Genomic DNA, 57,671 nt, shown 5'->3' with positions numbered 1-57,671 from the left:
GGATCGACGCCGCTTCACAGCGGCCTATCGAAGCACGAAACCTGCTCGCAACAGTAGGAGGGCAGGCGGAAGAGGGTCAAGAACTTAGATCAATTGGTACTGGATCGACGGCCCGTGGTCCGCGATCGCCACCAGCAAACTGGCAGCGCCGGCTGGCGGCGGCTATTTGCCGAGGACGTCGTCGACGGTGGTGGCGTTGCCGGCTCGGCGTAGCCAGGTGTCGAGTTGGGTCAGGTCGGTGCAGGAGAGGATCTGCTCGCGGGCCTCGGCGGGTACGTCCACGCCGCGCCCTTCGAGCACGGTCAGAATCGCCCGGGCCTCACCTCGGGCCTCACCTCGCGCCTCGCCCTGCTCTTCGTGTCGGGCGGCGAGTTCTCGCAGTAGTTCGCTGCGGTATTCGTAGCCGGCGGTGGTGGTCATGAAGGCCTCCCAACGGGTCCGGGCTGTTGCGGGCAGTCCGGCCAGTACTACGTCATAGTACAAGATCGCGGTCTTCGGATTGACTGAGCGAAGTGCTGCCATCAGGGCGGGGAAGGTGGCTTCGACCTGGGGGTCGTGGCCGTGGCAGATGGCGGAGAGGACGGCGAGTGCGGGGTTGGTTCGGGCCAGGTCGACATCCACGACCAGTGGTACGTCGCTGGGTGTGAAGATCAACGGTCGTAGTGACAGGCTCAGTCCGTCGAACTCGAACAGGCTGCGGTAGCGGCGGGCGGTTCGTGGGTTGGGGCAGTAGACCAGTAGGGCGGCGTCGACGTTCAGTTCGGCTTCGAGATGGGCGACGTAGAGCTTCCAGGTGCGTCGTTTGGTGGCGTCCCAGCGGCGTTGGATTTCGAGTACGACGGCGAGGAGTGGCTGGTCGGTGGGGTCGCAGTAGAGCAGCATGCCGTCTGCGTGGTAGGTGCGGGGGACCAGGACTCGTACGTCGGTGGGGTATGGGCGGGCGTGGTGGTAGTCGGGGACCTTGACGTTGAACACGTGCGTGAGTAGCCAGGCGACCAGGCTCGGGTCGAGTTTTGCCAGGGCGACCGGGGACTCGTGTTCTGCACTGGGCATGCGGGCACGTTACGAGACGGGTACGACACCCGACGTGACGGTTTACGGCTAGTCGGCGCTTTCGCCGGTCAGCGCGTTCCCGTCGGTCAGCGGTTGCGGGTGGGGGTCGCGGCCTGCTCGACGGCGCGTTCCAACGCCCGGTAGACCTGGCCGAACCGCAGGGCGTCGGCGGTGCTCAGCAACCGGACCGGCACCCCACGGCACTGCGCCCAGATCTCCAGCCGGTGCGCGCCGCGCGCGTAGCTGCGGTCCACATGTTCGAGCAGGTAGTCGGCGATCGGGGCGGCGGCCAGCCCGACCAGCACCGAGACGCCGACGATCGCGATGGTGGCGGTCGGCGACGTGTGCAGGCGTACCGCGATCAGGATGCCGAGCGCGGCGGCGACCAGCGGGCCGGCGAGCCCGGCCAGCAGCGCGCCCCGGTTGGCGAGGGTTCCCCAGGAACGGGCGCCCCGGACGTGCCAGACCCGGGCGATCTCGACCAGTGGATATGCCCGACCGTCGACCCGGATCGCCTCCGAGGTGATCCGTATCGTGCGGTCGTCGTAGTAAGTGGTCATCGCCGTTCCGTACGTGGTCATCGTCGTTCCGCTCGGCCGATTCCGACGTGCTCAGCGTATCGCCCGAACGGTACCCCGCAGGGGCCGCGCCGAATCCACACCGACCTGCCGGGGGTGGCCGAACGCCCGTTAGGGTGAGCCTCGCGACTGCGACGTGGAGGTGGGCTGTGGGCGACTTGGTCCGGGTGGACACCAACGAGGGTATCGGCACGATCCGGCTGGACCGGCCGCCGATGAACGCGCTGAACACCCAGGTTCAGGAGGAGTTGCGCGCCGCCGCCAGTGCGGTCTCCGCCGATCCGGACGTCCGCGCGGTCATCGTGTACGGCGGGGAGAAGGTCTTCGCGGCCGGCGCCGACATCAAGGAGATGGCCGACATGTCGTACGTCGACATGGCGCAGCGAGCCACCGATCTCTCCAGTGCGCTGGGTGCGCTCGCCCGGATCCCGAAGCCGGTGGTCGCGGCGATCACCGGGTACGCGCTCGGCGGCGGCTGCGAACTGGCGCTGGCCTGTGACTGGCGGGTGGTCGCCGAGGACGCGAAGCTCGGCCAGCCGGAGATCAAGCTCGGCATCATCCCCGGCGCGGGCGGCACCCAGCGGCTGGCCCGGCTGGTCGGCCCGGCCCGGGCCAAGGACCTGATCATGTCCGGCCGGATGGTCGACGCCGCCGAGGCGCTCCGGATCGGCCTCGCCGACCGGGTGGCTCCGGCCGACCGGGTCTACGCCGAGGCGGTGGCGCTGGTCCGGCCGTACCTGACCGGCCCGGCGCAGGCGCTGCGGGCGGCGAAGCAGGCCGTGGACGGCGGGCTGGAGATGGATCTCGCCTCCGGGCTGGCCTGGGAGAGCCAGCTCTTCGCCGCGCTCTTCGCCACCGACGACCGCCGGGAGGGGATGGCCGCCTTCGTCGAGAAGCGCCGTCCCGACTTCACCGGTCGATGATCGCCGTCCGGGACGGGTGAGTGTTGTTCATGTGCTTTCCGACCGGCCGGTAACCTCGCAGGAACCCCGCCGAGGAGCACGAACCCCGGCGGGCGAGCGGCGGGTACGGCGGACGAGCACGGCGGACGAGCGGCGGGAGCGGCGATGACGGAACGGATCGAAGGACACGGCGGCGACCTGGCCCTGGCGGCCCTGCGGGCGTACGGCGTGCGGGAGATGTTCACCCTCTCCGGCGGCCACGTCTTCCCGCTCTACGACGCGGCGCACCGCACCGACTTTCCGATCTACGACGTCCGGCACGAGCAGTCGGCCGTCTTCGCCGCCGAGGCGGTGGCCAAGTTGCAGCGCCGGCCGGGATTGGCCGTACTCACCGCCGGTCCCGGGGTCACCAACGGGATCTCCGGGCTGACCAGTGCCTTCTTCAACGCCTCCCCGGTGCTGGTGCTCGGCGGACGCGCCCCGGCCTTCCGCTGGGGCTCGGGCAGTCTCCAGGAGATCGACCACGTACCGCTGGTCGCCCCGGTCACCAAGCACGCGGCCACGGTCCTGTCGACCGACGACGTACCCGGTGCGGTCGCCGGGGCGCTCGACACGGCGCTGACCCCGCACCGGGGCCCGGTCTTCCTCGACCTGCCGCTTGAGGTGATCTTCTCCACCGGTGACGCGGAACCGCCGACCGGACCGGCGATCGGACCCGTCGAGCCGGACCCGGACGAGGTGGACCGGGCGGTCCGGCTGATCGCCGGGGCCGAACGTCCGGTGATCATCGCGGGCTCCGACGTCTACGCCGGGGACGCCGTCGAGGCGCTGCGGGCCGCCGCCGAGGCGCTCCGGGTCCCCGTCTTCACCAACGGGATGGGGCGGGGCGCCCTGCCGCCCGGTCATCCGCTCGGCTTCGCCAAGGCCCGCCGGGCCGCGCTCGCCGGCGCCGACCTGGTCATGGTGGTCGGTACCCCGCTCGACTTCCGGCTCGGCTTCGGTGACTTCGGCGACGCCCGGGTGGTGCACGTCGTGGACGCGCCGAGCCAGCGGGCCCGGCACGTCGAGCCGGCGGTGAGCCCCGCTGGCGACCTGCGGCTGACCCTGACAGCCTTCGCCGAGTACTCCGGTGACCGCACCGAGCACGAGTCGTGGATCGACGGGCTGCGTACCGCCGAGGAGGCCGCCCGGGCCAGGGACGCGGCGGCGATGGCGGCCGAGACCGACCCGATCAAACCGGCCCGGGTCTACGGCGAGCTGCGCCGGGTGCTCGCCCCCGACGCGGTCACGATCGGCGACGGCGGCGACTTCGTCTCGTACGCCGGGCGCTACCTGGAGCCGGCCCAGCCCGGCACCTGGCTCGACCCCGGCCCGTACGGCTGCCTCGGCACCGGCATGGGCTACGCGATGGGGGCCCGGGTGAGCTACCCGGACCGGCAGATCTGCGTGCTGATGGGCGACGGCGCGGCCGGCTTCTCGCTGATGGACGTCGAGTCGCTGGTCCGGCAGAAGCTGCCGGTGGTGATCGTGGTCGGCAACAACGGCATCTGGGGCCTGGAGAAGCACCCGATGCGTGGCATGTACGGCTACGACGTCGCCGCCGACCTCCAGCCCGAGCTGCGCTACGACCAGGTGGTGAGCGCACTCGGCGGTGCCGGCGAGACGGTCGCGAAGGCGGCCGACCTGGGCCCGGCGCTGGAGCGGGCGTTCGACGCCGGGGTGCCCTACCTGGTCAACGTGCTGACCGACCCGGCCGACGCCTACCCGCGCTCGTCCAACCTCGCCTGACCCCGACCCGGCCGACGCCTACCCGCGCTCGTCCAACCTCGCCTGACCCCGACCCCGACCCCGACCCGGCCCGGCCTGGCCCCGAACTGACCCGGCCCGGCGGTCAGCGGGACCGGTCGGCGGGGTCGGTCCACCACTCGGCCGGGCCGATCGGGGGTTCCCGGAGCCCGGGCTCGTCCGCCGTGTCGACGCGGTCGGCCCGGTCGGGCAGCTCGAGTTGGTGGGTTGGGTCGGGTTGCTGCGCCCGGTCGGGTTGCTGTGCCGGGTCGGGTTGGGGCGCCCGGTCGGGTTGCTGTGCCGGGTCGGGTTGCTGCGCAGGGTCGGTCGGTCCGGCGGTACCGGTGTCGGCGACCACCGTCAGGTCGGTGACCCGGAGCGGCGGCTCCCGGTCGGCATCGGCCGAGGCGCCGGCCCACCAGGCCCGCCCGGCGTCCGGGCCGGACCGGTCGGGACGGTGGGCGGCGAGCAGCGGCAGCAGCAGTACGCCGAGTACGAATGGTGCGGCCATGTAGCGGGCGGCCTGTGCGTTGTTGACGGCCAGTACCGAGAGCTGGTTGCCGAGGCTCAGCGTGGCCAGGGCCAGCAGTGCCCGGTCCCGCCGGCGCCAGGCCAGCAGCCCGACCGTCAGGTACGCCAGGTACGCCCAGGTCGCGCCGCGCCAGAGCAGCCACTCGGGCTTGCCGACCCGACTGGAGAGCACGTCGGCCACGTCGCTGACCTGCTCGGCCAGCGGCCGGCTGTACGCTACGGCCAGCACCTCGGCCCGCTGGAACCTCGAATCCCGCTCCAGGTAGACCGGCAGTGCCCAGGCGGTCGGATTGGCTCGTAGCCCGCCGGCCGGGGTGGGGCGCCAGGCGATCGAGCTCCGGCAGATCCGGGCGGCAAGCACAGCCTCCGGCGAACGGCGTACCAGCCGCCACCAGGCGGACAGCAGTTCGTCGTGGTGCGCCGCCGCGGCCCGACGGTCGAAGTCGGGGTGGTAGACGGTGGAGTCGACGGTGTAGCAGTCCGCCGACTGGCGCCAGTGCGCCAACGGTGCCACCTGGGTCAGCAGGGCAAGATCGGCGGCGGGGAAGTCGGCGGGGCGCTCGGCGTACCCGATCGCGAGGTCGGCGAGAAAGGCCTCGTAGGCCACGATGGACTCGCTGTCCCGTATTCCGAGGGCGGGCAGCAGGGTCCAGTTGGTCAGCAGCCCGACCGTGGTGGCCAGCACCCCGGCCAGCAGGACCCGGAGAGCCACCCCGCGCAGCAGCAGGGCCAGCAGCACCGCGACGATCGACGCCACCACGAAGCCGTTCTGCCGGAACAGGCAGCTCAGGGTCAGTTCGGCGGCGAGGATGCCGGGCAGGGCCCACGACATCCGCCGGGCGTTCCCGGTCGGACGTCCGGCCGTGCGCGGCGCGGGTGCGGCGTGCCGGACGACGGCACCGAAGTCCGCCCGGCCGGACCAGCCGGCCTCCGGACCGCGACCGGGCGTCCGCGTCCGCGCACCGGTGACCTCCGGCCTGCGGGTGGCGAGCATCCGGGCCACCGTGCCGAGCAGGAAGACGTGGCAGACGACGAAGGGCACGTCCTTCCAGACGCAGACCGTGAAGGTGCCGACCGGGGGCAGCGCGACCACCACCAGCGCCGCCGTGCCCCAGGCCCAGGCCGGCCCCCCGATCCGGCGCAGACCGGTGACCGCGTACGCCAGGCCGGCCGCCAGGGCGGTGGTCTGCACCAGGGTCAGCGCGCCGATCCCGCCGGTGAGCCGCACCGACAACCAGACGAGTGCGGTGTAGCTGACCGGGTGGTGGGTGTTCCAGTTGCTGGTGGTGGCCTGCCAGACGTGGTCGAGCGAGTCCGGGCTGAACAGGCCGGGATAGCGGGCGGCCCACCAGAACAGCAGTACCGCCTGGGCCAGTCCGAAGGTCAGCCCGCCGAGCCTGGCCGGCGAGCCCTCGACCCACCCCGGCCGGTCCGGCCGGCGGTCGTCGGGTTCCGGCGAGCCGTCCGCTGGCCATGCCGGCCCGGTCACCACCCCGTGTGTCATGCCTGTCGTCCTTCGCCCCGGGCGCGGCCGCGCCGAACAGCGGTGCGAGGGGTGGTGGCACCGGTCTGGGCCATGCTACGGCCGCTGTCGGCCGCAGGTCCCCGGAACGGCGGACTCCGCACCATCCGGTGGCGGTCCCGCGGGTCAGTCGGTCGCCGGCAGTCGGTCGCCGGCTACCGGTCAGACGTCCGGCTTGTCTTTCAGACGTCCGGCTTGTCCTCTTCCCGGGGCGGCTGGCTGTTGCGGCGGCGCAGATCCTCCTCCCGGCGCCGGAGGTCCTGCTCCCAGCGGTCGAGCAGTTCGCGGTCCTGCTTCGACCGCTTCTCGTCCAGAGAACGGAGGAACTCCGGATCGTCGTCGGGGGCCAGCGAGGGCTGGCGGTCCCGACGACCCGCCGGGCGGTTGCCGGTGGCCGACCGTTCCGGGCTGACCGGACGGCCGGCGACGAACCAGGCGATCGAGCCGACCAGCGGGAAGAAGAGGATTATCAGGACCCAGGCGAACCGGGGAAGCGCACGAATCTCGTCGTCCTCGGCCGACAGGCAGCTGATCAGAGCGAAGACGGCCAGGATGAGCTGTCCGATGGCGAGGAGCGCGTAGAGGCGGACCATCTGGCCATGATGACGTACCCGATCGCCTCAGCGCACCGACGTCAGGACCAGCAGCAGGCCGAGTGCGGCGAAACCGACGGTGACCAGGGCGATCACCGGTAGCGCGGGCCCGGGTGGGTCGCCGCGGCCGGCGGAGCGCGGAAAGGCCACCACCAGTACGCCGAGCCAGCCCAGCCCGGCCAGGGCGGTGACCAGCACCCCGATCGTCCCGTTCATCAGGGCCAGCCGGGCGGTGAGCACCGCCACCACCCCGACCGTCAGTACGCTGCGCCGCCAGGCCAGCCTGGTCCGCTCGCCGGACAGCCCGGCGTCCCGCTCCGGCGGCGGCGGATGCGCCGGCCCGGCCCGTCGCGGGCTCACTGGTCTCCGGCGGCCTGGATCAGCACCGCCACCACGAGGAGTACCGCGCCGAGCCCGATCAGCAGGGCGAGTACGGCGGGAAACCGCGAGGCGGGAAGCTCCTCGCCGAGCCGGATGGCCCGCTCGGTACGCGCCCAGTGGTCGACCGCCCGCACCGCCACCACGCCGCCGAGCAGCAGCAGTGCCACGGCGAGCGCCTCCCGCAGGTGCGGTACCGGCAGCGGCGGGAGGAACTGCGCGATGGCGAGCCCGCCGGCGACCAGCGCCAGGCCGGTGCGGAGCCAGGCCAGGAAGGTGCGCTCGTTGGCGAGCGAGAAGCGGTAGTCCGGCGTCTCGCCGACCTGCCGCAACTCGCGCGGGTCGAACCACCGCCGGACCGACTGGTACACGTTCGAAGATTATCGGGTGGACATCGCCCGTAACCTGGGCGGGTGAGCGACATCGACGCCGATTTGCTGCGCACGGCCTACGACAACCAGTTGCGGGCCCGCCCGCCCGAGCCGGTCCCGCCGGGTGTGACGGTCGACCGGGACGGCCCGCTGCTGCGGATCCAGGGGCTGGACCGGGGCGGCTTTCTGACCTACCGCGACCTGGCCGGACTGACCGGGGACGCGCTGGACGAGTTGATCGTACGGCAGCGGGATCTCTTCGCCGGGCTCGGCCAGCCGGTGGAGTGGAAGTTGCACGGTCACGACCTGCCGGCCGATCTGCCGGACCGGCTGGTGGCCGCCGGTTTCGTGCCGGAGGAGCGGGAGACCGTGCTGATCGGCCCGGTCGCGTCGCTGGCGGCGACGCTGCCGGTGCCGCCGGCGGGGGTACGCCTGCGCGAGGTGACCGCCCGGGCGGACCTGGACCGGATCGCGGAGCTGAAGGCGCGGGTCTGGGGCGGTGACGACGACGGGCGTTGGCTGGCCGACGGGCTGGAGCGGGAGTTGGCCGCCGGTGCGGAGCTGGACCAGCCGCCGCTGACCATCGTGGTGGCCGAGACCGACGACGAGCTGGTCAGCGCCGCCTGGGTCCGGTTCGTCTCCGGCACCCGGTTCGCCACCCTGTGGGGCGGGGCGACGCTGCCGCACTGGCGCCGTCGGGGCATCTACCGGTCGCTGCTGGCCCACCGGGCCCGGCTGGCCGACGCCCGGGGTTTCAGTCTGTTGCAGGTGGACGCCTCGGAGGAGAGCCGGCCGATTCTTCAGCGGCTCGGCTTCGTCCCGGTCACCACCACCACGCCGTACGTCTACACTCCGAACCCGTGACGCGACCGTTGACCGAGGAGGAGCGGGCCACCCTGAAGGGGGCCGCTTTCGGCGCGGTCTTCCTGGTGTCGAGCGCCGAACCGGGCGCGTTCGCGATGCTCAGGGAGAGCCTGGCCGCCTCGGACGCCTTCGCCGGCACCACCGGGCTGGTCCGGGAGCTGCTCACCACCGGTGCGCTGCCCCGGTTGCCGGCCGGGTCGCCGGACGAGGTGTCGGCGGCGGTGCTGCCCGCGCTGCGCCGCTCGGTGGAGATCCTCCGGTCGAGGGTCCCCGACGAGGTGGCCAGCTACCGCTCGGCGGTGCTGCGGGCCGCCGAGGAGGTGGCCCGGGCGCACGACGGGATCAGCCCGAACGAGACGGCGGTGCTGGCCAGCGTACGGGAGGCGTTGGACGCGGCCGGCTGATCCGGGTGCCGGGCCGCCGCCGGCTGATCCGGTGCCGGGGACGGTGAGCCGGGTCACCCCGGGGTTCCCCGACCCCTATGCTACTTGCGGGTAACATTGCCCGTTAGGAACGCCACACCCTCTCGGGCTCCGAGTGGCCGGTCGTCGGTTGACCGATCGTTAAGGAGACGGGAGGCTGCTCCCGAGCAACCCGGCCGGATCGCCACGATCGAGATCGCCACGATCGGCGGGGATCGCCATACACAGGAGGGTCGTCGAAGCGCGATGAACATCGTCGTACTCGTCAAGCAGGTGCCCGACTCGGGCGCGGACCGCAACCTGCGCAGTGACGACAACACCGTCGACCGGGGGTCGGCAAACAACGTCATCAACGAGATGGACGAGTACGCCATCGAGGAGGCGTTGCGGATCAAGGAGGCGCACGGCGGCGAGGTGACCGTGCTGACCATGGGCCCGGAGAAGGCCGGCGAGTCGATCCGCAAGGCGCTGTCGATGGGCCCGGACAAGGCCGTGCACGTGCTCGACGACGCCCTGCACGGCTCCTGCGCGGTGGCCACCTCCAAGGTGCTCGCCACCGCCCTCGGCCAGCTCGGTGCCGACCTGGTGCTCTGCGGCGCCGAGTCGACCGACGGCCGGGTGCAGGTCATGCCGCACATGCTGGCCGAGCGGCTCGGCATCGCCGCGCTGACCGGCGCCCGCAAGCTGACCGTCGAGGGCGGCAACCTCACGGTGGAACGGCAGACCGAGGAGGGCTACGAGGTGGTCGCCGCCGCGACCCCGGCCGTGGTCTCGGTCTGGGACACCATCAACGAGCCGCGCTACCCCTCCTTCAAGGGCATCATGGCGGCCAAGAAGAAGCCGGTGCAGACGCTCTCCCTGGCCGACCTGGGCATCGCCGCCGACGAGGTCGGCTTCGCCGGCGCCACCAGCACGGTGCTCGAACACAGCCGCCGCCCGGAGCGCTCCGGCGGCGAGCGGGTCACCGACGACGGCACCGGCGGTACGAAGCTGGTCGAGTACCTCGCCACCGAGAAGTTCGTCTGAGCGCGACCGGGAATCAGGAGGAGAAGTCATGACCGAGGTTCTCGTCGTCGTCGAGGCGACCCGCGAGTTCGGCGTCAAGAAGGTGACCCTCGAACTGCTCACCCTCGCCCGCGAGCTGGGTACGCCGGCCGCGGTGGTGCTCGGCGGTCCCGGCGCCGCGGCCGCGCTCGGCGACCGGCTGGGCGAGTACGGCGCGGAGAAGATCTACGCGGCCGAGCACGAGGAGATCGACGGCTACCTGGTGGCGCCGAAGGCGACCGTGCTGGCCGAGCTGGTCCGCCGGGTACAGCCGGCCGCCGTGCTGCTCGCCTCCAGCCAGGAGGGCAAGGAGATCGCCGCCCGGCTGGCGGTCAAACTGGACAACGGCGTACTCACCGACGTGGTCGGGCTGGCCGCCGACGGCACCGCCACCCAGGTCGTCTTCGCCGGCTCGACCATCGTCACCTCGAAGGTGACCCGGGGCCTGCCGCTGGTGACCCTGCGGCCGAACTCGGTCACCCCGAGCCCGGCCGCCGCCACGCCCACCGTCGAGCAGCTCGACGTCGCGCTCGGCGAGGCCGACAGGCTGGCCCGGGTGGTCGACCGGGTGGCCGAGCAGAAGGGCAGCCGGCCGGAGCTGACCGAGGCGTCGGTGGTGGTCTCCGGCGGGCGCGGCGTCGGCAACGCCGACAACTTCAAGCTGGTCGAGGAGCTGGCCGACCTGCTCGGCGGCGCGGTGGGCGCGTCCCGGGCGGCGGTCGACTCCGGCTTCTATCCTCACCAGTTCCAGGTGGGACAGACCGGTAAGACCGTCTCACCGCAGCTCTACGTGGCGCTCGGCATCTCCGGCGCGATCCAGCACCGGGCCGGCATGCAGACCTCGAAGACGATCGTCGCGGTGAACAAGGACGCCGAGGCGCCGATCTTCGAGCTGGCCGACTTCGGTGTGGTCGGTGACCTGCTCAAGGTCGTACCGCAGGCCGCCGAGGAGATCCGCCGACGGCGGTAACCGCCGGGGCGCGGGCGGGTGGTCGAGCCGGCGGGCCAGGTTCTGGCACTAGGCTGGATGCTGATGACTTACCTTGATCACGCGGCCACGACTCCGATGCTCGACGAGGCGTTGGAGGCGTACGTCGCGACCGCCCGCGAGGTCGGCAACCCGTCGTCACTGCACGCCGCCGGACGGTGGGCCAGGCGCCGGGTGGAGGAGTCCCGCGAGCGGGTCGCCGCCGCCCTCGGCGCCCGGCCGTCCGAGGTGGTCTTCACCGGGGGCGGGACCGAGAGCGACAACCTCGCGGTCAAGGGCATCTTCTGGGCGCGCCGGGCCGCCGGCCCCGGCCGTACCCGGGTGGTGGCCAGCGCGGTCGAGCACCACGCGGTGCTGGACTCGATCGAGTGGCTGGCCGCCCGCGACGGGGCGACCGCGAGCTGGCTGCCGGTCGACCAGGCGGGCCGGCTCGACCCGGACCGGCTGGCGGCCGAACTCGACGCGCACGCCGACGAGGTGGCCCTGGTCACCGCCATGTGGGCGAACAACGAGGTGGGCACGGTCCAGCCGGTCGCCGCGCTGGCCGAGGTGGCCGCCGCGTACGGCATCCCGTTCCACACCGACGCGGTGCAGGCGGTCGGCCAGGTACCCGTCGACTTCGCGGCCAGCGGGGTCGCCGCGCTGACCTTCAGCGGGCACAAGCTCGGCGGGCCGGTCGGAGTCGGCGCGCTGCTGCTCGGCCGGGACGTCGCCTGCACACCGGTGCTGCACGGCGGCGGGCAGGAGCGGGACGTCCGGTCCGGCACCCTGGACGCGGCCGGGATCGTCGCGTTCGCCGTCGCGGTCGAGGTCGCGGTCAAGACCCAGCAGGAGTACGCGGCCCGGGTCGCCGCGCTCCGCGACGACCTGGTGGCCCGGGTCCGGCAGGCGGTGCCGGAGGCGCTCTACAACGGCGATCCGGCCGACCGGCTGCCCGGCAACGCGCACTTCTCCTTCCCCGGATGCGAGGGAGACGCCCTGCTGATGCTCCTCGACGCGCAGGGGATCGCCTGCTCGACCGGGTCGGCCTGCTCGGCCGGGGTGGCCCAGCCCTCGCACGTGCTGCTGGCAATGGGTGCCGACGACGACCGGGCCCGGTCGTCCCTGCGATTCTCCCTCGGGCACACCTCGACCGCCGCCGACGTCGACGCGCTGGTCGCCGCGCTGCCCGGAGTGGTCGAGCGGGCCCGCCGGGCGGGCGCGGTGAAGTCCGCCCGGAGCTGAGGCGCCGCGGGCCGGTTACGCTCGTCGGGTGAAGGGGATGGACCGGTGAGGGTACTGGCAGCGATGTCCGGCGGGGTCGACTCGGCGGTCGCCGCCGCGCGGGCGGTGGAGGCCGGACACGACGTCACCGGCGTACACCTGGCGCTGGCGCGCAATCCGCAGACCTACCGGACCGGCGCCCGGGGCTGTTGCACCCTGGAGGACTCCCGGGACGCCCGGCGGGCGGCGGACGTGCTCGGCATCCCGTTCTACGTGTGGGATCTGGCCGACCGGTTCCACGAAGACGTGGTGCAGACCTTCGTCGCGGAGTACGCGGCGGGGCGTACCCCGAACCCCTGCCTGCGGTGCAACGAGAAGATCAAGTTTGCCGCCGTCCTGGACCGGGCGGTGGCGCTCGGCTTCGACGCGGTGGTCACCGGGCACCACGCCCGGCTCGGTCCGGACGGGCTGCTCCGGCGCAGCGTCGACCTCGACAAGGACCAGTCGTACGTGCTGGCGGTGCTGACCCGGCAGCAGCTCGACCGGTCGATCTTCCCGCTCGGCGACTCGACCAAGGCACAGGTACGCGCCGAGGCGGCCCGCCGTGGCCTGGCGGTCGCCGACAAGCCCGACTCGCACGACATCTGCTTCATCGCCGACGGCGACACCCGGCGGTTCCTCGCCGACCGGCTGGGCGAGGCACCCGGAGAGATCGTCGACGCCCGGACCGGTGCGGTGGTCGGCGCGCACAGCGGTGCCTACGCCTACACGGTGGGGCAGCGCAAGGGGCTGGCGCTCGGCGTGCCGGCCCCGGACGGAAAGCCCCGGTACGTGCTCTCGATCACCCCGAAGACCAACACCGTGACGGTGGGCCCGGCCGAGGCGCTGGAGGTGTCCACGGTGGCCGCCGAGCGCCCGGTCTGGACCGGTGGGCCGGCGCCGGCCGGTGCCCTCGACTGCGAGGTGCAGTTGCGGGCGCACGGCCAGGTGGTGCCGGCGACGGTCCGGCTGGACGGCACGGCGCTGCACGCCGAACTGCGCGAGCCGGTGCGGGGGGTGGCGGCCGGACAGGCGATCGTGGCGTACCGGCCCGACCCGGGCGGTGATGTCGTGCTCGGCTCCGCCACCATCAGCGCCGCCGGCTGAGCCGGCGCCGGGGAGTAACCTGCCGAGGTGACCGATCGACAGGGGCAGTCCGAGCAACCGGTGGAACCGACGGCGGCGACCGGGGCGGCGTGGCCGTGGCCGGCCGGTGCGGCGTCCGGCATCGGTTCGATGCCCGGCACCGACATCGCCGAGGCCCAGCGGGTCGTGCTCGGCGAGCTGGCCCTGCCGCACCTGCCCGAGCTGCCCGCCCGGGGACCCGGCGCCGACCTGGTGGGCCGCAGCGGCGGGCTGCTGGTGGACCTGCCGGTCGAGCTGTACGCCGCCCGGTGGCGGATCGCCGGCCGTCCGGGCCGGGACCTGCGCCGCGCCCTCGACCTGCTGGAACGTGACCTGGACCAGATGACGGAGCAGGCCGGCGAGTTCACCGGGACCTTCAAGGTCCAGGCGGCCGGCCCGCTCACCCTGGCCGCCAACGTCGAGCGGCCGGCCGGCGGCTGGCTGCTCCGCGACCCGGGCGCGGTCCGGGAGCTGACCGAGTCGCTCGCCGAGGGGCTGCGCGCGCACGTGGCGCAGGTCCGCCGCCGGCTGCCCCGGGCCACGGTGCTGCTGCAACTGGACGAGCCGGCGCTGCCCGCCGTACTGGCCGGGCGGATTCCGACCGAGAGCGGGTTGGGGACGTACCGGCCGGTCGAGCCGGCGACGGCGACCGGGCTGCTCCGTACGGTGGTGTCGGCGGTCGACGCGCCGGTGGTGCTGCACTGCTGTGCCCGGGACGTACCGCTGGACCTGGTCCGGGCCACCGGTGCGGTCGCGGTCGCGCTCGACCTGGCCCTGGTGGACCGGCTCGACCCGGTCGGCGAGGCGATCGACGCCGGGCTCGGCCTCTTCGCCGGGGCGGCACCGACGCTGCCGCCGCAGGGCGGGCGCGGGCCGTCGTCGGCCGGGGTCGCCGATCGGGTACGCCAGCTCTGGGACCGGCTCGGCTTTCCCCGCGCCCGGCTCGCCGAGCAGGTGGTGGTGACCCCTGCCTGCGGGCTGGCCGGCGCCACCCACGAGTACGCCCGGGCCGTCCTCACCGCCTGCCGGGACGCCGGCCGCCGACTCGCCGAGGACTAGGTTTTCCTGTCCCACCCCTGGGGCAGGATGTCCGCATGATAGGTCGACTCCGTACCGTCGTAATCGACTGTCCCGACCCCCGTGCCCTGGCCGGCTTCTATGCCGAGCTGCTCGGGCTGCCCGTCGACGACCGAAGCGCCGAGGACGGCTGGGTCGTGCTCGGCGGTGACCCCGGACAACATCCCCGGCTTGCCTTCCAGAAGGCGGTCAACCTGCGGGAGCCGCGCTGGCCCGACCCGAGCCGCCCCCAGCAGTTCCACCTGGACGTCACCGTCGACGACGTCGAGGCGGCGGAGGCGAAGGTGCTGGCGCTCGGCGCCACCCGGCTGACCGGCTCTGGCCAGGGCTGGCGGGTCTACGCCGACCCGGTCGGCCACCCGTTCTGCCTCTGCTGGGACGACTGACCCGACCGCCCGGACCGGCGGGGTGGCGATGCCGGGCCCGCCCCGGGAGGATGGCGGCCATGCATGATCCACTCGCCGTCCCACCCCCCTTGCCGGGCGCGGTATCCCCGTCCGCGTCGCCGGCTGCCGCCGCCCGCGCCTCCGGTTCGCTGTTCGGGTTGGCCTACGGTGACGCGCTCGGCGCACCGACCGAGTTCCTGCCGGTCGACGAGATCCAGCGGCGATACGGCCCGGCCGGCCCGCGTGAGTTGGTCGGGCGGCCGGCCCTGGTCACCGACGACACCCAGCTGGGGCTGGCGGTCGGCTGGGCGCTGCACGACGCCGGCCCGGCGGTCACGCCCGAGGTGCTGGAGCCGCTGCTGCGGCAGCGGTTCGTGGCCTGGGCGCACAGTCCGGAGAACAACCGCGCCCCGGGGATGACCTGCCTGCGCGCCTGCGGCGGGTTGGCCGACGGGCTGTCATGGCAGGCGGCGACGGTCGCCGGCTCGAAGGGGTGCGGCGCGAACATGCGGGTCACCCCGGTCGGCCTGGTCCCGGGCTACGACCTGGAGACGCTGGCCGGAGTCGCCCAGTTGCAGGCCGGGCTGACCCATGGCCACCCGACCGGGCTCGCCGCGAGCGAGCTGACCGCGTACGCGGTCCGGGTGCTGCGGGACGGCGCCGCACTGGCCGAGCTGCCCGGCCTGCTGCGTGACCGGGCCGAGCGGCAGCGCACCGTCTACCGGGCGGACTGGCTCGGCGACCTGTGGCAGCGGCCCGGCGTCGACGACCCGGTCACCTTCATCGCCCGGGGCTGGGACGAGTGTCTCGGCGTGCTCGACGCGCTGGACGCGGCGTTGGCCGGGCCGGACGACGGCACCGACGCCTGCGCGGCCACCGGTGCGGGCTGGATCGCCGAGGAGGCACTGGCCACCGCCCTGTTCTGCGCGATCCGACACTCCGACGACCCGGTGTCGGCGCTGGCCCGCGGCGCCACCACCTCCGGCGACTCTGACTCGATCGCCTGCCTGGCCGGCGCGTTCGTCGGCGCGGCGTACGGGATGGCGGCCTGGCCGGCCGGCTGGCCCGACCGGATCGAGTACGCCGACCAGCTCCACACCCTCGGCGCCGCCTGGAACTGACCCCCGCCCGCCCCACCGGTCAGGAGAGGGCTCTTCTACCACCGGCAGCGATAACGGGCGGCCCTTCCTTGCACAGCGGTTAGGTTTGCGGGGAGGTCGAGGAGGTCGAGGTGTCCGAGGAAGCGATCCCGCGGGGTGTCGGTCCCGAGCAGGAGGCGGCGGCCGGCGAGGAGCCGACCGCCGAGGCACGGGACCGGCACGCCGAGCTGAGCACCGAGATCACCGACCACCAGTACCGGTACTACGTGCTCGACGCGCCGATCGTCTCCGACGCCGAGTTCGACGCCCTGCTGCGCGAGCTGGAGGCGCTGGAGGAGCGCTATCCGGCGCTGCGTACCCCGGAGTCGCCCACCCAGCGGGTCGGCGGTACCTTCTCGACGCTCTTCACCCCCGTGCCGCACATCGAGCGGATGATGTCGCTGGACAACGCCTTCACCCCGGAGCAGCTCACGGGGTGGGTGGAGCGGATCGAGCGGGACGCGGGCGGTCCGGTGGACTTCCTGTGCGAGCTGAAGGTCGACGGGCTGGCGATCAACCTCGTCTACGAGCGGGGCCGGCTGGTCCGGGCGGCCACCCGGGGCGACACCCGGGTCGGCGAGGACGTCACCGCCAACGTACGCACCCTGAAGGAGGTGCCGGAGCGGCTCGCCGACGGCGTCCGGGAGATTCCCGAGCTGCTGGAGGTGCGGGGCGAGATCTACTTTCCGGTGGCCGCCTTCGCCGACCTGAACGCGGGGCTGGTCGAGCAGGGGAAGCCGCCGTTCGCCAACCCGCGCAACGCGGCGGCGGGCAGCCTGCGGCAGAAGGACCCACGGATCACGGCGAGCCGGCCGCTGCGACTGGTCGTCCACGGGCTGGGGGCGCGGCAGGGATTCATCCCGGCCGCCCAGTCCGAGGCGTACGCGGCACTGCGCGGTTGGGGGCTGCCGACGAGCGACCGATGGCGGGTGGTGGCGGACCTGGCGGGCATCCGGGACTACATCGAGTACTACGCCGCGCACCGGCACGACGTCGAGCACGAGATCGACGGGGTGGTGGTGAAGGTCGACCCGGTCGCCATCCAGGGCCGGCTCGGCTCGACCAGCCGGGCGCCGCGCTGGGCGATCGCCTTCAAGTACCCGCCGGAGGAGGTCACCACCGAGTTGCTCGACATCGAGGTGAACGTCGGCCGGACCGGTCGGGTGACCCCGTTCGCGGAGCTGCGGCCGGTGAAGGTGGCCGGCTCGACGGTGGCCCGGGCGACCCTGCACAACGCGCACGAGGTGGACCGCAAGGGCGTGCTGATCGGCGACACGGTGGTGATCCGCAAGGCCGGTGACGTGATCCCGGAGGTGCTGGGGCCGATCGTGGAGCTGCGGCCGGAGGGCGCCCGGAAGTTCGTGATGCCGACCCGCTGCCCGGCCTGCGGTACCGCGCTGGCACCCTCCCGGGAGGGCGACGTCGACATCCGCTGCCCGAACGCCCGGACCTGCCCCGCCCAGCTGCGGGAGCGGATCTTCTATCTGGCCAGCCGGGAGGCGCTGGACATCGAGGTGCTCGGCTTCAAGGCGGTCGGTGCGCTGCTCGACACAGGAGTGATCACCGACGAGGGTGACCTCTTCGGTCTGGACGAGGAGCGGCTGGCCCGGGTGCCGTTCTTCGTCCGCAAGGACGGCACACTGGGCCGGAACGCGCAGAAGCTGCTGGTGAGTCTCGCCGCCGCGAAGGACCGGCCGTTGGCCCGGGTGCTGGTGGCGCTCTCGATCCGGCATGTCGGGCCGACCGCGGCCGAGGCGCTGGCCCGGGAGTTCGGTTCGATCGCCGCGATCAGGGCGGCCGGTGAGCCGGAACTGTCGGCGGTGGACGGTGTCGGGCCGACGATCGCGGTCAGCCTGCGGGAGTGGTTCGAGGTGGACTGGCACCGCGAGGTGCTGCGGAAGTGGGCCGAGGCGGGCGTACGGATGGCCGAGGAGCGGATCGAGCAGGGTCCGCGCCCGTTGGAGGGGTTGACCGTGGTGGTGACCGGGACACTGTCGACGTACACCCGGGACCGGGCGGCCGAGGAGGTGCGGACCCGGGGTGGCAAGGTCAGCGGGTCCGTCTCGAAGAAGACCGACTTCGTGGTGGTCGGCGACAACCCTGGGTCCAAGGCGGAGAAGGCTGCCGCCCTCAAGGTGCCTATGCTCGACGAGGCCGGCTTCGCGGCGCTGCTCGCGGAGGGGCCGGAGGCCGCGGGTAGGCTCGTAGTCAGTGACGATTAGTGATGGGTCAGTCAGCACTCTGTGACGGAACCGTCTGGGCAAGATGCGTCGTATTTCAAGTTAGTCACGACTAGGCCCGATTCGCGTCTGTCGTCTCCCGTACGGTGCGGGTCAGGGCGTTTCATGGGAGGCACGTCGCGCGGCACCCGCCGCGCCCAGACCGAGAGGCTCGGGAGGTCACATGGAGGCCGCCGTGCTGCGGAACTCCGTTCCTCCAGATCGGACGGCGCCGTTCTTCGGCTTCGTCTGGGCTGTCGTCGGCCTGGCCGTCGGGGTCTCCGCCGGGTCGCTGCTCGCCCTGCCCGGCGAGCTGTCCGGGCTGCCGCTGGCGTTCTGGCTGATGGCGGCCCTCGCGGTCACCTTCGACGCCCGCCCGTTCAGCCCGTACGCGGAACGGCGGAGCATGTCCGTCTTCCCGTCCATCTGCTTCACCTTCGCCATCGCCCTGGAGTGGGGACCGGGCCCGGCCATCGCGGTGCAGGCCGCCGCCGTCCTGGTCTCCGGCTGGCGGATGCGGTACGCGCTCTGGCGCACTGTCTTCAACATCGCCCAGTACGCCTGCGCACTCGCCGCCGCCGACGCGGTCGTCCGGCTCGCACCCGGCGACGGGTACGCGGTGACCGGCCGGCTCCGCCCACTCGACGTACTCGTCGCGATCGGCGCGGCGGGCGCCTGGCTGACCGTCAACCACGGCCTGGTCGCCAGCGCCGTCCGGCTGCGCTTCGGCGGTCGGTGGTGGACCCGGTTCCGGCAGGGGCTCGGCTTCGAACTGCTCGCCACCGGGTCGCTGCTGCTGCTCGCCCCGGTGCTGGTCGCCGCCGCCCGGACCAGCCCGGCGCTGGTACCGATGGTGGTGCTGCCGCTCTACGCCGTCTCCCGGATGGCCCGGCTCTCCGCCGAACGGGAACAGCTCGCCCGGCAGGACCCGCTGACCGGGCTGGCCAACCGCGAGGCGCTGCTCGCCGAGGTGACCGAGCAGGTGGCGGCGCACGCCGAGCTGCACGGCAGGCAGGCGCCCGGCGGGCAGCTCGCGCTGCTCCTGCTCGACCTGGACCGCTTCAAGCACGTCAACGACGCGCTCGGACACGCCGTCGGGGACCGGCTGCTGGTCGAGGTCGCGGCCCGGCTGACCGCCGTCGTACGCCCACCGGACGTGATCGCCCGGCTCGGCGGGGACGAGTTCGCCATCCTGGCCACCCGGCTCGACGGGGTCGCCGACGCCCGGCGGGTCGCCGACCGGGTGGTCGGGGAGCTGACCGAACCGGTACCGCTGGACGGGCTGCCGCTGGACGTCGACGGCTCGATCGGGATCGCGCTCTACCCCGAGCACGGCGCAGACTTCGCCACCCTGATGCGCCATGCCGACGTGGCGATGTACGAGGCCAAGCACCGTGGCGACCCGGTCGCGGTCTACGCCGCCGAGTCCGACCACAACTCGGCGGAACGGCTGAGCCTCCTGGCCGACCTGCGCCGGGTGCTGGAGACCGGGGCCGACGACGCGGGTGAGATCACCCTCTACTACCAGCCGCAGATCGCGATCGCCACCGGTGAGGTGGTCGGGGTGGAGGCGCTGCTGCGCTGGCGGCACCCCCGGCGCGGCATGGTCGACCCGGAGGAGCTGATCCGGGTCGCCGAGCAGAGCGCGGTGATGCGGCTGCTGACCCGCCGGGTCGTCGACGACGTGGTGGAGCAGCTCGCGAAGTGGTCCGCCGCCGGGTTGGAGCTGCGGGCCTCGGTCAACGTCAGCGTCCGCGACCTGCACACCGGGGAGATCGCCGACCAGCTCGCGGAGCGGCTCGCCCGGTACGGCGTACCGCCGTCCCGGATCCAGTTGGAGATGACCGAGGGAGCGCTGATGGCCGACCCCCGCCGGGTGCTGGCCACCATCTCCCGGCTGGACCGGATCGGGGTGGCGATCTCGCTCGACGACTTCGGCACCGGCTACTCGTCGATGCAGCACCTGCGGCGGCTGCCGCTGGCCGAGGTGAAGGTCGACCGGTCGTTCGTACTCGGGATGGTGGCCGACGCCGACGACGCGGCGATCGTCCGGTCGGTGATCGAACTGGCCGGTGCCCTGGGGCTGCGGGTCGTCGCCGAGGGTGTCGAGGACGAGCGCACCTGGCGGCTGCTGCACGAGGCCGGCTGCGAGGCGGCGCAGGGCTGGTTCTTCGCCCGACCGATGCCGGCGGAGGACCTGGTCACCTGGCTCGCCCGGTACCGGCCGATCACCCCCGCCGCCCGGACCGGTGCCGGCGAGGCCGACCCGCCCGGCGCGGGGCGGACCGGCACCGGCGGCCGTGCCCGACGCGACGCTGCCCACCCCGGACGTGACGGTGGCCATCCCGGACGCGATCGTGGCCACCCCGGACGGGACGTTGGCCGGGCCGGACAGCACGGCGGCCCGGCCAGGGCCGAGGCGGCGGCCCGGCTGCATCCGAGCGTGGAGTGAACGCCGCACCCCGGACCGTCAGGGGAGCCGGGGGAGCCGGGGACGGCGGCGCTCGGTGGGACAAATAGACTCGCTGAGGTCGCGGCGCGCCTGCCACGCTGCACCGGGAAATTCGACGGCCTGCGCCGGGAAGCCGACGGCCTGTGCCGGGAAGGTCGACGGCGGAAGCCGCGTAGACGTCAAGGCACGAAGGGGGCACCGATGTCCGCCATCTCCCGCGAGGAGGTCGCGCACCTGGCGCGACTGTCGCGGCTCGCCGTAACCGAGGAGGAGCTGGACACCTTCGCCGGCCAGCTCGACGTGATCCTCCAGGCCGTCGCGCGGGTCGGCGAGGTGGCCGCCGCCGACATCCCGCCCACCTCGCACTCGGTGCCGTTGACCAACGTGCTGCGCGACGACGTGGTGGTGCCCGGGCTGACCCGGGTGGAGGCGCTCTCCGGGGCACCGGACAGCGAGGAGGACCGGTTCCGGGTGCCGCGCATCCTGGACGAGGACGAGCCACCCAGCCCGCGCGGTGAGGGCCCGGCGGAAGGGAAGGCGTGACCAGCATGGCTGACGTGACCAGGATGACCGCGACGGAGATCGCGTCCCTCATCGCCAGCGGCGAGGCGTCCGCGGTCGAGGTGACCCGGGCGCACCTGGACCGGATCGCCGAGGTCGACGACCGGGTGCATGCCTTCCTGCACGTCGACACCGACGGTGCGCTGGAGACGGCCCGCGCGGTCGACGCGAAGCGGGCCGCCGGGGAGCGGCTCGGCCCGCTGGCCGGGGTGCCGGTGGCGGTCAAGGACGTCCTCACCGCCAAGGGCGTACCGACCACCGTCGGGTCGAAGATCCTGGAGGGCTGGCGCCCGCCGTACGACTCGACGATCGTGCAGCGGCTGCGCGCCGCCGGCACGGTGATGCTGGGCAAGACCAACATGGACGAGTTCGCGATGGGCTCGTCGACGGAATACTCGGCGTACGGGCCGACGGGCAATCCGTGGGACCTGGGCCGGATCCCGGGCGGCTCCGGCGGGGGCAGCTCGGCGGCACTGGCCGCGTACGAGGCGCCGCTGGCGATCGGCTCCGACACCGGTGGCTCGATCCGGCAGCCGGGCGCGGTGACCGGCACCGTCGGGGCGAAACCGACCTACGGCGGCACCTCCCGGTACGGCCTGGTCGCCTTCTCGTCGTCACTGGACACCCCCGGCCCGTGCGCCCGAACGGTGCTGGACGCGGCGCTGCTGCACGAGGCGATCGGCGGGCACGACCCCCGCGACTCCACCTCGATCCCGGCACCGGTGCCGGAGGTGGTCGCCGCCGCCCGGGCCGGTGCCTCCGGCGACCTGACCGGGGTGAAGCTGGGCCTGGTCAGCGAGTTCTCCGGCGAGGGAGCCGAGCCGGGTGTGACGGCCGCGTTCCGGGACGCCGTCGACGCGTTGACCAAGCTCGGTGCCGAGGTCGTCGAGGTCTCCTGCCCGCACTTCCAGTACGCGCTGCCGGCCTACTACCTCATCGCGCCGAGCGAGTGCTCCTCCAACCTGGCCCGCTTCGACGGGGTGCGGTTCGGGCTGCGGGTCGGCGACGACGGCAACCGCAGCCTGGAGGAGGTCATGTCGCTGACCCGGGACGCCGGCTTCGGCCCCGAGGTCAAGCGGCGGATCATGCTCGGCACGTACGCGCTCTCGTCCGGTTACTACGACGCCTACTACGGGCAGGCGCAGAAGGTGCGTACCCTGATCACCCGCGACTTCGCCGCCGCGTTCGAGCAGGCCGACGTGCTGATATCACCGACGACGCCGTTCGTGGCGTTCCCGTTCGGCTCGCGGACGGCGGACCCCTACCAGATGTACCTGGCGGACCTCTTCACCATCCCGACCAACCTCTACGGCGGGCCCGGCATCTCGGTGCCGTGCGGGCTCTCCGAGGGGCTGCCGGTCGGGTTGCAGATCATGGCCCCGACGATGGCGGACGACCGGATGTACCGGGTCGGCGCCGCGCTGGAGTCGGTGATCGGCACCCTCACCCCGCCGGAGCTCTAAGTTGAGAGCATGCTGACGAGGATCGAGATCGACGGGTTCAAGTCCTTTCGCGAATTCGCACTGGACGTGCCGCCATTTCTCGTGATTATCGGCCGGAACGCCGCAGGAAAGTCGAATCTCTTCGACGCGATCCAGTTCCTCAGCCGCCTGGCCGGGGAACCGGTGCTGGACGCCGCACAGGCCATGCGTGGTGACCTCGTCGACCTATTCCACCGACACATCGACGGCAACCAGGTCGGCCGGATGTCGTTCGCGGTCGAGGTGCTGCTGGACCGGTCCGTTACCGACGCATTCGGCGACACGGCGGAGGTCAATCACTCCCGGCTGCGATACGAGTTGACAATCGACCTGAGGTCGACCACCCACAGCGGAAGCAGACGGCCCTACGTCGTCAGTGAAGCCGCTCGGCGCATCCGGCAGTCCGGCGATGGGTGGCTCAAGTCCCAGCCCGCCCAGCGAAAGCGACTGGCGGTCTATAGCGGCGGCGCGGAAGACCTCCTGGAGACCGAACTCGACGAGCAGGGCCGCCCGTTGTTCAGCATCCGACAGCAGGGGGTTCAGGGCCGGAAGCGCAAACTGCCCGCGACGGCGGCGACCGCCACCGTGCTCTCGAGCCTCACGACGGCGACCGATTTTCCACTGCTGTACGCGTTGAAACGAGAGTTGCAGTCCTGGCGCCTGCTGCACCTCGACCCGAGTGCGCTGCGGACTCCCGACTCGTACGACGACCCGGACGTGCTGTCGGCGAACGGGGCGCACCTGGCGAACACCCTTCGCCGGTTGGCGGACGAGACGGGCACCGAGGACCGGCCGGACGGCGCGTTGAACGACCTGTCGGCCGACCTCGCGGCGGTGATCCCCGGAGTGATCGGAGTGCACCTGCGCGAGGACGAGGCTCGCCGGCAGCGGCAGGTCGAGGTCCTGACCCGGGAGGAGGCGCCGTTCTCCGCCCGGGTGGCATCCGACGGTACGCTACGCGCGATGGCTCTGCTCGCCGCCCTCTACGATCCACGTGGCGCGGGACTGATCTGCTTCGAGGAGCCGGAGAACGGCATCTTTCCGCAGCGACTGGCGCAGTTTGTGAAATATCTGCGCAGCCTGGTCGCCCGGGCGCTCGACGCCAAGCTGGAAGCCAGCGACGCGGCATTGACGCAGTTGCTGCTCAGTAGCCATTCGCCGGCCATCCTGCGTGCGCTGGAACCCGTCGAATCGGGGCTGCGTGGTGATGCAATCTTCATGGACCTGGTCACCCGGATCCAGCGTGGTGAGCCCCGTAGCCGGGTGACCCGGCACCGGGCGATCAGTGGAGGGCGGCAACTCGAGATCGACGACGTACTCGTCGGCAAGGTGGTCAGTCCGTCCGAAATCGCCGAGTTCGAGGTCCAGGCGGAGTTGAACGGCTGATGCGCTATCTCGCGTCCGCGTTGATCTCGGAGGGTGTGACCGACGACCAGTTCCTTCCGCGGCTGCTCGGACGGGCGCTGACGGAACTCTGCTGGACGGAGTTCGCCGACCCGGTCGAGGTAGCGGACGTGCAACCGCTACGTGATCGCAAGGGCCCCTGCGCACTGCCAGACGTCATCAAGTTGGTCCAGCGCAACGCAGCCAGCTTCTCGATCATCTTTTTTCACCACGACCAGGGCGCCAGTGCCGACCGGGTAGAAGAGGAGTGGCTGCGCCCGCTTCGGAAGATCTGGGGAGATCGGCCGGAACACCTGGTCGCCGTCGTACCGGTGCGGGAGACGGAGGCGTGGCTGCTCGCGGACGGGGACGGGCTTCGTCGCGCGCTTGGGGTGCGCTGGACTGACACGGCGATGGGGCTGCCGGCGCATCCAAAGGACGTGGAGCGGATAGCGGATCCGAAGCGGGTGCTGAACGAGGTATTGGCTCGGGTGAGGCGCTCGATCGGCGACCATTACGGTCAGTTGGGTGAACTCGTGTCGCTGGATCGGCTGAGCACGGTGCCCGCGTATCGACGCTGGTGGACCGACACCCGGGACACCCTCACCAGGATCGGCTATCGCCGCCTCTGACGAGCAGGGGCTGGCCGGGCTCCGAGACCCGGACGACGGCCCTCGGTTCGGCGCACGGGACCCGGCGAGTCGAGGGCTGACCGCCCCCGGCAACTGGCTCAAGGCCGTGAGCAGGCGAATCAGCCGTCGAACCGGGTCGCATTGGTAACGAAGGCCGTCCAGGCGTGCGGGGTGAAGGTGAGGACCGGGCCGGACGGATCCTTACTGTCCCGTACGGCGAACGTGCCGGGCAGGGCTGCGACCTCGACGCACTGCCCTCCGTTGTTGTCGCTTCGGCTGGACTTGCGCCATACCAGGCCGGTGAGCCGAGGGGTGCTCATGGTGGACCTCGTCAGGTGTCGGGCCGCTCCAACTCGTCTGCCAGCCGCTGGACGAGCCGGCGTGACTCGACCGGCCCCAGAGCGGCGGCAATGAGCCGGTCCCACAGTCGAGTGTAGGCCCGCACGGCGTCCCGTCGATCCAGGTATTCGGCGTCGATGAAGTCCTCCACGTAGATCACGTCGGAGGTCGCCTCGTCACCGAAGCGCAGGATCGTGAAGCCAAACGACGCCGTTTCGTACGTCTGGGCGGAGAACGGGAAGACCTGGACCCGGACGTTACGACGGCGGGACATCTTCGCCACGTGCAGCAGTTGTTCCCGCATCGTCTCGGCATCGCCGATGTTCCGGCGGAGCGCGGACTCGCTCAGGATGACGTGTAGTTCCGGGGCGTCCGGCTGGTCGAGGATCGCCTGTCTGGTCCGCCTCACCGCCACCTGGTCGTCGATGTCGTCGGCTTCCAGCCGTGGCTGGGCGGTGGCGTGCAGGCCACGGATGTACGCCTCGGTCTGGAGGATGCCCGGGATGACCTCCGCCTGGTACCAGCGGATATGCGAGGCGTCGCCCTCCAGGTCGAGATACGCCCGGAACCAGTCCGGCACGACGTTGCGATAGCTGCTCCACCGCCCGCGCTGCCGTCCGGCCCGGGCCAGCTCCCGCATTGACGCGGCCTCTTCCTCGGGTACGCCGTAGAGCTGGATCAGCAGGTTGAGGTCGGTGAGGCGGAGGCCGGACTGCCCGAGTTCGAGCCGGCTCACCTTGCTGGAGGCGGCGTCGATCACTACCGCAGCCTCGTCCTGGGTCTTACCGGCAGCCTCGCGAGCCCGCCGCAACGCGTTGCCGAGCCGCCGTCGCTGGATCGTCGGATTGACCATTGTCTGAGTATGAGGGCTTGCTGCCGGCGAACACCTCCGCCGCGCCACCCTTCCCATACTGGGGGACTATCTGTACCACGGGTTTAGGATCCTAATTCAATGATCTGAGTTAGCCTCGGTGGGCCGGCGGGCCGTGACACAGCAGGCAGCACGTTCCGATCGGTCGCGCGAACTGGTTGACCGAGGAGGATCAGGGATGACCGAACACGATCCGGTGGGCCCGGACTGGATTTGCGCCACCTGCGCTGCCGACTGGCCCTGCCCCAGCCGCCGCCGCGAGCTGCGGGCGGAGTTCGGACCGCTGCGCGGCTCGCTCGGGGCGTACCTCGGGAACGTGCTGGCGGTCGCGGCCGAGGATCTGCGACACGTACCCGCCGGATGGCTGCACAACCGGTTCGTCGCCTGGCACCGGCCGGATGAGCCGGTGCCGTACACCTCGGTCGACATCCTGCTCCGCTCTGCCGAGCTGGCCGACGCACACTCGCCCGACCAGGCCGGCCGCTGCCCGGTCTGCGGCGACCCGGAGCTGTGCTGGGTACGCCTCCACCCCGGCGGACCCGGTTTCCTGATCCCGCTGCCCTGATGAGCCGGCCCAGACCCGGCGAGGTGCTGCGGATCGGCGCGGCGGCGAGCGTGCAGTTCGCCGGTGACCGGGCGCTGCTGCTGCGGGTGGTGTCGGTCTGTGACCGGCCGACCTACTATGGCTGGATCTGGCTCACCGGCTACGTGCTCGATCGGCATGGCGAGGCCGTCGAGCGCCGCGAGGTCTACGTCCGGATCGCCGGACTGCACCGGGTGCCGCCGGTCGGGCGGGCGGGCGGCGCAGCTCGCCGGTAGCCACACCTGGCCGGGTGGTTGCCTTGGGCCGGTGACACCGCCGTGATCTATTAGGTTCCTTGTCATGACGGGCGATTCAGGCGATGGGGTCACGGTGGACCCGACAGCGCTGGACCTCTCCCAAGACCAGCCATGCGAGGGGGGTTGATGGGTGAGTCCGATGATGCCCCGGAGTTCGTCCCTGGACGCCTGGCGTACGGCCTTCGCTGCTGAGGCCCGGCGGCGGGGGATGCCCCGTGCGGAGATCCGCGCGGCCCTGGCCGAGGTCGACACCTACTGCTCCGGTCCGGGCACGGACCCGACCGAGGCGTTCGGCGAGCCGGCCGAGTACGCGGCGGCACTCGCGCACGGGCTCGACTCGGCGGGACCGGACCCGGGCGGGCGGCGGTCACCCTGGCCGGGCGGCCTCGTCGCCGCCGCCAGTCTGGTCGGGGTGATGGCGCTGCTCGCCGGGGTGGAGGCGGTGACCGGGCACGGTACCGCCGAGGTCACCTTCGGCCAGCTCGTCTCGGCGCTCGCCGGTATGGCCGGGATCGTCCTCGTCGTCGCGCTGCTGTTCCGGCCCGGCCGGGCGTATCGGCGTGCGCCGGACTGGCGGTTCGGTCTGGTCGGCGCGGTCGCGATCGCCCTGACGGCGGTACCGGTGCTGCTCTGGCCCCAGGTGGCTCTCCGGCTGCCCGGCTGGCTTCCGCTCGGCGCCGGCGTGCTGCTGCTGGTGGCGGCCTGGTGGCCGCTCGTCTCCGGCCGGCTCCTCCCCGACCGGGCCGTCGGCCCGTCCCCGGAGGCGCCCGGTTGGCGTACCCGGGCCGTCCGCTGGGGTCTGCCGGTGGGGCTGCTCTGCGCGCTGACCGTCGCCGTCCTGCTCGGCGGTGCCGGCACCTCCTGAGTGCTCACCGGACATGTGTCGTCGACCGGTACTCCGTCCGGTGTACGTGCTGCTCCAGCCGGGCAGCCGCGGGTGTCTGCCACGGGCCGACGCGCCGCCGGCCCCTCCTGCCTAGCGTCGATCCCGTCGACCTCGCCGAGGGGTGGGGCAGGCTTACGGAGGAGGAGGTCACGATGGCGACGACGGTTCCGTGGGTACCGGGCCGGGGCGGGGCGGCGGGCGGCCCCGAGCACACTGCCGTCGGTGCCGGAGGTGAACGTGGAACGCCGACCCGCGACGGAAGTCCGCCGGCGGGTCCGGCCCTCCGGCGCCGGCCGCGCTGGAACAACCTGGGTCTGGTCACCCTGACCCTGCTCGGGGTGCCGGTCGGCACCGCCGTCGCCGGGGCGCCGATCACGTACGAGGGCACCCTGCCGTTGGCCACCTGGCTCGCCCTCTTCCTGCTGCTGCGCCGCCGCTGGCCGGTGCTGGTACTGCTGGCCAGCCTGGCCGCCGTCACCGCGTTCCGGGGCGCCGGGCTGACCGAGACCGGCTGGGTCTGGCCAGCGTCGGTGATCTTCTTCCTGCTGGCGGCCGACGACACGCCCCGGCGGCACGGCCTGCGGTGGGCGGTCGGTGCCGGGCTGTTCCAACTGGCCTTCGCGGTCAACTGGCAGTGGACGGTCGAGGGCCAGGACGTGCAGCGGGCGATCGGCGAGGTCGGTGGGGAGGCACTCGGCCTGGCCCTGACCATCGCGGTCGCGGTCGCGTTCCGGAACTGGCTGCGCTGGCGCGCCGAACTCGCCGCCGGGCTGGCCCACGCCGAGCAGGAGCGGCGGCTGGAGGCGGACCGCCGGGCCGCGGAGGAGCGGTTGCAGATCGCCCGCGAGCTGCACGATGTGGTGGCGCACACGCTGACCGTGGTGGGCGTGCAGCTGCGGGTGGTGGACGAGGCGCTGGACGACTCCACCGACGAGGCGCGGGCCGCGCTGCGTACCGCCCAGGAGGTCCGGGCCAGGGCGGTGGGAGACCTGCGGTCGTTGATCGACGTGCTGCGTGCCCCGGACGACCGGCCGGACGCGGAGAGCGTCCCGGCCCCGCAGGCCGACCTGGACGGCCTGGCCGAACTCACCGCCCGCACCCGGGCCAGCGGCCTGGAGGTGGCGCTCGACGTCACCGGCGACCCCGGCGCTGTCGCCGCGCCGGTCGCGCTGGCCTGCTACCGGGTGATCCAGGAGGCCCTGACCAACACGGTGCAGCACGCGGGCGCGCGGCGGGCGACGGTGCGGTTGGCGATCACTCCTGATGCGGTCCGGGTGGAGGTGGTCGACGACGGCGCCGGCCCCGGGCCGGTGGCGGTGCCGGGGCACGGCATCAACGGAATGCGGGAACGGGTGGCGGCCCTGGGCGGCACCTTCACCGCCGGAGCGGCCGACGGCGGCGGCTACGCGGTTCGGGCCACGATCCCTGTGGCAGGCTTCCGGCCGTGACGATCCGCGTGCTGCTCGCCGACGACCAGGCCCTGGTGCGGGCCGGGTTCCGCAGCCTGCTGCGCCGGGGCCGGGAGATCGAGGTGGTGGGCGAGGCGGCCAGCGGTGACGAGGCGGTCCGGCAGGCCCGTGCGCTGCGCCCGGACGTGGTGCTGATGGACATCCGGATGCCGGGCCTGGACGGGCTCGCCGCCACCGAACGGATCGTGACCGACCCGGCGATGTCCGGCTGCCGGGTCATCATCCTGACCACCTTCGAGACCGACGAGTACGTCTTCGCCGCCCTCCGGGCCGGCGCCAGCGGGTTCCTCACCAAGGAGATCGAGCCGGCCCAGCTCCGCCAGGCGGTCGGGATCGTCGCCGCCGGCGAGGCGCTGCTCTCGCCGAGCGTGACCCGTCGGGTGATCGAGCAGTTCGCGCACCGGCCGGTGGCGGCCACCGACACCGAGGCGCGGCTGGCGGTGCTCACCGAACGGGAACGCGAGGTGCTCCGGCTGGTCGCCACCGGGCTGTCCAACGAGCAGATCGCCGGGCGCCTCTTCATCAGCCCGCTGACCGCCAAGACCCACATCACCCGGGCGATCGCCAAGCTCGGCGTCCGGGACCGGGTGCAGCTGGTGATCGTGGCGTACGAGACCGGCCTGGTCCGCCCCGGCACGCCGGCCGACCCGGCGCCCTGATCCCTACTCCGGCCGGCCCGGCGCCCTGATCCCTACTCCGGCAGCGGCCGCTAAACCCGGACGAGCCCGGATCGGGGCAACGATTAGGCTTGCAGGGTTCTGTCCGGATGCCGCCGGGGGGCCGGCTGCCGCCCGAGAGCTGGAGTCTAGATGAGCACGACCGTCCTGCCCTCGTACGACGACGTCGTCGAGCGCTACGCCCCGGTGATCGGCCTGGAGACCCACGTCGAGCTGGGCACGAAGACCAAGATGTTCTGCGGCTGCCCGACCGACTTCGGCGGCGAGCCGAACACCCGGGTCTGCCCGGTCTGTCTCGGGCTGCCCGGCTCGCTGCCGGTGGCCAACCGGGCCGCGATCGAGGCGACGATCCGGATCGGCCTCGCGCTGAACTGCTCGATCGCGCCGTGGGGCCGGTTCGCCCGGAAGAACTACTTCTACCCGGACATGCCGAAGAACTACCAGATCAGCCAGTACGACGAGCCGCTCTGCGTGGACGGCTGGCTCGACGTGGAAATCGTCGGCGAGGCTGGCCAGCCCGAGCTGTTCCGGATCGGCATCGAGCGGGTGCACCTGGAAGAGGACACCGGCAAGACCCTGCACGTCGGCGGCGCCACCGGGCGGATCCACGGCGCGACCGAGTCGCTGGTCGACTACAACCGGGCCGGCATCCCGCTGGTCGAGATCGTCACCAAGCCGATTCCGGGTACCGGCGCGAAGGCCCCGATCGTGGCCCGGGCGTACGTCACCGAGCTGCGGGACGTGATCCGCTCGCTCGACGTCTCCGACGTCCGGATGGAGGAGGGCTCGCTGCGCTGCGACGTGAACACGTCGCTGTCGCCGGCCGGGTCGGCCCAGTGGGGCACCCGGACCGAGACCAAGAACGTCAACTCGCTGCGCTCGGTCGAGCGGGCGGTCCGCTCGGAGATGCTGCGCCAGGCGGCCGTCCTCGACTCCGGCGGCCGGATCGTGCAGGAGACCCGGCACTTCCACGAGGACACCGGCGACACCACGTCGGGCCGGTCCAAGGAGACCGCCACCGACTACCGCTACTTCCCGGAGCCCGACCTGGTGCCGCTGGCCCCGGACCCGGCCTGGGTCGCCGAGCTGAAGGCGGCGCTGCCGGAGCTGCCCCGGGTGCACCGGCGGCGGTTGCAGCAGGAGTGGGGGCTCAACGACCACGACATGCAGTCGGTGCTGAACGCCGGTGCGGTCGAGCTGATCGAGCAGACGGTGGCCGCCGGCACCACCCCGGCCGGGGCCCGGAAGTGGTGGCTCGGCGAGCTGTCCCGGCGGGCCAACGAGGCCGGTGTCGAGCTGGCCGCCGTGGGCGCCACCCCGGCCCAGGTTGCGGAGCTGCAGAAGCTGGTCGACGCGGGCAAGCTCAACGACAAGCTGGCCCGTACCGTGCTGGAGGGTGTGGTGGCCGGCGAGGGCTCGCCGAGCGAGATCATGGCCGCGCGGGGGCTGGAGGTGGTCTCCGACACCGGGGCGCTGACCGTTGCCGTGGACGAGGCGATCGCCGCCAACCCGGACATCGCGGCCAAGGTGCGCGACGGCAAGGTGGCCGCGGCCGGCGCCCTGGTCGGGGCCGTCATGAAGAGCACCCGGGGAGCGGACGCCAAGACCGTCCGTTCGCTGATCCTGTCCCGGCTCGGCGTCGAGGGTTGAGGTGTTGGGAGGGCCCCGCTTGTCGTTTTCTGATGTAGCGGGGGCCCTTCCTGACGCATCTCGGGCTGGCGGGATCAGCCGGTCGGGGTCGGGTCCGGTGGTGGGGCGCCGGCCGGGGGGACCGGGGTGGGCGTTGCGGGGGTCGGGGTGGCCGGGATCGGTGGCTCCGGCTCCTCGACCACGTGCCGTTCCAGGTTGACCTGGGCCTCGCCGGTGCCGCCGAGCAGGATGTCGTCGTACGCCTGGAGCGCCTGCTGCTGGTCGAAGTAGAGCACGGACATCGCCAGCGGGGTCGGCTCGTCGCCCTCCAGCCCGCGCAGCCCCGCCCCGCCGGTGGAGCCCTGCACCTGGAGTTGGGTCGGCATCGCGCCCGGCACCCGTGGCAGTTCGCGTACCTCCCGGTGGTGGGTGTGCCCGGCGAGCACCAGCGGTACGACGCCGGAGAGCGCGCCGGCCGACGCCGGATCGTGCACCAGGGCGATGTCGACCGGCTTGCCGGAGACCCGGATCGTCGAGGCGAGCTTCTGTCCCGCCCCGGCCACCTGGTCGACGGTCTCCTGCAGGCTGCCGGACCCGGCCGGCGAGGTCTCCTTGTCCGGGGTGAACCGGGGGTCCCCGATGCCCGCGATGGTCAACCCGGCGATGTCGACGATCGAGTTGTCCAGCACGACCGCGTTCGGCTGCCGCTCGACGGCGGCGGCGGTGGCCGGCGAGTCGTGGTTGCCACGGATGAAGACGTACGGGACCTTCAGCAGGCCGATGGAGCCGACGAAGGACGCCTCCGGCTCGCTGCCCCAGTCGGTCATGTCCCCGGTGTCGATCACCACGTCGATCTTGAACTGTTCCACGACGGTCCGGACCACCTGCCAGGCGGTCGGATTCAGGTGCAGGTCGGAGACGTGCAGCACCCGTACGGTGCCCTGCTCCTGCTCGAAGACCGGCAGGGTGGAGACCGTGGTGTAGAGCTGGCTGACGTTGCCGACCATCCGCTGGAGCTGGTCGGCGTACCGGCTGTAGTCGTTGGCGATCCGCCGGGCGTCGCCGACGATCGCCGGGGCGTTGACCAGCAACCCCTCGTACCGGGGCTCCTCGATCGAGTCGGGCCGGAAGGTCAGCGCGGCGATACCCAGGCTGCCGCCGGTGATCACCAGCGCCAGTCCACCGGCCCAGGCCACCCGGCGGGTACGCCGGAAGACCAGCGCCGCCAGGATCATGCTGGCCAGTACGGAGACCGCGATGGTGCGTACGCCGACCCGGATCACCCCGTTGGTCACGTCACCGACCGCGGTCTGGCTGGCCCGGCTGATGCTGGCCGGGTCGTCGATCAGCGCCTCGGTGCGGCCCTGGTCGAGGGAGCCGAGCCGGACCGAGAGGTGCGCCGGACCGGAATGGCTGCTGAGCTGGAGCGCGCCGAGCGGCGGAATGGTGACCGTGGTGCCGCCGTCGAGCGAGGGTGTGATCGCCATTTCCGCCCGGAACGGCCCGATGTCGGTCTGCATCCGCCCACCGAGCAGGGCGCCGAGCACGATCCCGACCACGGTGACGCCGATGATCGACAGTGCGGCTCCGGCCCGACGGCTCGGTTTCGAGGTCAGGACGGCGCGACCGCCCCGTACTGCGGCACGGGCCACGGGGCCGACCCGGCGGACTGCGCCACGGGCCACGGGGCCGACCCGGCGGACTGCGGCACGGGCGGCGGGGCCGACCCGGCGGGCGAAAGCCTCCGGGAGCGGCACACGCCGAGCCGCCGGGGGCGATGTGCCCCCGGCGGCCCGGGTGTCATTCCTCCGCCTGTCCATGCTCCATCATCACCTGCCCAAAGCGACATCTTCATAACCCGCCGCAGCTCCGGGGCCATTTCCACCCCGGGTATGAGCCGGCCTGCCGGCCCGGCTCCCACTCGCGCCGGGCAGTCAGCTCTTTCCGGCCGCACCGCCGGAGAAGACCAGCCGGATGATCCGGTCGTCGTCCGGGGCGGGGTCCCGCTTGCCGTCATGGTTGGAGGTCGAGATCCACAATGAGCCGTCCGGCGCGGCTACCGCGGCCCGGAGCCGACCGTACTCGCCGACCAGCAGCGGGCGGGGCTGGCCCAGCACCGTGCCGTTCGCGGTGAGTTCCACCAGCCAGAGCCGCTCGCCCCGGAGGCAGGCCGCGACGAAGACCCGGTCGATCATCGCCGCGCCGGAGCAGGACGCCTCGGCGGTGGTCCAGGTGACCAGCGGATCGACGTACTTCTCGGCGTCCGTCCCGCCGCCGCGCCCCTCGACCTCGGGCCAGCCGTAGTTCTTGCCCGGCGTGATCAGGTTGATCTCGTCCCACTGGTTCTGGCCGAACTCGGTGGCGTACAGCCGCTTGTTGGCGTCCCAGGCGATGCCCTGCACGTTGCGGTGCCCGTAGGACCAGACCAGGGAGTTCGGGAACGGATTGCCCGGCGCCGGCTTGCCGGCCGGTGTCATCCGGAGGATCTTGCCGCCGAGGCTCTTGAGGTCCTGGGAGAGCCCGCGCTCCGAGGCGTCCCCGGTGGTGGCGTAGAGGAAGCCGTCGGGGCCGAAGCCGAGCCGTCCGCCGTTGTGGATGCCCGAGAGCGGGATGCCGGTGACGATCGGTGTCGGCCGGGCGCCCAGGGTGAGCTTGGCGATCCGGTTGTCCTCGGACGTCGAGTAGTAGATGAAGACCGTCTTGTCCCGCTGGTAGTCGGGGGAGACGGCGATGCCGAGCAGCCCGCCCTCGCCGGCCGCGTCGACCTCGGCGACGGTCTGCACGGTGCTCACCTTGAGCCCCTTCGTGTCCGACTCCGGGCCGACCTTGAGGATCTTGGCGGTGTCCCGCTCGGTCACCAGCGCGCCGCCGTCGGGCAGGAACGCGATCCCCCACGGGACCCGCAGCCCGGTCGCCAGGACGGTGGCCGCCGCCTGCTGCCCGGCCCCGCCCTGTGTCGGCGAGACCGACGGGGTGGGAAACCTTGGCGGTTCGCCGGCCGGATCCGGTTCCGGCTCGCCGAAGGCACAGCCGCCGGTGGCGAAGACGGCCGCCGCGCAGAGCGCGACCGCCGCGCGTCGACGGCTGGGTCTGGGGTACGGACGAGCGCTCACCCGGACCAGCGTAGTCCGAACCCGCGCCGCACTGTCGGGCCGCTCGATCATTCCATCGATCTTCCGCCGGTATTCCATCGATCGTCCGCCGGGCATGCCCGGTCGGGGCGGCGGAAGAACCCGCCGGGCGAGGGGCGAACGTCCGGTTCCGCCCGCCGGGGGCTATCGTCGGCGTCCGTGAAGGTGTGGATCCCCCATCCCGAGGGCCTGGACCTGCTCGGCGAGATCCCCGACGGGGTCACCGTGGAGGTCGCGCCGGCGCCGGACGAACTCCCCTCGGACCCGGTCGGAGTCCGGTTCTGGGTGCCGCCGTTCCTCGCCCAGGCCGCCGCGGTGCCGCTCGCGGCCAAGCTGCCCGACCTGCGGGTGGTGCAGTTGCTCTCGGCGGGGGCGGACATCTGGGCCGGCCGGCTGGCCGGGGTCACCCTCTGCGACGCGCGCGGTGTGCATGATTCGTCCACTGCGGAGTGGGTCGTCGCGGCGATCCTGTCGTACCTGCGCTCGTTCCCGTTCTTCGCACGCGCCCAGGCCCGGCACGAGTGGTCGAACGACCAGGTCACCCCCACCGACGAGCTGGCCGGCAAGCGGATACTCGTCGTCGGCGCGGGTTCGATCGGGGCGGCGACCCGGGCCCGGCTGGCGCCGTTCGAGGTCGACCTGACCATGGTCGCCCGGACCGCCCGCCCCGCCGAGCGGGTGTACGGCGTCGACGACCTGCCGGCGCTGCTGCCCGAGGCGGACATGGTGGTGCTGCTGGTGCCGCTGACCGAGGCCACCCGGGGCATGGTCGATGCCGGCTTCCTCGCCGCCATGCCGGACGGTGCGCTGCTGGTCAACGCCGCGCGTGGACCGGTGGTCCAGACCGACGCCCTGGTCGCCGAGCTGACGAGCGGCCGGCTCGCGGCGGCACTGGACGTCACCGAGCCCGAGCCGTTGCCGGCCGGACACCCGCTCTGGGACCTGCCCAACGTGCTGCTCACCCCGCACGTCGGCGGATCGGTTCGCGGGCTGCTGCCGCGCGCCTACCGGCTGGCCGGCGCGCAGCTGCGCCGGTTCGTGGCCGGAACTCCGCTGATCAACGTGGTGGTCGACGGGTACTGACCCGGGGCGCTCGACGGGTGCTGGCCCGGGTGTTCAGTCACCGGCCGGGTCGGGTCGCTCCGGGGTGGGGCGGGACTCGGGGGTGGGGCGGGACCTGCCGAGCGGCTGACCGCTGGCGGCGACCAGGCCGGGCAGGTCGGCGGCCCGGACCGCCGGCAGTGCCGCCGTACGGCCGTCCCGGAGTCGTGCCACCGCCTGGCCACGCGGGTCGGACGCCAGCTCCACGATCTCCGACCAGGCGATCCGGCGCTCGCCCAGTAGGGCCCGGATCCGTACCCCGGCCCGGTCGGCGTCGGTGCCGGCCCGCCAGGCCCACACGCCGACCGCCAGCGGAATCAGCAGCAGCGGCAGGAGATACCAGCGGGCGGTGGCCAACGGAAGGGTGCCGAGGAACGCGATGAGGGCGGCCACCCAGATCGCCTGGCTGTGCCGGAAGCGGAGCGTGCCGGTCTTTCCCACCTGGTGATTTTCGCACTCCGACCCGGCCGGCCGGCCGTGGGCCTCGGCCGGCCGGACCTGGTGGGTGCGGTCGGATCGCCCGAACCGCTCCCCGAACCGTTCCCGGGCCGGCCGGGGTGGAGCGGACTTGACCGCCTGGGGGAAGATTCGTCGAGTACACAGGAGTGAATTTCGAGCAAGCGGAGTGAACCTTTTCAACCCGGCGGCGCGGTACATGCGCCCCGGCATCCGCCTACGGCCACGAGCGCGCACCGGCGGGGGCTTGGAAAGGTTCAACGTAACCACGCCCCCTGTCGATCGTTGGGGGTTGATAGGACTGGTTTCGGCCCTTCGGCCGGACCGGACCTGACCTGCACCACGTCCGTGCCCCCTCTGCGAAGGCTTCCCGCCATGTTCGTGGCGCACATCGCGGACGGCCGAGCCCGCCGGCTGGTCGTCCGGACCACCGAAACCGGTGTCCCGCTACTCACCGCAGGCGTCCTGCTCGCCGCCCACGCCGGCACGCTGCCGCCGTACGCCACGATCGCGGCTGCCGTCGGCGCGGCCGCCGCCGTGGCCGCCGCCCGGCTGGTCCGGCTGGCCATCCGACTGCACCGGAACGGGACCGGCTTCGGCCCGTGTCGGGGCGCCGGCTTCCTCGGCCTCGGCCTGGTCGCCAGCGCGCTCTCCGCGCTCGTCCTCTTCCTGGCGCCGGCCGGGGCCGACTCGATGGTGGCGCTCGGTGGCCTGGCGCTGGCGTTCGTCCTCTACCTGTTCGGCATGGTGATGCTGCCCGGCGCCGCCAGCACGGTGCCGGTACGGCTGCGCCGTGCCTTCGACGGGCTGAGTCTCGGCATCAGTCTCGCCTTCTCGGCCTGGGTGATCCCGCCGGACGACCTGCCGCCGCTCGCCATGGTCGCCGCGTTCTTCGCGGTCGTCGGCCTGCCGGTGGTCACCATCACCACCCTGCGGGCGTACGAGTTCCGCCGCTCCGCCGCGCTCTGCGGCACCGGCGCCGGACTGGCGATCTTCGGGCACTCGCTGATCGCGGTGCTGATCGCCTACGGCGCACCGGCGCGGGCGTTGCCGCTGGTCGCCATCTCGCTGGTCGCCGGCCCGGCGTTGATCGCCGCCGGTGCCCGTCGGGCCCATCCGCTGGCCCAGCCGCCGACCGTGCCGACCGAGCCGCAGACCACCCTCACCGCCTACCCGCTGCTGACCATTCCGGCGATCCTGGCGACGCTCTCCGCGCTCTGGCACCTGGCCACCGCCGGGCACTTCGACACCACCTCGATCCTGCTGGGTCTGGCCGTGATCCCGACCCTGGTGGTCCGCGAGGTGTTGGTGATGCTGGACATCCGCCGGTACGCCAGGCGGCTGGTGGAGCAGGAGGCGCACTTCCGGTCGCTGGTCTCCGGCGCCAACGATTTGACCATGATAGTCGGTGAGGATTTGCTCATCCGCTGGCAGTCGCCGACCGCGGCCCGGCTCTTCGGGCTCTCCGACGCGGATGTGCGGGGTCGGGCGTTCCCCAACCTGATGCATCCGGACGACGCCGCCGACGTCACCCGGGTGCTCACCGACGTGCTCGCCGGGCGGGACGTGCCGACCGGGCGCCCGCAACTGGTCACCGCCCGGCTGCTAGACGGACACGGTGCCTGGCGGGACACCGAGTCCACCATCAGCGACCAGCGGGCCGTGCCCGAGGTGGCCGCGCTGGTGGTGCACGTCCGGGACGTCAGCGAACGGCGGCGACTGGAGCGCAGGCTCAACGAGCTGGCCTTCACCGACGAGCTGACCGGGCTGGCCAACCGCCGCGAACTGATGCGAACGATCGTCACCCAGCGGGCGATGCCGGGGCACACCGGCGCGCTGCTGGTGATCGACCTGCACGGCACGTCCGGGATCAACGACGTGCACGGGCGGCAGATGGGCGACGCCGTACTCGCCGAGGCGGGCAGGCGGCTCAGGACCGGGGTCGGGGCCGCCGACCTGGTGGCCCGGCTGGGCGGGGACGAGTTCGCGGTGGTGACCGTGGACCGGTCGGTGCTGGCGTACGCGATGGCGACCCGGCTGCTGACCGGGCTTACCGAGCCGTACCAGATGCCCGGCGCGGTACTGCAGCTCGGCGCCAGCATCGGGCTGGCCGACCTCTCCGGTGGAGACGGTGTCGACGACGTACTCCGTCGGGCCGATCTGGCCCGGCTGCGGGCCCGGCAGCTCGGCCGCAACCGCGTCGAGTGGTACGACGACGAGTTGGAGGAGCAGTTCACCCGGCGGCTCGACCTGGAGCGCGAGCTGCCGGGTGCGCTGCGGCGGGGCGAGTTGGACCTGGTCTACCAGCCGGTGATTGACCTCGACGACCGGCAGCCGGTGGGGACCGAGGCGCTGCTGCGCTGGCGGAACCCGGTGCTCGGTACGGTGCTGCCGGCCGAACTGCTGCCGGTGGCCGAGGACCTGATGCTGGTCGAGGAGTTGGGCCGCTGGGTGCTGGACAACGCCTGCCGGCAGTTGGCCGCCTGGTCGGACCGGCCCCGGCGGCTCTGGATGTCGGTCAACATCTCGGCCGGTGAACTGGTCGCACCCGACTTCGTCCACTGGGTGGGCACCTCGCTGGCCGAGCACCGGATCGAGCCGGACCGGCTGGTGCTGGAGCTGGCGGAGCCGCGGGGCGGGGTCGACGTGCCGGCGGTGGTGACCCAGCTCGCCGGATTGCGGGCGCTGGGCGTACGGACCGCGTTGGACGACTTCGGCAGCGGGCAGGCGTCACTGGCCCAACTCCGCCGGCTGCCGGTCGATTTCCTCAAGGTCGATCGGACGCTGGTGACCGAGGGCGGCAACCGGGAGGGCGAGAGCAAGCCCTTCATCGACGTACTGGTCAGCCTCGGTCGACGCTTCGGCTTGGAGATCATCGCCGAGGGCCTGGAGTCGCCGGGGCAGGTGGAGCAGGCCCGCAAGGCGGGCTGCAGGCTCGGCCAGGGGTATGCCCTGTCCCGACCCGCTCCGGCCGAGCGGGTCGAAGCGTACCTGGAGGAGTTTCCCAGCCCGTCCCGCTGACGGCCGGTCAGCCGGCCGCGTAGCCCGGCATAGGATACGTCGCCAGCAGCTCCCGCACCTCACCGGCGATCCGGTCGAGGGTCGCCTCGTCGTCCTTGAGCGAGGCCGTGACCGCTTCGTCCATCCAGGCCGCGACCTGCGGCATCTGCTCCTCGGTCAGGCCCCGGGTGGTCAGCGCCGGGGTGCCGAGCCGGATGCCGGAGGGGTCGAACGGCTTGCGCGGGTCGTACGGCACCGTGTTGTAGTTGAGTTCGATGCCGGCCCGGTCCAGCGCCTGCGCGGCCGGCTTGCCGGCGATGCCCTTGCTGCTCAGGTCGGCCAGGATCAGGTGGTTGTCGGTGCCGCCGGAGGAGAGCGTGAAGCCCCGTTCGGTCAGCGCCGCGGCGAGCGCCTTGGCGTTGGCGACGACCCGGTGGGCGTACCGGCGGAACTCCTCGGTGCCGGCCTCCCGGAGCGCGACCGCGATGCCGGCGGTGGTGTGGTTGTGCGGACCGCCCTGCAGACCGGGGAAGACCGCCTTGTCGATCGCGGTGGCGTGCGCGGCGGTCGTCATGATCATGGCGCCGCGCGGGCCGCGCAGGGTCTTGTGCGTGGTGGTGGTGATCACGTCGGCGTGCCCGACCGGCGACGGGTGCGCCCCACCGGCGACCAGGCCGGCGATGTGCGCGATGTCGGCCACCAGCACGGCGCCGACCTCGCGGGCGATCTCGGCGAAGCCGGCGAAGTCGATGGTGCGCGGCACGGCGGTGCCGCCGCAGAAGATCAGCTTGGGGCGTTCCCGGCGGGCCAGGTCACGTACCTCGTCGAGATCGATCCGGCCCGTTTCCGCCGAGACGCCGTAGCGGACCGGGTTGAACCACTTTCCGGTGGCCGAGACCGACCAGCCGTGCGTGAGGTGGCCGCCCATCGGCAGCGCCATCCCGAGCACGGTGTCGCCGGGGGAGAGGAACGCCAGGTAGACGGCGAGGTTCGCCGGGGAGCCGGAGTACGGCTGGACGTTGGCGTGGTCGACCCCGAAGAGTTCCCGGGCCCGGGTCACCGCGAGCGTCTCGATCGGGTCGATGAACTGCTGGCCCTCGTAGTAGCGGCGGCCGGGATAGCCCTCGGAGTATTTGTTGGTCAGCACCGTGCTGCTGGCCTCGAGGACGGCGGTCGAGACGTAGTTCTCGGAGGCGATCATCCGCAGCTTGTCGTGCTGCCGGGTGGCCTCGGACTCGATCAGCGTCGCCAGCTCCGGGTCGCTGGCGGTCAGGCTGGGAATCGGTGGTACGTGCACGATCTCGTCCTCCTGGCTGGGCTCCGCCTCGCCGCCGATGGTATCGGCTGCCGGTCGGACGGCCGCAGCCGACGCCCCGCGCCGGGCGGCGCCGTGCTGCCGGCGGTCGCGGTCAGGGTTGCCGGGGCGGTGCCGTGCTGCCGCGCGGGATCAGGTGGGCGGTCTCGTCCTGGAAGTCGCCGAGCGGCTGGCCGGCGATGGCGGCGAGGAGCCGACCGGCGGCGTGTGCGCCGTACGCCGGGATGTCCCGGTGCAGCGCGGTCAGCGACGGGTGGACGAGCTGGCAGAGCGGGGAGTCGTCCCAGGCGACGATGGAGACGTCGGTCGGGACGGCCAGCCCCATCTCCTGGGCCACCGAGAGCCCGGCGATCGCCATCACGTCGTTGTCGTACACGATCGCGGTCGGTCGGTCGGCGGAGCTGAGCAGGCGCCGGGTAGCCCGGGCGCCCTCCTCGCCGCTGTAGTCGGAGGAGACGGTGACGGTCCGGTCGAGGCCGAGCCGACGGCAGACGGTGCCGAACGCCTCGGTGCGGATCTCGGTGTGCAGCAGCCCGGGCAGTCCGCCGACCCGGGCGATCTGGCGGTGGCCGAGCGCGACCAGGTATTCGAGCACCTCGGTCAGGGCCACCGCCTCGTCCGACCAGACGTGGTCGAGCCCGCCGCTGTGCCCCGGCCCGCCGATCACCACCGCCGGCAGGCGCAGCTCCTCCAGTACCGGCACCCGGCGGTCGTCCACCCGCAGGTCGCAGACGAGCACGCCGTCCACCCGCCGCTCGCCCCACCAGCGCCGGTAGACCGCGATTTCTGCCTCCGGGCTCGCCACCACCTGAAGGGTCAGCGCGTACGACCGGGCGGAGAGTTCCGCCTCGACGCCGCTGATCAGCTCCATGAAGAACGGTTCGATGCCGAGGATCCGGGCGGGTCGGCACAGCGCCAGCCCGACCGCGTTGGCGGTGGCTCCGGAGAGCGCCCGGGCGGCGCTGTTCGGGTTGAAGCCGATCTCCCGGGCGATGGCGAGAATGCGTTGCCGGGTGGCGTCCGAGACACCGGGTTGGCCGTTCAGCGCGTAGGAGACGGCGCCCTTGGAGACCCCGGCCCGGCGGGCCACATCCGCGATTGTCGGCCGCTTCACCCGGCGCTCCTTCGTCTGCGACGACCCGACCCGGGGTCGGCAGTTTCGTCTGCACGACCCGAACCCGGGTCGGCAGTTTCATCCGCGCCGACCCTAACCCGGGTCGGCAGTTTCGTCCGCGCCGACCCTAACCCGGGTCGGCGCGGAACTTTCCCGGTTAAGCATAGCGATGCGGTTATCGTGCCGACAGGGCCAGCCGGCCGGTTCGGGCCACGGAGAGCCTCCGGAAGTTTCGAGATAGAGGAAGGCTGGTTCGGGCGTGATCTGGACCACTCGGCCATCGACTACAGGCCGTCCGTGGTCGGATCGCGGACCGTTGACAGGGTGGAGGGGCGCCCGTACGGTGACTTTACTTATCCGGTTCAGTCGACATTCGTCGATGTCTTGAGCGTACTTCCCGAGGTGCCCGTGACGTCCTGGCAGAGCCTGCACGACGGTTGGTCGCTGACCGCGACCGGCAACCCGGAGCTGCCGGAGCCGGTCGCCTCCACCCCGGTTCCGGCCACCGTGCCCGGCTGCGTGCACACCGACCTGCTCGCCGCCGGACTGATCCCGGATCCCTATCTGGACGAGCACGAGCGCACGCTGGGCTGGATCGGCCGCACCGACTGGTGCTACCAGACCACCTTCCGGTGGGACGGCGGCGAGGACGACGACCGGGTGGACCTGGTCTGCGCCGGCCTCGACACGGTAGCGACGGTGACCCTGAACGACGTGGAACTGGGCCGCACCGCCAACATGCACCGGAGCTACTCCTTCGACGTCCGGTCGGCGCTGCGGGTCGGCGACAACGTGCTGCGGGTGCGGTTCGACTCGGCGTACCGGTATGCCGAGGCGGAGCGACGACGGCTCGGCGCCCGACCGAACGCGTACCCGACGCCGTTCAACTTCATCCGCAAGATGGCCTGCAACTTCGGCTGGGACTGGGGGCCGGAGCTGGTCACCGCCGGGATCTGGCAGGAGATCGGGCTGCGCACCTGGCGGACCGCGCGGTTGGCCGAGGTACGCCCCCGGGTCACCGTCGCCGGCACCGACGGCCGGGTCGAGCTACGCGTCGAGGTCGACCGCGCCGACGCCGCCGAGGCCGCCAACCTCGCTGCCGCCAACGCCGCCAACGCCGCCAACGCCGCCGAGACCGTCGTCGCCGTCGACGGCGGCGAGGCCAACGCACCGCTCACCGTCCGGGCCACCGTGGCCGGCGAGGTCGTCGAGGCGGTGCTCGAGCCCGGGCAGCGCGGCGTCGACCTGACCGTCACCGTCGCCGACCCTGAGCTGTGGTGGCCCCGGGGGTACGGCGACCAGCCGCGTTACCCGCTCGCCGTCACCCTGCACACGGGCGACCGCGAACTGGACGGCTGGCAGCGGAGGATCGGCTTCCGCTCGGTACGCCTCGACACCGCCGCCGACGAGCACGGCTCGGCGTTCACCGTCGTCGTCAACGACCTGCCGGTCTTCGCCCGGGGCGTCAACTGGATCCCGGACGACTGCTTCCCGCACCGGGTGACCCGGCAGCGCTACGCGCGACGGCTCCGGCAGGCGTGCGACGGAGGCGTCAACTTCCTGCGGGTCTGGGGCGGCGGCCGGTACGAGTCCGAGGACTTCTACGACCTCGCCGACGAACTGGGCCTGCTGGTCGGTCAGGACTTCCTCTTCGCCTGCGCCGCCTACCCGGAGGAGGAGCCGTTCCGCACCGAGGTCCGGGCCGAGGCGGCCGAGCAGGTCGTCCGGCTGGCCAGCCATCCGAGCCTGGTGCTCTGGTTCGGCAACAACGAGAACATCTGGGGCTGGCACGACTGGGGCTGGCAGGCGGAGCTGGCCGACCGGAGCTGGGGCGCCGGCTACTACTTCGCGCTGCTCCCCAACCTGCTCGCCGAGCTGGACCCGACCCGGCCGTACTGGCCGGGCAGTCCGTGGTCGGGGCGGCCGGAGATCCACCCGAACGACCCGGCGCACGGCAGCATGCACATCTGGACGGTCTGGAACCAGCTCGACTACGCGCACTACCGGGACTACCTGCCCCGGTTCGTCGCCGAGTTCGGCTGGCAGGGCCCGGCCAGCTTCGCCACCCTGCGCCGGGCGATCTCCGATCCGCGCGGGCTGGCCGAGGACTCGCTCGCGATGGCGCACCGGCAGAAGGCCGGGGACGGCCGGCGCAAGCTGGCCCGAGGGCTGGTCGCCCACCTGCCGGCGCCGCGCGACTTCGACGACTGGCACTACCTGACCCAGCTCAACCAGGCCCGGGCGATCAGCGTCGGGGTGGAGCACCTGCGGTCGTACCGGCCGGTCTGCATGGGCAGCGTGGTGTGGCAGCTCAACGACTGCTGGCCGGTCACCTCCTGGGCCGCCGTCGACGGCGACGGCCGCCGCAAACCCCTCTGGTACGCGCTGCGCCGCGCCTACGCCGACCGGCTGCTCACCGTCCAGCCGAGACAGGGCGGGCTGGCCCTGGTCGCGGTCAACGACGGCGGTGCCCCGTGGACCGGTCGGGTGGACGTGACCCGGCTGACCCTGGCCGGCGAGCCGCGAGCCAAGACGTCGGTCGAGCTGGCGGTGCCGCCGTACTCGGAACACACCTGGCCGCTGCCGGCGGACCTCGCCACCCCGGACGACCCACGCGCCGAGCTGCTGGTCGCCGATCCCGACGGCGGGGACGACGAGCGGGCCTTCTGGTTCTTCGCCGAGGACCGTGAGCTGGCCTACCCACCGGCCGGTTACGACGCGACGGTCGAGCCGTCGCCGGACGGCGTGCGGGTCCGGGTGACCGCCCGGACGATCCTGCGCGACCTGGTGCTCGCCCCGGACCGGCTCGACCCGTCCGCAGAGGTCGACGAGGCGCTGGTCACGCTCCTGCCGGGGGAGTCGACCACCTTCACCGTCCGGTCCACGGCAGCACTGGACCCGGCGGCGCTCACCACCCCTCCGGTGCTCCGCTGCGTCAACGACATGCTTCGGGTGTAAGGGCCCCTTCTTATCGCTTTCTGGTGTAGAAGGGGCCCTTCCTGACACCCCGTCCGCGCACGGGTGGGTAAGTCGGCCGGCCGGGGCTGGGTGGATCACCCGTGATTCCATAGGGGATATGGACAGTGGCGTAGCGGCGACGGCGTACCTGGTGAACGAATCGCGGGCCCGGCTCCCGGACCTGGCCGGGGATCCGACGGCCATGCACTGGATTCCCGAGCCGGAGCGCCCGACCGTACGCGGGCTGTGGGACGAGTACGCCGAGGCGGTGTACCCGTACGACGACCTCGTCGTCTCGCTGCGCGGCCGGTTGATCCGGGACACCCTGGCCCGGCGGCTGGAGCGGGACCCGGCCACGGTGCTGGTGGTGTGCGGGGCCGGCTTCTCGGCGTACCCGTGGCTGCTGCCGGTCAGCGCCGCGCTGGAGGTGGACCTGCCGGAGATGGTGGCGGCGAAGCGCCGACGGGCCGGTGAACTGACCGCCGCGGGGCTGCTCGACGAGCGCGACGTGACCCACCTCGGGGTGGATCTCGACGATCCCGACGCCCGCCGGGACCTCCTGACCTACGCCCGGGACTGGGCGGCCGGGCGGCCGGTCGCGTACGTCGCCGAGGGTCTGGTCTTCTACCTCTCGGAGCGGTCCGCCCGGGAGGTCATCGGGTTGGGGCGGGCCCTGGGTGCCGGACTCGACCTGGTCAGCTACTGGCCGGCCGACACAGCGGACAATGCGGTGCTGGCGGCGCAACGCGCCTGGTTCCGGACCCGGAACGTCCCGGACGACGCCAGCTATCTGACCATGGGCGAGATCTCCGGGATCCTCGGCCGGCCGGTGACCAACCACAGCCCGGAGGACGTGCAGCGTCGGTATCTCGGCGAGGTGCGGGTGCCGGAGGCGAAGCTGGTGCCCGAGCATGTGGCGGTGGCCGGGGCGTGACCGACGTGCTGCACGTGCAGACCCGGGCGTACCCGCTGCACTACGCCTCGCTGAACCTGTCGCTGACCTCGTTCGTGGTGCCGGAGCGGGGCGAGGTGCGCCTCGTACCCGGCACCCTCGGTTCGCTCGCCTACAACCCCGACCGGACCGTCGAGGTCGACCTGACCGACCTGATCCGGCCGGCGGTGACGCTGCCCGGGATCACGATCGTCCGCTGTCACGCCCGGGCACTCGCCGCCGGCGCCGTCCTGGTGAGCTACCTGCTGCGGCATGCGCGGGACCTGAGTGACCTCGACGCGCAGGGCTTGGCCGACCTGGACGCCGAGGTGAACGGGGCGCTGCGCAAGGCGGACGCGCCGATCCTGGCGGAGGTGCTGGCCGCCGCCGTCGAGGCCGGGCTCTTCGAGCGGCTGGTGCTACCGCCGGATCTCAACGAGACGCGGGACTGGACGTCGATCGACCCCCGCTCGGTCCGGTACAACTGTCACTTCGTCCTGCCCCGTCCAGGGTGGAGCCCCGACTCGCGGGTGCCGGATCTGGTCATGGGGCCCCGGTGCCGGATCCTGCTTCCGTACACCTATGCCTGGGACGCCGACGCGTCCGGGGACGATCTCGGCGCCCTGCTGACCATGTTGGAGCCGGCCGACATCGCGGTCGCCCAGCAGTCCATCCTGGTCGACGCGATCGTCGGCGGCCGGCGCATCCTGGGCGGGTTGGCCCGGGCCACCACCCCGCTCGGGCTGGAGGGCGTGACGTTCCGGCGTTTCCTGGACGCGGTCTGGACCGACTACTACCAGCTCGACGCGTACCGGGTCGAGTCCGGTCAGGGGCATCGGGCCACCTATCTCGCCGCTCGGGACATCATCGGGCTGGACGGGACCCACGAGCGGGCGGAGCGGCTGCTCAACCACGTCGGGGCCTCGCTGCTGTCGGAGTCGTCGGTGCGGTCCGCGCAGCTGGACGGCCGGCTCAACCGGGTTGCGGCGGCGCTCGCCGTCGTCGCGTCCGCGTCGTTCCTGGTCGACCTCGCGGGCTTCCTCATCCCGGAGGCGGGCCTCGGGATGCGGGTCGCGACGGCCACCGGGGTGATCCTGCTCGGTGCCGGCGTGCTGGGCGCGACGATCCTCTCGGTACGGCAGCGCCGTGGTGGGTCACCGCTGGCCGTACGGCAGGGTCGTGGGCGGCGGCACTGAGGCAGCCCGGCACCCGCGTCGTGGACCACCTCCGCGTCAGGTGAAAGGAGGGGCCCTTCCTATCGCCTTCTGGATAGGAAGGGCCCCTGCTAACCGCCCAACCTCCTCAGCGGTTGTTGGCGCAGTAGCCCACGCTGAAGGTGCTGGCGCCCGGCTTGAGGGTCCGATTCCAGGCATCGCCACGGATCCGGTAGGTGCCGTCGTCCTGGAGCTGCCGTGCGAAGTTCCAGGCCGTGTAGATCTGGCCGCCGAGCTCGACGTAGCCGTACCAGTCGACGGGCTTGTCGGTCCTGTTCGTGGCGACGACGGTCGCGCAGTAGCCGCCGCCCTCGTCCGAGTCCCACTGGGTGAAGTTCTCGACCACGAGATCGACGTTGCCGTCGGCCGGGCCGACCAACCGACCCACTCCCCAACGCGAGGTGGTCTGGTAGCCGGTGCCCAACTGGTCGGCCCAGTTCCGGATCGCGGTACGGCTGCCGCCGGTGGCGTCGTTGACCTGGAAGTCCAACCCGTGGAACGTGCCGAGGCCGCCGTACTCCAGCAGGCTGATCGCCGCCTCGACGGTGTACCCGGTGTCGGTGCGGACCGCCGCGCTGGTTAGCCGGCCCCGCTGGAACGCCTCGTCACCGGTGCCGAACGAGACGCCGTTCTCCGCGTTGATCCGGATCTGGGTGTCGTCGTAGCGGTAGGGGCCGTTCTTGACGTTGCCCCCGTCGACGTAGATCTCCACCGAGTCCCGGGTCCAGGGGTCCGAGCCGGAGACGTCCACGACCGGGTCGGCGACCTCGGCGAGCACGTAGAGCGTCTGGTCCCGCCACAGGGTACGGACCGTGGCGATCGCGCCGTCCGCGCCCGAGACCGCCTTCGCGGTCGTGACCGCGCGGGCGTCGGCCCAGGCGGTGTCCACCGCGCCGTCGACCACCGGCGCCGTACGGGCCTGGGTGACCTCCAGGTACGACAGCTCCTCGACCAGGGCCAGGGTGCCCATCGCGCCCGGGGCGTTCCAGGCGGCCGTACGACCGTCGTTGCCGACCCGGACGTCCAGGGTGGCCGTGTCGCCCTCGGCCGCGTCGGTCAGCGGCAGGTGGGCGACGATGTCGTAGCCACCGCTGCGCTCCTTCGCCACGGCGGGCACGTTCCCGGTGCCGTTCCGGGCCACCGTGTAGGTCTGGTCACCGAGCACGAAGCTGACCTGGTCGCCGGCCGAGGCGGCGGGGTCGGAGACGGTGACGAATGCCGTCAGATGGTCCGGAGCCCAGCGCAGCTGGAACTTCGCCAGGTCCTCCACCGGGTGCAGCGGAAGCTTGCGCCAGGTCAGGTCGGAGGTGGCGGTGCCGGAGAGGGCGACGTCGCCGGCGAAGACGTTCGCGGTACGCAGCCGGGCCGGAAGCTCGCCGTCCACCGCGCCGTGGTACGCGGGCTTGGCCCGGAGGTTGTCGTCGAAGACGAGCGGGGCACCGTTGCCGACCCGCCAGGACCGGCCGTCGGTGAGGCCCCACACGGTGACCACGAACAGGTCGTCCGCGTACGCCCGGAAGATCCGGAACGCGTCCCGGAAGTAGTAGCCCTGCTCGATCAGGTTCGCACTCGTCACCGGGGTCCCCGTGGTGACGTCGAACTCGGTGACGGCCTGGATGACCGGCAGGTCCCCGAACGCGGCCAGCGCTGCCCCGAGGCTGGCGGTCGGGGTGGCCAGGGAGACGTGGAACTGGTGGCCCACCCCGTCGACCGGTACCCCGCGCGCGATCAGCCGCTGCACCAGCGCCCTGTACCGGCCCTGCTTGCCGCTCTGCTCGGTGTTGTAGTCGTTGATGAACAGGGTGACCGGGTCGGTGCCGGCGACCGCGTGGACGTCGTTGAACGCCTCGTCCGCGTACTCGAACGCGAGGTCGATGAACTCCTCGCCCAGGATCCGGTACCACTCGCTGCGGCGCAGGCCGTCGCTGAACTCGCCGCTGTCGGCGACGACCTCGTTGACCACGTCGAAGGCCCGCAGCGGGTTGGTGGCGGAGCCGAACGGACCGTACCGGTCACTCAGCGACTCGGCGACGGCGAAGACGTGTGTACGCAGCCGGTCGCGGAGGACCTGCTGGTGGGCGGCTGACGTGCTGAGCGGGTCGCCGGCCTCGTCCTGGAAGAACCAGGCCGGGGTCTGGCTGTGCCAGACGAGTACGTGACCGTAGAGGCCCAGGTTGTTGGCCCGGGCGAAGTCCATCAGGGCGATCGCCTGGTCGTGCGGGCGGAAGCTGCGCTCCTCGTCGTACCACGCCTCCGGTTTCATGTGGTTCTCCGGCGTGATGTTGTTGAAGTGCCGGGTCAGCAGTTGGGCGGCGGCGCCCACCGTCTCGCGGCTGTCGATTGCGACGCCGATCGGGAAGTCGGTCGTCTCGTGGATCGGCGTGAGATCCTCGATGACCGGCGGCTCCGGCACGCGTACCACGACGTCGTCGACGAGGAAGTCGCTGGTGTTTCCGGTCTCGCCGTCCTGCCACCGGGACTCGAAGTAGAGCAGCGCGCTGTCGGCCGCCGGCATCGTGAAGCTCGCGGTCACCTCGGTCCAGCCGGTGTTCGTGATCCCGTCGAACTGGGCGAGCGTGCTGAACGACTGGCTGTCGCCGCTCGTACTGGCCAGGCTGAGCCAGATCTGGTCGGTCGGCTGTCCCTCGGCGAACCGCAGCCACGCGCTGAACTCGTAGGTCACGCCGGTCTCGAATACCGTGCTCACGTCGCGGCCGATGCCGGCGCCCTGGTTCACCCGATTGCTGACCAGGGCCGCGGCCTCGCCGCCGTGCGCGACGTCGGTCAGCGCGACCGTAGGGGCGCCCGGTCCGCCGTCCCGCGGCCCCCAACCGTCGAGCCCGTCCTCGAAGTCGGTGTCGATCACGACCGTGCCGGGTTCCGGCCCGCCGCCGCCATCCGGGGTGGTGATGCTGATGTCGTCCAGCAGGTACGGGGTGGTCCCCTCGGCCTCGACGTAGAGGGTGGCCGCGGCCAGGTCCGCCGGCATGGTGTAGCTGCCGCCGATCCGTACCCAGTTCTCCGCGGTGGTGGAGACGTTGTCGCCGACCCAGGTGTAGGTGTTGTCACCGCCGCCGGCCGGGGTGGCCTCCACGGTGAAGTGGACGCCCGCCGGCCCGGTGGTACCGGCCGGAAGTTTCGCCCATGCGCTGATAATGTACGTGCCGCCAGGCTCGAATCTCGCGGCCGCGTCGATCGCCGCGCCCTGCCAGTTCGCGGTACGGTCGGTGACCGAAAGGCTGTTCGCGCTCTCGTTTCCCTCCGCCGTTATCCCGAGCGTGACGGCTCCGCGCGGTCCCCACGGGGCGTAGGAACCCGATTCGAAATCGTTGGCCAGGACGACCCGGTCCGCAGCCTGGGCGGGGGCGGCGAGCGCGACCGATCCGGCCATGCTGAGCAGTAATGATGTGACAAAAGCGGTCATTTTCCGAGATGGTTTTGCCGGTCTACATCCGATGCGCATCAAGGGCTCCTACCCGGGCGGGACGACGCGACGGCGATATTTCCGAATCGCTGTCACGAATCCAGTCGCGCGAATGTTAGCCGCGTGACGCGGGCTAGTCGAGATACCCTGTCCGACCGGGCGATACCTCTCGCCCGGACGGTCAGGTGACCGAAAGTTTCGGTGACCCGGCTGCCGAGTTTTCGGAGCCGGGCCGTGGTCGAGGGCGGCAAGGGCCAACGGCGCCAGCCGAAAGCCGGCCGGTGCCAGGCCCGGCGGGTGCCCGCCGGCCCGCGGCAGCAGCGGGCGCGGGAGTGGCAGGTACGCCGCGGAGCCTACCGGGCACTCCGTGGTAGCTTCGATCCCAGCGTCGCGTGCCGGTGGCAGACCGTGTCAGGCATGGAGGCGCCGGACCGAAGGGATCACGACGATGTGTGTCGTCCCTTCGCCCTCCACCTGTGGGTGAGGGCGAGCAGACCAGGCTGGTGGCCTGGAGTTCGGAGTTGCGCCGCGTCCACGGAAGGCTCCGCGACGCGCTGCGCATCGTCCGGGAGGCCGTGGCCGACGGCGCGCCGGCAGAGCCGGCGACCAGAGACCTGTTGCTCTTCTGTCACGGGTTCTGCGCGGCACTGACCACACACCACGAGGGCGAGGACCGGGACCTGTTTCCGGCGATCGCCGAGCAGCATCCCGAGCTGGGGGAGACGCTGCGCCGCCTGCGGCAGGACCACTCGATGATCGGGTACCTGCTGTCCGGCCTCCAGTCGGCGGTGGCTCGGGGCGCTCCACCGTCCGAGCTGGACCGGCACCTGGAGGGCGTGGCGGCCATCATGGAGTCCCACTTCCGGTACGAGGAACGCCAGCTCCTGACGGTGCTGGAGACCCTGGCGCTGGACGCGGATCCGGACACCGCGCTCGGACCGTTGTGACTGCCGGACCCAGGTAGCGCGCAGGCCTGACCGATGAAGAGTCGCTCACGGTCGGACCTCCTCGGCTGGGGTAATCGTTTCCCGGGGCGGGTCCGTTCCTTCCGGATGGCGACCGACCGTACCGCCCAGGTAGAACGGCAACTGCTCCAGTGAGCCTCCCATGGACCGGCGGATCGCGTTCAGCAGAGCCAGGTGCGCCACCGCCGCCGGACGCGATGCCTCGGTCAGACCCTCTTCGTCGACCGGATCCGTAACAGGATCCCGTGCCGCCACCGTGCCGAGGAAGACGCCGACGGCGTTGCCGAACGAAGAGATCGCCCGCGCCACGCTCAGCGGAGCGACCAGGCTGGCGGAGGTGAGCGAGACGCTCCAGGCGGCCCAGTCGACATCGACCGGCGTACGGGCCAGGTGCCCGCGCCGCAGCGCCATCATGAACCGGGCGTACTGCGAGAACAGCTCCTCGTACGCACTCAGTTGCTTGTCGCGCAGCCAATGCCGCTCCTGCACCCGACGGGTGACCAGACCGCCCACGAGAACGCCGAGCGTTGCCGAGAGCGCGCCGCCGAGCGTCGTAATGATCACCGTCACCGTGTCCACGGACAAGAGCTTGGCATCGATGCACGGAGGAAGCCAGGTCGCCGGGCATTCCGTCGCAACGGACCAGTCGACGCAACGGGTCGAGCCCCTGATGGCCGGTAATGTGCTGAGGCCATTGTTTGGGAAGCGATCCGGCGCGTGACTCCGGCACCCGCGATCCAGCAGCTTGGCGACCAACCGGCTCATCCGTTCGCTCGCGGCGAGCGAGATGGACGATGTCTGCTTCGGCGTGTCGCCGACCGCGGACCGCGTCGCGGTGCCGGCCTGGTCGGCTCCGGCTCAGACGACTCGGGGACCGTTCGAGAGAGTCGAGACGTGCGGCCCCGCTGCTGCCTTCCGCTGCCGTCGCACCGCTCGCTACTTGCGCTCCGCCACGAATGCGCCGACGCCCTCAAGCGTCTCGGTCAGCCCGGTCGCCCGAAGGATCATCATGGCCATGCCGACCACGGTGTCCGAGACGCCGTAGTCCTTGCAGAGCTGCGACCGGCTGGGCAGCTTCGTGCCTGGCGGCCACTCTCCTGACTCGATCTTCTGACGGAGCTCGTCCGCGAGCACCTGGTACTGCTGCTTGGGCATACACACTCCCCGGACGCTGCGACTGTCGACTCGGCACCGACCGTGCCGATCCCGACTGCCCGAAGTGTGCCGGCTCCGGCCGCAGCCCGTCACTGCTGCGCTGCTTCACCTGCCGGGGCACCCGCCGACTCCCCTGCGAGGCGGCGATCGCGATCACCGATCTCGCCGGCCGGGTCGTGCACCTGAGTTGGCGCAACGACGCATCCGGCTGGCGGACCGGCCGACGGGTGCCGGCGCCGCACGTGGCAACCCACCCCGGCGGCAAACCGCTACACCAACTCCCCGAACAGTTCCGGCTCGCCGGCTGGGCCGACCATTTCGGCGTACGCCCGGAGGACCTGGTCGAACTCGACGGCGGCGGCAGTCTCGACCACGATCTCCGGGACGGCACCGTCACCCTGCACCGGCCCGACGCCGACCCGCTGACCGAGTATCTGCGCTGGGCCGCCCGGGGCCAACCCGGCGTCCGGCTCTTCGTGCTGGCCCGCCGGCCCGACGCGCCGCCCCTGGCCGACCTGGTCCGGCTCGTCCTCGGGCTGCGCCTCACGGTCACGATCACCCTCACCGACCACGTCCGCAACACCGGCGACCTGCGCCTCATCCAGGGCGAGAGCTGGGACGAGCGCGCCGATCCCCGCCCGCGCTGGAGGCACTCGCGGGCACGGCCGAGATCGCCGAGCCGGCGGTAGCAGCCAGCCAGGTTGAGGTGCAGCGACGGATACAGGCCCGCCACCGACATCGGCACGCCGGCCGGCGCGCCCCGGGCATCGGTGAGCGAGTCCGCCGCCGCCAGCGCGCGTTCGTCCCAGACCAACTCCTGGTGGACGTCGTGTGCTGCTGATGCCGCCCCGATGGCCAGGGGCTCAGCCGCCGGCGAGGCTGGCCCGGATGCTGGCGGCGCTGACCTGGCTCTCGTCGGTGTGTTCGGCGCCAAGCTCGGTCAGGATATCCAGGGCCAGTTGCCAGTGCTGGCGGGCCAGGTCCTCGCGGCCGCCGTCGCGGTGGGCGCGGGCCAGGCCGTCGTGGGCACGAGCCTGATCGGCCGGCTGTGCCAGCTTCGTCGCCAGCTCGAGGGCCTGTTCGTGGTTGCTCAGGGCGAGGTCCGGGCGGCCGATGGTCTGGTGCAGGCGGCCCAGGCCCTGCAATGCCTCGAACTGCCAGTTGCCGCTGCCGATCTCACGGGCCAGGTCGAGTGCCTGCCGGTAGGTGTCGGTGGCCTGGTCGTAGTGCTCATGGAACCGGTAGGTGTGGCCGAGGCCGATCAGCGCCGTCAGCCGCCCACTGCGGTTGCCTATCGCCTGGGCGATCTCCAGCGCCTGCTGGTAGTGGCTGGCGGCCTCCGGGAAGTGGCCCTGCAACCGTAGGGCATGCCCGAGGCCGTTGAGCGCGTTGAGCTTTCCGTTGCGGCTGCCGACCGCCTGCGCGAGCTGGATCGCCCGCTCGTAGTGGTCGGCGGCCTCCCGGTAGCGGCCCTGCAACCGGTGGACATGGCCCAGACCGTTGACCGCGTTCAGCTCCCCGCCGCGGTCTCCGAGAGCCCGCGCGACCTGGATCGCCCGTCTGAAATTGTCGGCGGACAGGTCGTGGCGGCCCTGTATCCGGCGAGTCTCGCCCAGGCGGTTGAGCGCGTCGAGTTCTCCGTTGCGGTCGCCGATGACCTCGGCGATGCGCAGCGCTCGCTGGAAGTGGCTGACCGCCTGCTCGTGACCACCCCGCGCCCGGTGCGTGGCCCCCAGGCCGAGCAGGGCGTGCAGCTCACCGGTACGGTCGCCGATATTCCCGGCCATGCCCAGTGCCTGGCGGTAGTGATCGGTGGCCTGCTGGTCGTAGTCCTGCATCCGGTAGAGGTGGCCCAGACAGATCAACACGTCGAGTTCGGCCGCCGGCCGGTCCAGCCGGTGGGCAAGCTGCTGAGCGCGCCGGTGCAGCGCCTCGGCCTCGCGGTAGTGGCCGCGAATGAACAGGTGCGGGTGCAACTGGGCCGACAGTTGCAAGAGGTGTTCGGGCCACTCGTATTCGGTGGCCTGCTCGGCTGCGGCGAGCAGGTTCGCCAGTTCGGTGTCCAGCCATCGGGCGGCCTGATCCGGGCCGAGAAACTCCGGTGCCGGACCGGGAAACCTCGGTGCCGGACCGGGAAACCTCGATGCCGGGCCGGAAGACTTTGATGCCGGGCGGGGAAACGACCCCGCTGGCCCGCTGACCGGCGCGCCGTCCCGGCCGGGTGGCCGCGCATGTGGATAGGCGACCCGCACGGCCACGGTGGCGGTGTGCCGATAGAAGTCCAGCAGCCGCCCGAGCGCCTCCCGCCGGACCTGGGCCGAATCGGTCGTGGCGGCAAGCGTCGCGGCGTGGGCGCGGATCAGGTCGTGCATCCGGTAGCGGCGATAGGCGGACTCCTCGATCAGGTGGTCGGCGTGCAGCCGGTCCAGCTGCGCCAGCGCGTCCCGCAGCGACATGTTGGCCAGGGCGGCGGCCGCGTACGGGTCGACCTCGGTGCCCGGATGCACGCTCAGCAAGCGGAAAAACCGCTGCCCGTCCGGCGTGAGCTGCTGGTAGGACACGTCGAAGACGTCGGCGACGGTGCGGCTCTCGGCGGAGAGGGTCAACGGGCCGCCGCCAACCGACTGACGTACCTCCTTGATCAACTCCTCGATGGACCAGGTCGGGTGCCGCACGTACAGGCTGGCCATGATCGAGATCGCCAGCGGCAGGTGCCCGCAGAGCCGCACCAGCTCGGCCACCGCCCGGCGGTCGGGAGCGGCGCGCGGGGCCAGGCGGAGGAACATCGTGACCGCCTCCTCCGTGGAGAGCAGATCGAGCCCGATCGGGACCGCGGTGGGCAGGTCGGCCAGGCTGCGCCGCGAGGTGACCAGGACGAGGCCCTCGGCGCAGCCGGGCAGCAGCGGGGCGACCTGGCGGCTGCTGGCGGCATTGTCCAGGATCAGCAGCAGCCGCTTGCCGGCCATCCGATCCCGCCACAACGATGCCCGGCCGTCCAGGGTCTCCGGCACGAGGCGAGGGTCCAATCCGTCGGCGACCAGCAACTGGGCCAGCGCCTCCTCGGGCGGCACCGGCGCCTGTCCGGGCGTGTGGGCGCGCAGGTCGATGAAGAGCTGACGGTCGCCGAACCGGTCGGTCAGCCGGTGCGCGACATGCACCGCCAGGGTTGTCTTGCCGATGCCCGGCATGCCGTCGATCGCGTGGATGGCGATCACGCCGCCGGCCAGGGCGGCGTCGGCGACCGCGGCGGTGATCTGCGCCAGCTCCTTGTCCCGGCCCACGAAGACCGCCTGGTCGATCGGCAGCGTACGCCGCACCGGTTGCGGGGTACCGTCCGGCGGTGGGGCCGGGCGAGGCGTTCCCGCGGCGATGCGCCGCCGGGCTGCCAGCCACCGGTCCACCTCGTCCTGGTCGCCGCCGCAGACGCGCACCAGCGCCACGACCAGGTCCTCGCGGGGCAGCACGTCGCGGCTGAACACCGCCGCCATCGTGCTGCGCGGCAGCGCCTGTCCGGCGGTCGCGGCCTGGCGCTCCAGGCGCCGAAGGCCCATCCCGGACCAGCTTTTCAGCCGCCGCAGCGCGTTCACGAACTCGGCGGCCGTGTCCGCCGCGCCGGGATCCGGCCGGCCGTCCCCGTTCGTCAGCTGGCCGTCCCCGTTCGCCAGCTGGCGGTCGCCGGTCACCGGTTGGCCGTTCCCGGTCACCGGCCGGCCGCTCCCGTTTGGCGGCTGGCCGTCGCCGTTCACCGGCTGGCGCTCGCCGTTGCGCAGCTGGCTCATCCCGACCCCGGCCCTATCGATGAATCCGCATGTATGCGAACTGTACCGGCTGGGCGCCTGCCGGCCCGGGACAGTCCCGCACCGCAGGACCCCTCGCCTCCGGCCGCTGGCTGGCCCGATTCTGAGCCCACCAGGCGCTGGGTTCAACCAAAGGAGGAGCGCATGTTGAAACATCGATCCCGGGTGGGCACGCTGGCGCTGTCCGCGCTGCTCGTGGTGGTCTGCGGCCAGGCCGCGCCAGCGGGCGCGGCCGAGGAGATGGCCGTGGACGAGTCGCGCATCGACGCGCTGGCGCGGTCGGTGGCCCAGGAACGCGCCACGTTCGCCGGGATGAGCATCGACGATGATGGCACCATCGTCGTGCGCTACGCCGGCAGCGCCGGCCGGGCCGCCGCCCGGGCGAGACTGGCCGCACACACCGGCGTCACGGCCGGCGGCGGCAAGCGCAGCAAGGTACGCCTCGTCGAGGTCGCGCGCAGCACCGAGCAACTCGACGCGGTACGCGAACAGATCAAGACGGACACCACGCTGAAGCCGGTCATCTCCCGGTACTCCATGGACGTGGAGCGCAACGTCGTGTCCGTCGGCGTCACCGAGATCACCCCGCAGGTCGCCCGAGCGGTCAGGGACCGGTTCGGCGCCCGGGTCGAACTGCATGTGGCGGCCCGCGCGCAGCGGCTGGGGCGGACCAACGACACGCAGCCGTGGGACGGAGGCATCCTCATCCACAGCTCGTTGGGCGGTGGGTGTACGGGCGGCTACGTCGTGCGCTCCCTGAGCGTGTTCAATCCGGTCAGGCAACTGGTGACCGCCGGGCACTGCGGACCGACCGGCACCGTCTGGCGCAACGGGAACACCCCGGTGGGTACGACGGCGCACAGCGAGTGGACCGACCATGGGTACGACTACGCGCGCATCGGCGGGAGCGCGTATACCGCGCGCACCTACACGGGCTCGGTCAACAGCAACACCACGGAGGCGATCGGCGGCAGCGACCTGCCGATCCTCGGCAAGCGGTACTGCACCAACGGGGCCGTGACGGGTGAGGTCTGCTGGGGCACCGTTATCGACCGGGACGCATGTGCGGTGTTCAGGGACGGCGTCACCACCTGCCACCTGGACGCGCTCCGTCCCGACAACCGGAAGGTGATGGCGACAGAGGGCGACAGCGGCGGCGCGGTGATCAAGCGTGTCGGCGGCAAAGTGCTGATCGCCGGCATCATCGTCGGCGCCGACATCCTGAACAACGACGTGTACTTCCACGCCCACGACACGCTGTTCCCCGCGCCGTCCAGCAACTGGGTGGTGGACATCTCCGCGTAACGGGCTCCGCGCGGAAATCGTGGCCCGGCGGCAGTGCCGCTGCCGGGCCACGATGCCACGCTCACGCACCGGGTCATCGCGTCCACCGAACCCGAGCAGGACCCGGACGAGCCGCAACCAACCACCAGTTCGCCCACTGCTCCTGGTCGATCTCGCCGATCAACAGGAACGGCCTGGCAGTTTCGTCGTGCTTCTGCACGATATTCGCTGCCGTGATGATCCCGGTGATCGTGCCGTCGAAATCCCGGACGAAGACGAATCCTCCCGCCGCAGGTCGGCGATCGCGTCGAGCAGGTGCGCGTCGTAGTCGAACACCCCGGCGGCGTGATCATCCTGCTCAGGGGTGTGTCCGGGGCGGCGTAACGA

Annotated in this window: 48 protein-coding genes; 31 read left to right on the top strand and 17 right to left on the bottom strand. The window is 72.2% G+C overall.

What is annotated here, in order from left to right; translation table 11 throughout:
- Positions 1–162 precede the first annotated feature (162 nt).
- The gene (locus EV371_RS26625) at positions 163–1,053 is read right to left on the bottom strand and encodes a hypothetical protein (protein ID WP_130464474.1); all 891 of its coding nucleotides are present in this window, start codon (positions 1,051–1,053) and stop codon (positions 163–165) included.
- Positions 1,054–1,139: 86 nt separating this feature from the next.
- Complete coding sequence (locus tag EV371_RS26620) at positions 1,140–1,613, bottom strand: DUF6232 family protein (protein ID WP_130466234.1); 474 nt, start codon at positions 1,611–1,613, stop codon at positions 1,140–1,142.
- A gap of 167 nt (positions 1,614–1,780) precedes the next feature.
- Between EV371_RS26620 and EV371_RS26615 the strand changes: the two genes are divergently transcribed.
- Positions 1,781–2,554, top strand: coding sequence for an enoyl-CoA hydratase-related protein (locus EV371_RS26615; RefSeq protein WP_130464473.1), 774 nt, complete (start codon positions 1,781–1,783; stop codon positions 2,552–2,554).
- Between the two features lie 144 nt (positions 2,555–2,698).
- Complete coding sequence (locus EV371_RS26610) at positions 2,699–4,321, top strand: acetolactate synthase (RefSeq protein ID WP_130464472.1); 1,623 nt, start codon at positions 2,699–2,701, stop codon at positions 4,319–4,321.
- 103 nt (positions 4,322–4,424) lie between these two features.
- Here EV371_RS26610 and EV371_RS26605 read toward each other — a convergent pair whose 3' ends face one another.
- From EV371_RS26605 to EV371_RS26590, 4 genes are all read right to left on the bottom strand, one after another.
- Complete coding sequence (locus tag EV371_RS26605) at positions 4,425–6,353, bottom strand: hypothetical protein (RefSeq protein WP_130464471.1); 1,929 nt, start codon at positions 6,351–6,353, stop codon at positions 4,425–4,427.
- 200 nt (positions 6,354–6,553) lie between these two features.
- Complete coding sequence (locus tag EV371_RS26600) at positions 6,554–6,964, bottom strand: PLDc N-terminal domain-containing protein (RefSeq protein WP_130464470.1); 411 nt, start codon at positions 6,962–6,964, stop codon at positions 6,554–6,556.
- A gap of 27 nt (positions 6,965–6,991) precedes the next feature.
- Complete coding sequence (locus EV371_RS26595; RefSeq protein ID WP_130464469.1) at positions 6,992–7,324, bottom strand: DUF202 domain-containing protein; 333 nt, start codon at positions 7,322–7,324, stop codon at positions 6,992–6,994.
- Positions 7,321–7,713 carry a DUF202 domain-containing protein gene (locus EV371_RS26590; protein WP_130464468.1) on the bottom strand — a complete coding sequence of 131 codons (393 nt, stop codon included), beginning with the start codon at positions 7,711–7,713 and terminating at the stop codon, positions 7,321–7,323. Before EV371_RS26590 ends, EV371_RS26595 begins: the two co-directional genes overlap by 4 nt.
- A gap of 42 nt (positions 7,714–7,755) precedes the next feature.
- Between EV371_RS26590 and EV371_RS26585 the strand changes: the two genes are divergently transcribed.
- The 15 genes from EV371_RS26585 to EV371_RS26515 all read left to right on the top strand — a co-directional run bounded on the left by EV371_RS26585 (position 7,756) and on the right by EV371_RS26515 (position 24,728).
- On the top strand, positions 7,756–8,577 hold the full coding sequence (locus tag EV371_RS26585; protein ID WP_130464467.1) for a GNAT family N-acetyltransferase: 822 nt from the start codon (positions 7,756–7,758) through the stop codon (positions 8,575–8,577).
- On the top strand, positions 8,574–8,981 hold the full coding sequence (locus EV371_RS26580) for a hypothetical protein (protein WP_130464466.1): 408 nt from the start codon (positions 8,574–8,576) through the stop codon (positions 8,979–8,981). The genes EV371_RS26585 and EV371_RS26580 overlap by 4 nt, the downstream gene beginning before the upstream one ends.
- 264 nt (positions 8,982–9,245) lie before the next feature.
- Positions 9,246–10,025, top strand: coding sequence for an electron transfer flavoprotein subunit beta/FixA family protein (locus tag EV371_RS26575; protein WP_130464465.1), 780 nt, complete (start codon positions 9,246–9,248; stop codon positions 10,023–10,025).
- 28 nt (positions 10,026–10,053) lie between these two features.
- The gene (locus tag EV371_RS26570; RefSeq protein ID WP_130464464.1) at positions 10,054–11,013 is read left to right on the top strand and encodes an electron transfer flavoprotein subunit alpha/FixB family protein; all 960 of its coding nucleotides are present in this window, start codon (positions 10,054–10,056) and stop codon (positions 11,011–11,013) included.
- Positions 11,014–11,076: 63 nt separating this feature from the next.
- Positions 11,077–12,255: an aminotransferase class V-fold PLP-dependent enzyme gene (locus tag EV371_RS26565; RefSeq protein WP_130464463.1), complete on the top strand. Its 1,179-nt coding sequence runs from the start codon at positions 11,077–11,079 to the stop codon at positions 12,253–12,255.
- 45 nt (positions 12,256–12,300) lie between these two features.
- A complete protein-coding gene (gene mnmA, locus EV371_RS26560; RefSeq protein WP_130464462.1) occupies positions 12,301–13,380 on the top strand; it encodes a tRNA 2-thiouridine(34) synthase MnmA in 1,080 nt (359 codons plus the stop codon).
- A gap of 129 nt (positions 13,381–13,509) precedes the next feature.
- Complete coding sequence (locus EV371_RS26555) at positions 13,510–14,457, top strand: uroporphyrinogen decarboxylase/cobalamine-independent methonine synthase family protein (protein ID WP_130466233.1); 948 nt, start codon at positions 13,510–13,512, stop codon at positions 14,455–14,457.
- Positions 14,458–14,492: 35 nt separating this feature from the next.
- Positions 14,493–14,861, top strand: coding sequence for a VOC family protein (locus EV371_RS26550; RefSeq protein ID WP_130464461.1), 369 nt, complete (start codon positions 14,493–14,495; stop codon positions 14,859–14,861).
- Positions 14,862–14,920: 59 nt separating this feature from the next.
- Positions 14,921–15,982 carry an ADP-ribosylglycohydrolase family protein gene (locus EV371_RS26545; RefSeq protein ID WP_130464460.1) on the top strand — a complete coding sequence of 354 codons (1,062 nt, stop codon included), beginning with the start codon at positions 14,921–14,923 and terminating at the stop codon, positions 15,980–15,982.
- 110 nt (positions 15,983–16,092) lie between these two features.
- The gene (gene ligA / locus EV371_RS26540; protein ID WP_130464459.1) at positions 16,093–18,222 is read left to right on the top strand and encodes an NAD-dependent DNA ligase LigA; all 2,130 of its coding nucleotides are present in this window, start codon (positions 16,093–16,095) and stop codon (positions 18,220–18,222) included.
- Positions 18,223–18,403: 181 nt separating this feature from the next.
- Positions 18,404–20,671, top strand: a complete 2,268-nt coding sequence (locus EV371_RS26535; RefSeq protein ID WP_130464458.1) for an EAL domain-containing protein — start codon at positions 18,404–18,406, stop codon at positions 20,669–20,671.
- A 201-nt stretch (positions 20,672–20,872) separates the two neighbouring features.
- Positions 20,873–21,214, top strand: a complete 342-nt coding sequence (gene gatC / locus EV371_RS26530; protein WP_130464457.1) for an Asp-tRNA(Asn)/Glu-tRNA(Gln) amidotransferase subunit GatC — start codon at positions 20,873–20,875, stop codon at positions 21,212–21,214.
- A gap of 5 nt (positions 21,215–21,219) precedes the next feature.
- Positions 21,220–22,695, top strand: coding sequence for an Asp-tRNA(Asn)/Glu-tRNA(Gln) amidotransferase subunit GatA (gene gatA, locus EV371_RS26525; protein WP_130464456.1), 1,476 nt, complete (start codon positions 21,220–21,222; stop codon positions 22,693–22,695).
- Between the two features lie 9 nt (positions 22,696–22,704).
- Positions 22,705–24,099, top strand: coding sequence for an AAA family ATPase (locus EV371_RS26520; protein WP_130464455.1), 1,395 nt, complete (start codon positions 22,705–22,707; stop codon positions 24,097–24,099).
- On the top strand, positions 24,099–24,728 hold the full coding sequence (locus tag EV371_RS26515; RefSeq protein ID WP_130464454.1) for a DUF4276 family protein: 630 nt from the start codon (positions 24,099–24,101) through the stop codon (positions 24,726–24,728). The genes EV371_RS26520 and EV371_RS26515 overlap by 1 nt, the downstream gene beginning before the upstream one ends.
- A gap of 119 nt (positions 24,729–24,847) precedes the next feature.
- Here EV371_RS26515 and EV371_RS26510 read toward each other — a convergent pair whose 3' ends face one another.
- Entirely contained in the window at positions 24,848–25,048 is a 201-nt protein-coding gene (locus EV371_RS26510; RefSeq protein WP_130464453.1) for a DUF397 domain-containing protein, read from the bottom strand.
- A gap of 11 nt (positions 25,049–25,059) precedes the next feature.
- Positions 25,060–25,920 (bottom strand): Scr1 family TA system antitoxin-like transcriptional regulator, encoded by an 861-nt coding sequence (locus EV371_RS26505; RefSeq protein WP_130464452.1) that lies wholly within the window; start codon positions 25,918–25,920, stop codon positions 25,060–25,062.
- A 196-nt stretch (positions 25,921–26,116) separates the two neighbouring features.
- Between EV371_RS26505 and EV371_RS34660 the strand changes: the two genes are divergently transcribed.
- From EV371_RS34660 to gatB, 6 genes are all read left to right on the top strand, one after another.
- Positions 26,117–26,503, top strand: a complete 387-nt coding sequence (locus EV371_RS34660) for a hypothetical protein (RefSeq protein ID WP_349338786.1) — start codon at positions 26,117–26,119, stop codon at positions 26,501–26,503.
- The gene (locus EV371_RS26495) at positions 26,503–26,757 is read left to right on the top strand and encodes a hypothetical protein (protein ID WP_130464451.1); all 255 of its coding nucleotides are present in this window, start codon (positions 26,503–26,505) and stop codon (positions 26,755–26,757) included. The genes EV371_RS34660 and EV371_RS26495 overlap by 1 nt, the downstream gene beginning before the upstream one ends.
- 151 nt (positions 26,758–26,908) lie before the next feature.
- Positions 26,909–27,643, top strand: coding sequence for a DUF1129 domain-containing protein (locus EV371_RS26490; RefSeq protein ID WP_130464450.1), 735 nt, complete (start codon positions 26,909–26,911; stop codon positions 27,641–27,643).
- A 173-nt stretch (positions 27,644–27,816) separates the two neighbouring features.
- Positions 27,817–29,112 carry a sensor histidine kinase gene (locus EV371_RS26485; protein WP_130464449.1) on the top strand — a complete coding sequence of 432 codons (1,296 nt, stop codon included), beginning with the start codon at positions 27,817–27,819 and terminating at the stop codon, positions 29,110–29,112.
- Positions 29,109–29,792: a response regulator transcription factor gene (locus EV371_RS26480; protein WP_130464448.1), complete on the top strand. Its 684-nt coding sequence runs from the start codon at positions 29,109–29,111 to the stop codon at positions 29,790–29,792. The genes EV371_RS26485 and EV371_RS26480 overlap by 4 nt, the downstream gene beginning before the upstream one ends.
- A 150-nt stretch (positions 29,793–29,942) precedes the next feature.
- A complete protein-coding gene (gene gatB / locus EV371_RS26475; RefSeq protein WP_130464447.1) occupies positions 29,943–31,460 on the top strand; it encodes an Asp-tRNA(Asn)/Glu-tRNA(Gln) amidotransferase subunit GatB in 1,518 nt (505 codons plus the stop codon).
- 74 nt (positions 31,461–31,534) lie between these two features.
- Here the strand turns inward: gatB and EV371_RS26470 are convergent, their stop codons facing one another.
- A complete protein-coding gene (locus EV371_RS26470) occupies positions 31,535–33,091 on the bottom strand; it encodes a metallophosphoesterase family protein (protein ID WP_486484796.1) in 1,557 nt (518 codons plus the stop codon).
- 282 nt (positions 33,092–33,373) lie between these two features.
- The gene (locus EV371_RS26465) at positions 33,374–34,552 is read right to left on the bottom strand and encodes a PQQ-dependent sugar dehydrogenase (RefSeq protein ID WP_130464445.1); all 1,179 of its coding nucleotides are present in this window, start codon (positions 34,550–34,552) and stop codon (positions 33,374–33,376) included.
- Between the two features lie 177 nt (positions 34,553–34,729).
- Here EV371_RS26465 and EV371_RS26460 point away from each other — a divergent pair, with 177 nt between their 5' ends.
- Positions 34,730–35,653, top strand: a complete 924-nt coding sequence (locus EV371_RS26460) for a 2-hydroxyacid dehydrogenase (RefSeq protein ID WP_130464444.1) — start codon at positions 34,730–34,732, stop codon at positions 35,651–35,653.
- A gap of 33 nt (positions 35,654–35,686) precedes the next feature.
- Here the strand turns inward: EV371_RS26460 and EV371_RS26455 are convergent, their stop codons facing one another.
- The gene (locus EV371_RS26455) at positions 35,687–36,112 is read right to left on the bottom strand and encodes a PH domain-containing protein (RefSeq protein ID WP_130464443.1); all 426 of its coding nucleotides are present in this window, start codon (positions 36,110–36,112) and stop codon (positions 35,687–35,689) included.
- 390 nt (positions 36,113–36,502) lie between these two features.
- Here EV371_RS26455 and EV371_RS26450 point away from each other — a divergent pair, with 390 nt between their 5' ends.
- Positions 36,503–39,148: a bifunctional diguanylate cyclase/phosphodiesterase gene (locus EV371_RS26450; RefSeq protein WP_130464442.1), complete on the top strand. Its 2,646-nt coding sequence runs from the start codon at positions 36,503–36,505 to the stop codon at positions 39,146–39,148.
- A 7-nt stretch (positions 39,149–39,155) separates the two neighbouring features.
- Here EV371_RS26450 and EV371_RS26445 read toward each other — a convergent pair whose 3' ends face one another.
- Both EV371_RS26445 and EV371_RS26440 read right to left on the bottom strand, forming a co-directional pair.
- Entirely contained in the window at positions 39,156–40,424 is a 1,269-nt protein-coding gene (locus tag EV371_RS26445; RefSeq protein WP_130464441.1) for a serine hydroxymethyltransferase, read from the bottom strand.
- Positions 40,425–40,536: 112 nt separating this feature from the next.
- Complete coding sequence (locus EV371_RS26440) at positions 40,537–41,556, bottom strand: substrate-binding domain-containing protein (protein ID WP_130464440.1); 1,020 nt, start codon at positions 41,554–41,556, stop codon at positions 40,537–40,539.
- A 408-nt stretch (positions 41,557–41,964) separates the two neighbouring features.
- On the opposite strand from EV371_RS26440, the gene EV371_RS26435 reads away from it, so the two are divergent.
- The 3 genes from EV371_RS26435 to EV371_RS26425 all read left to right on the top strand — a co-directional run bounded on the left by EV371_RS26435 (position 41,965) and on the right by EV371_RS26425 (position 46,641).
- Positions 41,965–44,514, top strand: a complete 2,550-nt coding sequence (locus EV371_RS26435; RefSeq protein WP_130464439.1) for a glycosyl hydrolase 2 galactose-binding domain-containing protein — start codon at positions 41,965–41,967, stop codon at positions 44,512–44,514.
- Positions 44,515–44,632: 118 nt separating this feature from the next.
- Entirely contained in the window at positions 44,633–45,448 is an 816-nt protein-coding gene (locus EV371_RS26430) for a class I SAM-dependent methyltransferase (protein ID WP_130464438.1), read from the top strand.
- A complete protein-coding gene (locus EV371_RS26425; RefSeq protein WP_130464437.1) occupies positions 45,445–46,641 on the top strand; it encodes a hypothetical protein in 1,197 nt (398 codons plus the stop codon). Before EV371_RS26430 ends, EV371_RS26425 begins: the two co-directional genes overlap by 4 nt.
- A gap of 106 nt (positions 46,642–46,747) precedes the next feature.
- On the opposite strand, the gene EV371_RS26420 is transcribed toward EV371_RS26425, so the two are convergent.
- Positions 46,748–50,083, bottom strand: a complete 3,336-nt coding sequence (locus EV371_RS26420; RefSeq protein WP_165436837.1) for an endo-1,4-beta-xylanase — start codon at positions 50,081–50,083, stop codon at positions 46,748–46,750.
- A 476-nt stretch (positions 50,084–50,559) separates the two neighbouring features.
- On the opposite strand from EV371_RS26420, the gene EV371_RS26415 reads away from it, so the two are divergent.
- Positions 50,560–51,030 carry a hemerythrin domain-containing protein gene (locus EV371_RS26415; protein WP_130464435.1) on the top strand — a complete coding sequence of 157 codons (471 nt, stop codon included), beginning with the start codon at positions 50,560–50,562 and terminating at the stop codon, positions 51,028–51,030.
- A gap of 45 nt (positions 51,031–51,075) precedes the next feature.
- Here EV371_RS26415 and EV371_RS26410 read toward each other — a convergent pair whose 3' ends face one another.
- Both EV371_RS26410 and EV371_RS26405 read right to left on the bottom strand, forming a co-directional pair.
- Positions 51,076–51,804, bottom strand: a complete 729-nt coding sequence (locus EV371_RS26410; protein WP_349338769.1) for a hypothetical protein — start codon at positions 51,802–51,804, stop codon at positions 51,076–51,078.
- A gap of 180 nt (positions 51,805–51,984) precedes the next feature.
- Complete coding sequence (locus EV371_RS26405; RefSeq protein ID WP_130464434.1) at positions 51,985–52,203, bottom strand: winged helix-turn-helix domain-containing protein; 219 nt, start codon at positions 52,201–52,203, stop codon at positions 51,985–51,987.
- 242 nt (positions 52,204–52,445) lie between these two features.
- On the opposite strand from EV371_RS26405, the gene EV371_RS26400 reads away from it, so the two are divergent.
- Complete coding sequence (locus tag EV371_RS26400) at positions 52,446–52,892, top strand: hypothetical protein (RefSeq protein WP_130464433.1); 447 nt, start codon at positions 52,446–52,448, stop codon at positions 52,890–52,892.
- Positions 52,893–53,066: 174 nt separating this feature from the next.
- On the opposite strand, the gene EV371_RS26390 is transcribed toward EV371_RS26400, so the two are convergent.
- Positions 53,067–55,982 (bottom strand): tetratricopeptide repeat protein, encoded by a 2,916-nt coding sequence (locus tag EV371_RS26390; protein WP_130464432.1) that lies wholly within the window; start codon positions 55,980–55,982, stop codon positions 53,067–53,069.
- A gap of 162 nt (positions 55,983–56,144) precedes the next feature.
- On the opposite strand from EV371_RS26390, the gene EV371_RS26385 reads away from it, so the two are divergent.
- Complete coding sequence (locus EV371_RS26385) at positions 56,145–57,305, top strand: chymotrypsin family serine protease (protein ID WP_130464431.1); 1,161 nt, start codon at positions 56,145–56,147, stop codon at positions 57,303–57,305.
- Positions 57,306–57,671 lie beyond the last annotated feature (366 nt).

Source organism: Plantactinospora sp. CNZ321 (assembly GCF_004217235.1).
This window is presented reverse-complemented; position numbering and strand designations above follow the sequence as displayed.

Excerpts from the sequence above, each read along its gene's own strand:
- EV371_RS26625 (WP_130464474.1), bottom strand. The coding sequence starts at position 1,053 with ATGCCCAGTGCAGAACACGAGTCCCCGGTCGCCCTGGCAAAACTCGAC.
- EV371_RS26620 (WP_130466234.1), bottom strand. The coding sequence starts at position 1,613 with ATGACCACTTACTACGACGACCGCACGATACGGATCACCTCGGAGGCG.
- EV371_RS26610 (WP_130464472.1), top strand. The coding sequence starts at position 2,699 with ATGACGGAACGGATCGAAGGACACGGCGGCGACCTGGCCCTGGCGGCC.
- EV371_RS26605 (WP_130464471.1), bottom strand. The coding sequence starts at position 6,353 with ATGACACACGGGGTGGTGACCGGGCCGGCATGGCCAGCGGACGGCTCG.
- EV371_RS26600 (WP_130464470.1), bottom strand. The coding sequence starts at position 6,964 with ATGGTCCGCCTCTACGCGCTCCTCGCCATCGGACAGCTCATCCTGGCC.
- EV371_RS26575 (WP_130464465.1), top strand. The coding sequence starts at position 9,246 with ATGAACATCGTCGTACTCGTCAAGCAGGTGCCCGACTCGGGCGCGGAC.
- EV371_RS26570 (WP_130464464.1), top strand. The coding sequence starts at position 10,054 with ATGACCGAGGTTCTCGTCGTCGTCGAGGCGACCCGCGAGTTCGGCGTC.
- EV371_RS26565 (WP_130464463.1), top strand. The coding sequence starts at position 11,077 with ATGACTTACCTTGATCACGCGGCCACGACTCCGATGCTCGACGAGGCG.
- EV371_RS26555 (WP_130466233.1), top strand. The coding sequence starts at position 13,510 with ATGCCCGGCACCGACATCGCCGAGGCCCAGCGGGTCGTGCTCGGCGAG.
- EV371_RS26550 (WP_130464461.1), top strand. The coding sequence starts at position 14,493 with ATGATAGGTCGACTCCGTACCGTCGTAATCGACTGTCCCGACCCCCGT.
- EV371_RS26545 (WP_130464460.1), top strand. The coding sequence starts at position 14,921 with ATGCATGATCCACTCGCCGTCCCACCCCCCTTGCCGGGCGCGGTATCC.
- EV371_RS26535 (WP_130464458.1), top strand. The coding sequence starts at position 18,404 with ATGGAGGCCGCCGTGCTGCGGAACTCCGTTCCTCCAGATCGGACGGCG.
- gatC (WP_130464457.1), top strand. The coding sequence starts at position 20,873 with ATGTCCGCCATCTCCCGCGAGGAGGTCGCGCACCTGGCGCGACTGTCG.
- gatA (WP_130464456.1), top strand. The coding sequence starts at position 21,220 with ATGGCTGACGTGACCAGGATGACCGCGACGGAGATCGCGTCCCTCATC.
- EV371_RS26520 (WP_130464455.1), top strand. The coding sequence starts at position 22,705 with ATGCTGACGAGGATCGAGATCGACGGGTTCAAGTCCTTTCGCGAATTC.
- EV371_RS26515 (WP_130464454.1), top strand. The coding sequence starts at position 24,099 with ATGCGCTATCTCGCGTCCGCGTTGATCTCGGAGGGTGTGACCGACGAC.
- EV371_RS26510 (WP_130464453.1), bottom strand. The coding sequence starts at position 25,048 with ATGAGCACCCCTCGGCTCACCGGCCTGGTATGGCGCAAGTCCAGCCGA.
- EV371_RS26505 (WP_130464452.1), bottom strand. The coding sequence starts at position 25,920 with ATGGTCAATCCGACGATCCAGCGACGGCGGCTCGGCAACGCGTTGCGG.
- EV371_RS34660 (WP_349338786.1), top strand. The coding sequence starts at position 26,117 with ATGACCGAACACGATCCGGTGGGCCCGGACTGGATTTGCGCCACCTGC.
- EV371_RS26495 (WP_130464451.1), top strand. The coding sequence starts at position 26,503 with ATGAGCCGGCCCAGACCCGGCGAGGTGCTGCGGATCGGCGCGGCGGCG.
- EV371_RS26485 (WP_130464449.1), top strand. The coding sequence starts at position 27,817 with ATGGCGACGACGGTTCCGTGGGTACCGGGCCGGGGCGGGGCGGCGGGC.
- gatB (WP_130464447.1), top strand. The coding sequence starts at position 29,943 with ATGAGCACGACCGTCCTGCCCTCGTACGACGACGTCGTCGAGCGCTAC.
- EV371_RS26450 (WP_130464442.1), top strand. The coding sequence starts at position 36,503 with ATGTTCGTGGCGCACATCGCGGACGGCCGAGCCCGCCGGCTGGTCGTC.
- EV371_RS26430 (WP_130464438.1), top strand. The coding sequence starts at position 44,633 with ATGGACAGTGGCGTAGCGGCGACGGCGTACCTGGTGAACGAATCGCGG.
- EV371_RS26420 (WP_165436837.1), bottom strand. The coding sequence starts at position 50,083 with ATGACCGCTTTTGTCACATCATTACTGCTCAGCATGGCCGGATCGGTC.
- EV371_RS26405 (WP_130464434.1), bottom strand. The coding sequence starts at position 52,203 with ATGCCCAAGCAGCAGTACCAGGTGCTCGCGGACGAGCTCCGTCAGAAG.
- EV371_RS26390 (WP_130464432.1), bottom strand. The coding sequence starts at position 55,982 with ATGAGCCAGCTGCGCAACGGCGAGCGCCAGCCGGTGAACGGCGACGGC.
- EV371_RS26385 (WP_130464431.1), top strand. The coding sequence starts at position 56,145 with ATGTTGAAACATCGATCCCGGGTGGGCACGCTGGCGCTGTCCGCGCTG.